The sequence below is a fragment of the Arcobacter sp. CECT 8983 genome, from assembly GCF_004118855.1.
Taxonomy (GTDB): Bacteria; Campylobacterota; Campylobacteria; order Campylobacterales; family Arcobacteraceae; genus Halarcobacter.
In genome coordinates this window covers 57,672-115,342 of the sequence record NZ_PDKF01000003.1, presented here as the reverse complement: position 1 = coordinate 115,342, position 57,671 = coordinate 57,672, and the positions used below count along the sequence as shown (strand labels likewise).

57 protein-coding genes and 1 pseudogene (2 of these 58 cut by a window edge) are annotated in these 57,671 nt (G+C 27.2%); 25 read left to right on the top strand and 33 right to left on the bottom strand.

What is annotated here, in order from left to right; all coding sequences use genetic code 11:
- Window positions 1–512, bottom strand: the 5' portion of a protein-coding gene (locus CRV01_RS02690; protein WP_129006710.1) for a S41 family peptidase. 778 nt of this gene lie to the left of the window's left edge; 512 of the gene's 1,290 nt are visible here — the first part of the coding sequence; the start codon lies at window positions 510–512; its stop codon lies beyond the left edge, outside the window.
- 112 nt (window positions 513–624) lie between these two features.
- On the opposite strand from CRV01_RS02690, the gene CRV01_RS02685 reads away from it, so the two are divergent.
- From CRV01_RS02685 to CRV01_RS02675, 3 genes are read left to right on the top strand one after another with little or no spacing between them, the layout of a single operon-like run.
- Entirely contained in the window at window positions 625–1,206 is a 582-nt protein-coding gene (locus CRV01_RS02685) for a tetratricopeptide repeat protein (protein WP_129006709.1), read from the top strand.
- Window positions 1,207–1,215: 9 nt separating this feature from the next.
- A complete protein-coding gene (locus CRV01_RS02680; RefSeq protein ID WP_129006708.1) occupies window positions 1,216–2,193 on the top strand; it encodes a hypothetical protein in 978 nt (325 codons plus the stop codon).
- A 23-nt stretch (window positions 2,194–2,216) separates the two neighbouring features.
- Entirely contained in the window at window positions 2,217–2,702 is a 486-nt protein-coding gene (locus CRV01_RS02675) for a hypothetical protein (protein WP_129006707.1), read from the top strand.
- Window positions 2,703–2,711: 9 nt separating this feature from the next.
- Here the strand turns inward: CRV01_RS02675 and CRV01_RS02670 are convergent, their stop codons facing one another.
- A complete protein-coding gene (locus tag CRV01_RS02670; RefSeq protein WP_129006706.1) occupies window positions 2,712–3,713 on the bottom strand; it encodes a tRNA pseudouridine(13) synthase TruD in 1,002 nt (333 codons plus the stop codon).
- Between the two features lie 63 nt (window positions 3,714–3,776).
- On the opposite strand from CRV01_RS02670, the gene CRV01_RS02665 reads away from it, so the two are divergent.
- The 3 genes from CRV01_RS02665 to CRV01_RS02655 all read left to right on the top strand — a co-directional run bounded on the left by CRV01_RS02665 (window position 3,777) and on the right by CRV01_RS02655 (window position 6,441).
- Entirely contained in the window at window positions 3,777–4,124 is a 348-nt protein-coding gene (locus CRV01_RS02665) for a nucleotide pyrophosphohydrolase (protein ID WP_129006705.1), read from the top strand.
- Entirely contained in the window at window positions 4,121–4,618 is a 498-nt protein-coding gene (locus CRV01_RS02660; RefSeq protein ID WP_129006704.1) for a nucleoside 2-deoxyribosyltransferase, read from the top strand. Before CRV01_RS02665 ends, CRV01_RS02660 begins: the two co-directional genes overlap by 4 nt.
- A gap of 77 nt (window positions 4,619–4,695) precedes the next feature.
- Window positions 4,696–6,441 carry a sensor histidine kinase gene (locus CRV01_RS02655; protein ID WP_129006703.1) on the top strand — a complete coding sequence of 582 codons (1,746 nt, stop codon included), beginning with the start codon at window positions 4,696–4,698 and terminating at the stop codon, window positions 6,439–6,441.
- 1 nt (window position 6,442) lies between these two features.
- Here CRV01_RS02655 and CRV01_RS02650 read toward each other — a convergent pair whose 3' ends face one another.
- From CRV01_RS02650 to CRV01_RS02600, 11 genes are all read right to left on the bottom strand, one after another.
- Window positions 6,443–9,229, bottom strand: a complete 2,787-nt coding sequence (locus CRV01_RS02650) for a DUF3427 domain-containing protein (RefSeq protein WP_258238296.1) — start codon at window positions 9,227–9,229, stop codon at window positions 6,443–6,445.
- A 16-nt stretch (window positions 9,230–9,245) separates the two neighbouring features.
- On the bottom strand, window positions 9,246–9,602 hold the full coding sequence (locus tag CRV01_RS02645; RefSeq protein ID WP_129006702.1) for a DUF2237 family protein: 357 nt from the start codon (window positions 9,600–9,602) through the stop codon (window positions 9,246–9,248).
- 96 nt (window positions 9,603–9,698) lie between these two features.
- Window positions 9,699–10,550: an ABC transporter ATP-binding protein gene (locus CRV01_RS02640; protein ID WP_129006701.1), complete on the bottom strand. Its 852-nt coding sequence runs from the start codon at window positions 10,548–10,550 to the stop codon at window positions 9,699–9,701.
- The gene (gene modB / locus CRV01_RS02635; RefSeq protein ID WP_129006700.1) at window positions 10,547–11,248 is read right to left on the bottom strand and encodes a molybdate ABC transporter permease subunit; all 702 of its coding nucleotides are present in this window, start codon (window positions 11,246–11,248) and stop codon (window positions 10,547–10,549) included. The genes CRV01_RS02640 and modB overlap by 4 nt, the downstream gene beginning before the upstream one ends.
- The gene (locus CRV01_RS02630; RefSeq protein WP_129006699.1) at window positions 11,241–11,642 is read right to left on the bottom strand and encodes a molybdopterin-binding protein; all 402 of its coding nucleotides are present in this window, start codon (window positions 11,640–11,642) and stop codon (window positions 11,241–11,243) included. The genes modB and CRV01_RS02630 overlap by 8 nt, the downstream gene beginning before the upstream one ends.
- Entirely contained in the window at window positions 11,639–12,385 is a 747-nt protein-coding gene (gene modA / locus CRV01_RS02625; protein WP_129006698.1) for a molybdate ABC transporter substrate-binding protein, read from the bottom strand. The genes CRV01_RS02630 and modA overlap by 4 nt, the downstream gene beginning before the upstream one ends.
- Window position 12,386: 1 nt before the next feature.
- Window positions 12,387–13,169 carry a TOBE domain-containing protein gene (locus tag CRV01_RS02620; RefSeq protein WP_129006697.1) on the bottom strand — a complete coding sequence of 261 codons (783 nt, stop codon included), beginning with the start codon at window positions 13,167–13,169 and terminating at the stop codon, window positions 12,387–12,389.
- A 130-nt stretch (window positions 13,170–13,299) separates the two neighbouring features.
- On the bottom strand, window positions 13,300–14,142 hold the full coding sequence (locus CRV01_RS02615) for a class 1 fructose-bisphosphatase (RefSeq protein ID WP_129006696.1): 843 nt from the start codon (window positions 14,140–14,142) through the stop codon (window positions 13,300–13,302).
- Between the two features lie 71 nt (window positions 14,143–14,213).
- On the bottom strand, window positions 14,214–15,191 hold the full coding sequence (locus tag CRV01_RS02610) for a 6-phosphofructokinase (RefSeq protein WP_129006695.1): 978 nt from the start codon (window positions 15,189–15,191) through the stop codon (window positions 14,214–14,216).
- A 1-nt stretch (window position 15,192) separates the two neighbouring features.
- Complete coding sequence (locus tag CRV01_RS02605; RefSeq protein WP_258238298.1) at window positions 15,193–16,221, bottom strand: AI-2E family transporter; 1,029 nt, start codon at window positions 16,219–16,221, stop codon at window positions 15,193–15,195.
- Between the two features lie 10 nt (window positions 16,222–16,231).
- The gene (locus CRV01_RS02600; RefSeq protein ID WP_258238295.1) at window positions 16,232–16,909 is read right to left on the bottom strand and encodes a DUF502 domain-containing protein; all 678 of its coding nucleotides are present in this window, start codon (window positions 16,907–16,909) and stop codon (window positions 16,232–16,234) included.
- 162 nt (window positions 16,910–17,071) lie between these two features.
- Between CRV01_RS02600 and CRV01_RS02595 the strand changes: the two genes are divergently transcribed.
- The 6 genes from CRV01_RS02595 to mqnE all read left to right on the top strand — a co-directional run bounded on the left by CRV01_RS02595 (window position 17,072) and on the right by mqnE (window position 22,254).
- Complete coding sequence (locus CRV01_RS02595) at window positions 17,072–18,679, top strand: cation:proton antiporter (RefSeq protein ID WP_129006692.1); 1,608 nt, start codon at window positions 17,072–17,074, stop codon at window positions 18,677–18,679.
- Between the two features lie 195 nt (window positions 18,680–18,874).
- Entirely contained in the window at window positions 18,875–19,969 is a 1,095-nt protein-coding gene (locus tag CRV01_RS02590) for a pyridoxal phosphate-dependent aminotransferase family protein (protein WP_129006691.1), read from the top strand.
- Window positions 19,966–20,208: a fibronectin type III domain-containing protein gene (locus tag CRV01_RS02585; RefSeq protein ID WP_129006690.1), complete on the top strand. Its 243-nt coding sequence runs from the start codon at window positions 19,966–19,968 to the stop codon at window positions 20,206–20,208. The genes CRV01_RS02590 and CRV01_RS02585 overlap by 4 nt, the downstream gene beginning before the upstream one ends.
- Before the next feature lies 1 nt (window position 20,209).
- The gene (locus CRV01_RS02580) at window positions 20,210–20,860 is read left to right on the top strand and encodes a carbonic anhydrase (protein WP_129006689.1); all 651 of its coding nucleotides are present in this window, start codon (window positions 20,210–20,212) and stop codon (window positions 20,858–20,860) included.
- Window positions 20,850–21,173: a hypothetical protein gene (locus tag CRV01_RS02575; protein ID WP_129006688.1), complete on the top strand. Its 324-nt coding sequence runs from the start codon at window positions 20,850–20,852 to the stop codon at window positions 21,171–21,173. Before CRV01_RS02580 ends, CRV01_RS02575 begins: the two co-directional genes overlap by 11 nt.
- A gap of 19 nt (window positions 21,174–21,192) precedes the next feature.
- Window positions 21,193–22,254: an aminofutalosine synthase MqnE gene (mqnE, locus tag CRV01_RS02570; protein WP_129006687.1), complete on the top strand. Its 1,062-nt coding sequence runs from the start codon at window positions 21,193–21,195 to the stop codon at window positions 22,252–22,254.
- 11 nt (window positions 22,255–22,265) lie between these two features.
- Here the strand turns inward: mqnE and CRV01_RS02565 are convergent, their stop codons facing one another.
- On the bottom strand, window positions 22,266–23,543 hold the full coding sequence (locus CRV01_RS02565) for a response regulator (protein WP_129006686.1): 1,278 nt from the start codon (window positions 23,541–23,543) through the stop codon (window positions 22,266–22,268).
- A gap of 24 nt (window positions 23,544–23,567) precedes the next feature.
- Window positions 23,568–25,433 (bottom strand): HAMP domain-containing sensor histidine kinase, encoded by a 1,866-nt coding sequence (locus CRV01_RS02560; protein ID WP_129006685.1) that lies wholly within the window; start codon window positions 25,431–25,433, stop codon window positions 23,568–23,570.
- Between the two features lie 123 nt (window positions 25,434–25,556).
- Between CRV01_RS02560 and CRV01_RS02555 the strand changes: the two genes are divergently transcribed.
- Window positions 25,557–26,660, top strand: coding sequence for a sensor histidine kinase (locus tag CRV01_RS02555; protein ID WP_129006684.1), 1,104 nt, complete (start codon window positions 25,557–25,559; stop codon window positions 26,658–26,660).
- A gap of 4 nt (window positions 26,661–26,664) precedes the next feature.
- Here the strand turns inward: CRV01_RS02555 and CRV01_RS02550 are convergent, their stop codons facing one another.
- The 4 genes from CRV01_RS02550 to CRV01_RS02535 are packed head-to-tail and all read right to left on the bottom strand — an operon-like array spanning window position 26,665 to window position 30,459.
- Window positions 26,665–28,257, bottom strand: a complete 1,593-nt coding sequence (locus CRV01_RS02550) for a hypothetical protein (protein ID WP_129006683.1) — start codon at window positions 28,255–28,257, stop codon at window positions 26,665–26,667.
- 14 nt (window positions 28,258–28,271) lie between these two features.
- Window positions 28,272–28,886 carry a lysophospholipid acyltransferase family protein gene (locus CRV01_RS02545; protein WP_129006682.1) on the bottom strand — a complete coding sequence of 205 codons (615 nt, stop codon included), beginning with the start codon at window positions 28,884–28,886 and terminating at the stop codon, window positions 28,272–28,274.
- Window positions 28,886–30,199 (bottom strand): tRNA (N6-isopentenyl adenosine(37)-C2)-methylthiotransferase MiaB, encoded by a 1,314-nt coding sequence (gene miaB / locus CRV01_RS02540; RefSeq protein WP_129006681.1) that lies wholly within the window; start codon window positions 30,197–30,199, stop codon window positions 28,886–28,888. The genes CRV01_RS02545 and miaB overlap by 1 nt, the downstream gene beginning before the upstream one ends.
- A 17-nt stretch (window positions 30,200–30,216) precedes the next feature.
- Window positions 30,217–30,459 (bottom strand): HP0268 family nuclease, encoded by a 243-nt coding sequence (locus CRV01_RS02535; protein ID WP_129006680.1) that lies wholly within the window; start codon window positions 30,457–30,459, stop codon window positions 30,217–30,219.
- A 149-nt stretch (window positions 30,460–30,608) separates the two neighbouring features.
- Between CRV01_RS02535 and nusA the strand changes: the two genes are divergently transcribed.
- The 3 genes from nusA to CRV01_RS02520 all read left to right on the top strand — a co-directional run bounded on the left by nusA (window position 30,609) and on the right by CRV01_RS02520 (window position 35,007).
- Entirely contained in the window at window positions 30,609–31,775 is a 1,167-nt protein-coding gene (gene nusA / locus CRV01_RS02530; RefSeq protein ID WP_129006679.1) for a transcription termination factor NusA, read from the top strand.
- The gene (gene cysS / locus CRV01_RS02525; RefSeq protein WP_129006678.1) at window positions 31,775–33,175 is read left to right on the top strand and encodes a cysteine--tRNA ligase; all 1,401 of its coding nucleotides are present in this window, start codon (window positions 31,775–31,777) and stop codon (window positions 33,173–33,175) included. The genes nusA and cysS overlap by 1 nt, the downstream gene beginning before the upstream one ends.
- 140 nt (window positions 33,176–33,315) lie before the next feature.
- On the top strand, window positions 33,316–35,007 hold the full coding sequence (locus tag CRV01_RS02520; RefSeq protein WP_129006677.1) for an L-lactate permease: 1,692 nt from the start codon (window positions 33,316–33,318) through the stop codon (window positions 35,005–35,007).
- Between the two features lie 45 nt (window positions 35,008–35,052).
- On the opposite strand, the gene CRV01_RS02515 is transcribed toward CRV01_RS02520, so the two are convergent.
- From CRV01_RS02515 to holA, 7 genes and pseudogenes are all read right to left on the bottom strand, one after another.
- Window positions 35,053–36,057, bottom strand: a complete 1,005-nt coding sequence (locus tag CRV01_RS02515; RefSeq protein ID WP_129006676.1) for an ABC transporter ATP-binding protein — start codon at window positions 36,055–36,057, stop codon at window positions 35,053–35,055.
- Between the two features lie 6 nt (window positions 36,058–36,063).
- Window positions 36,064–37,644 (bottom strand): iron ABC transporter permease, encoded by a 1,581-nt coding sequence (locus tag CRV01_RS02510; protein ID WP_129006675.1) that lies wholly within the window; start codon window positions 37,642–37,644, stop codon window positions 36,064–36,066.
- Window positions 37,645–37,660: 16 nt separating this feature from the next.
- Window positions 37,661–38,668, bottom strand: a complete 1,008-nt coding sequence (locus tag CRV01_RS02505) for a Fe(3+) ABC transporter substrate-binding protein (RefSeq protein WP_129006674.1) — start codon at window positions 38,666–38,668, stop codon at window positions 37,661–37,663.
- A gap of 156 nt (window positions 38,669–38,824) precedes the next feature.
- The gene (gene rpsR / locus CRV01_RS02500) at window positions 38,825–39,082 is read right to left on the bottom strand and encodes a 30S ribosomal protein S18 (RefSeq protein ID WP_129006673.1); all 258 of its coding nucleotides are present in this window, start codon (window positions 39,080–39,082) and stop codon (window positions 38,825–38,827) included.
- A 15-nt stretch (window positions 39,083–39,097) separates the two neighbouring features.
- Window positions 39,098–39,631, bottom strand: a complete 534-nt coding sequence (locus CRV01_RS02495; protein WP_129006672.1) for a single-stranded DNA-binding protein — start codon at window positions 39,629–39,631, stop codon at window positions 39,098–39,100.
- A 31-nt stretch (window positions 39,632–39,662) separates the two neighbouring features.
- Window positions 39,663–40,007: pseudogene (gene rpsF, locus CRV01_RS02490) on the bottom strand (30S ribosomal protein S6); the annotation flags it as partial.
- A 73-nt stretch (window positions 40,008–40,080) separates the two neighbouring features.
- Window positions 40,081–41,061 (bottom strand): DNA polymerase III subunit delta, encoded by a 981-nt coding sequence (holA, locus tag CRV01_RS02485; protein ID WP_129006670.1) that lies wholly within the window; start codon window positions 41,059–41,061, stop codon window positions 40,081–40,083.
- A gap of 91 nt (window positions 41,062–41,152) precedes the next feature.
- Between holA and CRV01_RS02480 the strand changes: the two genes are divergently transcribed.
- A complete protein-coding gene (locus tag CRV01_RS02480; protein WP_129006669.1) occupies window positions 41,153–41,551 on the top strand; it encodes a DUF2721 domain-containing protein in 399 nt (132 codons plus the stop codon).
- Here CRV01_RS02480 and CRV01_RS02475 read toward each other — a convergent pair.
- On the bottom strand, window positions 41,548–43,404 hold the full coding sequence (locus CRV01_RS02475; protein WP_129006668.1) for a ribonuclease R family protein: 1,857 nt from the start codon (window positions 43,402–43,404) through the stop codon (window positions 41,548–41,550). The two genes, CRV01_RS02480 and CRV01_RS02475, sit on opposite strands and share 4 nt — an antisense overlap.
- Before the next feature lie 75 nt (window positions 43,405–43,479).
- Here CRV01_RS02475 and CRV01_RS02470 point away from each other — a divergent pair, with 75 nt between their 5' ends.
- Genes CRV01_RS02470 through CRV01_RS02450 form a run of 5 tightly spaced genes read left to right on the top strand, consistent with a single transcriptional unit; the run spans window position 43,480 to window position 49,312 of the window.
- Window positions 43,480–44,238 carry a substrate-binding domain-containing protein gene (locus CRV01_RS02470; protein ID WP_129006667.1) on the top strand — a complete coding sequence of 253 codons (759 nt, stop codon included), beginning with the start codon at window positions 43,480–43,482 and terminating at the stop codon, window positions 44,236–44,238.
- A gap of 8 nt (window positions 44,239–44,246) precedes the next feature.
- Window positions 44,247–46,268, top strand: coding sequence for a sensor histidine kinase (locus CRV01_RS02465; protein ID WP_129006666.1), 2,022 nt, complete (start codon window positions 44,247–44,249; stop codon window positions 46,266–46,268).
- 48 nt (window positions 46,269–46,316) lie between these two features.
- A complete protein-coding gene (ilvC, locus tag CRV01_RS02460) occupies window positions 46,317–47,339 on the top strand; it encodes a ketol-acid reductoisomerase (RefSeq protein ID WP_129006665.1) in 1,023 nt (340 codons plus the stop codon).
- Window positions 47,340–47,384: 45 nt separating this feature from the next.
- Window positions 47,385–48,482, top strand: a complete 1,098-nt coding sequence (locus tag CRV01_RS02455; RefSeq protein ID WP_129006664.1) for a divergent polysaccharide deacetylase family protein — start codon at window positions 47,385–47,387, stop codon at window positions 48,480–48,482.
- A gap of 59 nt (window positions 48,483–48,541) precedes the next feature.
- Complete coding sequence (locus CRV01_RS02450; RefSeq protein ID WP_129006663.1) at window positions 48,542–49,312, top strand: DNA-processing protein DprA; 771 nt, start codon at window positions 48,542–48,544, stop codon at window positions 49,310–49,312.
- A 1-nt stretch (window position 49,313) separates the two neighbouring features.
- On the opposite strand, the gene nhaA is transcribed toward CRV01_RS02450, so the two are convergent.
- From nhaA to CRV01_RS02425, 5 genes are all read right to left on the bottom strand, one after another.
- Window positions 49,314–50,501 carry a Na+/H+ antiporter NhaA gene (nhaA, locus tag CRV01_RS02445; RefSeq protein WP_129006662.1) on the bottom strand — a complete coding sequence of 396 codons (1,188 nt, stop codon included), beginning with the start codon at window positions 50,499–50,501 and terminating at the stop codon, window positions 49,314–49,316.
- Window positions 50,502–50,569: 68 nt separating this feature from the next.
- On the bottom strand, window positions 50,570–51,877 hold the full coding sequence (murC, locus tag CRV01_RS02440) for a UDP-N-acetylmuramate--L-alanine ligase (protein ID WP_129006661.1): 1,308 nt from the start codon (window positions 51,875–51,877) through the stop codon (window positions 50,570–50,572).
- Entirely contained in the window at window positions 51,877–52,458 is a 582-nt protein-coding gene (locus CRV01_RS02435) for a hypothetical protein (RefSeq protein WP_129006660.1), read from the bottom strand. The genes murC and CRV01_RS02435 overlap by 1 nt, the downstream gene beginning before the upstream one ends.
- Window positions 52,451–53,581: a succinyldiaminopimelate transaminase gene (locus CRV01_RS02430; protein ID WP_129006659.1), complete on the bottom strand. Its 1,131-nt coding sequence runs from the start codon at window positions 53,579–53,581 to the stop codon at window positions 52,451–52,453. Before CRV01_RS02430 ends, CRV01_RS02435 begins: the two co-directional genes overlap by 8 nt.
- 8 nt (window positions 53,582–53,589) lie before the next feature.
- A complete protein-coding gene (locus CRV01_RS02425; protein WP_129006658.1) occupies window positions 53,590–55,017 on the bottom strand; it encodes a COG3400 family protein in 1,428 nt (475 codons plus the stop codon).
- Between the two features lie 83 nt (window positions 55,018–55,100).
- Here CRV01_RS02425 and tgt point away from each other — a divergent pair, with 83 nt between their 5' ends.
- From tgt to CRV01_RS02410, 3 genes are all read left to right on the top strand, one after another.
- Window positions 55,101–56,225, top strand: coding sequence for a tRNA guanosine(34) transglycosylase Tgt (gene tgt, locus CRV01_RS02420; RefSeq protein ID WP_129006657.1), 1,125 nt, complete (start codon window positions 55,101–55,103; stop codon window positions 56,223–56,225).
- A gap of 339 nt (window positions 56,226–56,564) precedes the next feature.
- Window positions 56,565–56,855 (top strand): Asp-tRNA(Asn)/Glu-tRNA(Gln) amidotransferase subunit GatC, encoded by a 291-nt coding sequence (gatC, locus tag CRV01_RS02415; RefSeq protein ID WP_129006656.1) that lies wholly within the window; start codon window positions 56,565–56,567, stop codon window positions 56,853–56,855.
- 15 nt (window positions 56,856–56,870) lie between these two features.
- Complete coding sequence (locus tag CRV01_RS02410; RefSeq protein WP_129006655.1) at window positions 56,871–57,212, top strand: arsenate reductase family protein; 342 nt, start codon at window positions 56,871–56,873, stop codon at window positions 57,210–57,212.
- On the opposite strand, the gene CRV01_RS02405 is transcribed toward CRV01_RS02410, so the two are convergent.
- Window positions 57,207–57,671 carry the final stretch of a hypothetical protein gene (locus CRV01_RS02405; RefSeq protein WP_129006654.1) on the bottom strand. The gene runs 603 nt beyond the window's last position, so 465 of the gene's 1,068 nt are visible here — the last part of the coding sequence; the start codon falls outside the window, past its right edge — the gene reads right to left on this strand; it ends in the stop codon at window positions 57,207–57,209. The genes CRV01_RS02410 and CRV01_RS02405 overlap by 6 nt on opposite strands.

Here is a 57,671-nt window from a genome sequence, read left to right as displayed (position 1 = left end):
ATCGGTTTATTTTCACCTTCTCTAACTACAGTTAAATCAATTGCTGTTTTAGGTTTCCCTCTCATTAGAGAAACTGCTTCATCTAGTGTCATATTTAAAGTTGAACTATCATCAATCTTTAAAATAATATCACCTGCTTTTACCCCTGCTGTATATGCTGGAGTATCATCAATTGGAGAAATAACAGTTAAAGCTCCATCTCTCATACCAACAGTAATTCCAAGACCACCAAATTCACCTTGAGTTTGAATACTCATCTCTTTTGATGATTTTCTGTCTAAATAAGTTGAGTGAGCATCTAGTTCTTGCATAAGACCTTTTAATGCTTTGTCAACAATCTCTTGTAATTTGATATCATCTACATAATACTTTTCAACAGTCCCAATAACTTGTGTTAATTTTGATAGAGACTCGAATCTTGTTTGATTGTTCTCTTCTTCTTTTTTTTCATTGGCGAAAATTGATTGAGATAGTAATAAAACAATCGATGAAATTAATATAAACCTATTCATAAATCAACCTTAATTCTTTAATAAGAACACGATTATATAAAAATTTTTATAAAAGTAAGGTTTTATAATTTTTTTTGTATTATTTAAACCTAAATTTAAATGAAGGTTTTAAATGAGTCTTAAAGAAAATGTTGACTATGTAAAAGAAGAATTAAACAGTGAAGAAAAGTTCCTAGAAAGCTTCGTTAGAGTTGAAAGATTTTACAAAAAATATAAGATGATTATAATCTTAGCTTTAATCGTTATAATTGGTATAGTTATTGGTCTTTATACAACTAAAGTTATTCAAGCTTCAAATAAACACGAAGCAAATATTGCATTTAATAAGCTAATGGAAGATCCTGAAAATCAAGAAGCTAAAAATACAATAAAAGAAAATAGCCAAAAACTATATGAAGTAGCACTTTATGCGCAATCATTAAAAAAAAGTGAGTTCAAAGAGACTGAACTAAGATATTTTAAAGAACTTGTTGCTTATCAAAAAGCTTTAGAAAATCAAGACGTTAATAAACTAAATGAAGTTTCAATGGAAAAAGACTTTTTATTAAAAGAGTTTGCAATTTTCAATAAAGCATTAATTCAAGCAAAAGAAGGAAAGTACGAAGATGCAAAAGCAACTTTAAAACTTATCCCAGCTGATTCTCAAGTTAATAACTTAGTTGCAGCATTAAAACACTATTTAGTTACAAAATAAGGAATATAAATGAAACACTTAATTTTATTTGCAAGTTTACTTTTTGTATTTGCAGGATGTTCTTCAAAAGAGTATTTTGAACCAGAAAATACTGCAGGAGACTATGAACTAACTAAGTCTAAAGCTTTAAGTGGAAGTATCTCATACTTTAACAAAGATGGAGCAACTTTAGATAGCCAAGATATTATTACTAAAAGAGGTGTTTCAAAATTTAAAATACCTGAAGGATATAAATTCTTAAATATTATAGATGATACTGTAATTGCTTCAAATTATAAAGATAAAGTATTAGTAGGTGATAAAGAAGTTAAAGTTGATGCAGTTGTTGTTGCAGCATCATTAAATAATAATAAACTTGCATTATTATTCTCTGATAACTCAATCATGCTGTATGATATGAATACAGAAAAAACATTATTAAAAGAGTATTACACTCACTCTTTTGTAAATGATACTAGAATTGCAAATCCATACTTTATGAGTAATATTATTCTTTTCCCAACTTTAGATGGAAAAATTATTGTTGTATCTGATTCTACAAATAAAATTGTAAGAAATATTGTTGTTGATGCAAATGGACAATTTAATAATATTATTTTCTTAGATGTTGTTGATGACACATTAGTAGCTGCAACTGCAAATAAAGTAATCTCTGTAGGTCAAGGAATTGTAAATTTAAAAGATTACAATGTTAGAGATATTATTACAAAAGATAAAAACATCTACATTGCAACAATTGATGGTCAAATTATTAAAACAGATATCTCTTTAAATATTGTAGATAGAAGAAAATATAAATTTGCAAAAATCTATTCTTTAGCATATGGTGAATCTTTATATGCATTAGAATCACAAGGTTATTTAATTAAAGTTTCTAAAGACTTTAAGACAGATGCAATCTATGAATTAGATTTTGACAACGAGAAAAAAGTTATTGCTTTAGGTGACACAATTTATTATAATGATGAGTTTATCAAACTAAAATAATTTTTATCAAATAAGAGAGTTAGATGTCAACGGTTATACTTTTTATTTCATATATTCTTATATCAATGATTTTTACATGGAAATATGTAGATTTTATAAAAGAGAAACAGTGGGATATAAAAAGTGCTAGAATTTTATTAGCAATTTTTATTGCAATTATTGGATTACTTTTACTTTCTGTTCGTGTTGCTTTTTTAGGTGGAATAGAAGATGGAGAGAAAAATGTAATTAACTTAACTCTTATCTTAGGAGCAACAATAATTTTAATTATTGTTCTTCTTTCTTTAATAGTCATGCATCTTGTTAGAAAAATGAAATATGTAGAAGTTACTTTCAAAATATCTGAAAAAGATTCAGAAAGAGGCTCTTTATCAGAAAAAGAGATGACTTGCCTTGTAGATAGAAAGCAAGTGCTTAATGTACAAAAAATAATTTCTCAACCACAAAATACTGCCATTTCAGAAGAGAATTCTTCAGAAGAAGAGTTTGAAATAATCGAAAAAAAATAGCAAAAGATTCTAAGCTTTTAGATTTCTATTTGCTATATTCTCAATTAAAACTGTCGCATAAGATCCTTTAGGCAGTGTAAATTTTAAAGTACATTTTGATGTTTGCTTATTATATTTTATATCTACATCTTTTGGATATACAATAGCGTCTCTTCTATAACCTTTTTCTTGAATATAAGTATCATCAAACTTCTCTTCTATTTTTCTTGCTTTATTTGTACTTCTAAAAGCATATCTTCCAGGTAGTAGCCCAGTAGGAACTATTTTTTTATTTTCAAAGTCTTGTAAAATAACATCATTTAGCTTTTTAGGTGTAAAAAATTTATCATTTTTGTATTCCCTAAAAACATCTCCATCTAAAATACTGAACTCATTTTCACTTCTATTAAGTCTTTGAACTAACCATTTATTGAAAAAGTCACTTTGATATGCAGATACAAGCATTTTTGCTAGTTTTCTATCTTTTATAAGTAAATCTCCGTATATATATCTTCTTGCTTTATCTAGATTCTCTTTTGCTTCATGTCCAAATCTTTGAAAACCGAAATAGTTTGGCATTCCAATTTTTGAAATCTCTTTTAATAACTTTTCTATCTTATAAACATCTTCTTCTTTTACATCATGAAGTTTTATTTCAAAACTATTCCCTTGTAAATCACCAATATTTAACTTGGTACTATGTAAAAAAGTCTCTTTGATTTCAATTTTTGGATGCCTAAATTTTTTTAAGTCTTTTGCATATTTTCTTGGAATAGATATATACTGTGTTGTTGTAGCATTCTTATCTTTTAAGCCTGCATATCCCAACTCATTTTCATATATATTTAATCCTTTAGATAAGCTCTCTAATAAATCCCAAGTTCCTAGACTTTTTTTCTTTATCTTTGCAATAATAAAGTTTCCTTTATTTGTAAACTTTATTGGATTTTCAACTACTATAAAATCCTCTGGATTTTGATAAAACTTAAACTGTATTGGCTTATGCTTTTGTATAAATTCTCTATGTATCATTTATTTTTCTTTTTTAAATTTTTGGTATTATATAATAATGTTATTGTTTAAAAGGTTTAACGTATGAATATGGAAAAAATTGAAACTATTATAAAAGAGTTTTCCACAAAAAGAGATTGGGAAAAATTTCATAATCCTAAAAACCTATCTATGGCTTTAAGTGTAGAGGCTTCTGAATTAGTTGAGATTTTTCAATGGTTAGATTTAGAACAATCTCAAAATTTATCAAGTGATAAAAAAGAGCATGCTAAAGAAGAAATTGCAGATATTGCTGTTTATTTAATAAGAATATGTATGAAACTAGATATTAATTTAGAAGAAGCAATTATTGAGAAAATGAAAAAAAATGAAAAAAAATATCCTTTATTTGATAAAGATGGAAATAAAATAGAGTATGGGAAAAAAAAATGAGAAAGATATATATTGCAGGTCCTGATGTATTCGAACAAGATTCAAGAGATATTGGCAAAAGATATGTTAACCTTTGTAAAGAATATGGCTATGAAGGTCTATATCCTTTAGATAATATTGTAGATTTTAACCAAGAAAAAAATAAGATTGCAAAAGATATATATATAGCAAATAAAAATTTAATTGATACATGTGATATAGTAATTGCAAATTTAAACTCTTTTAGGGGCAAAGAGAGTGATAGTGGAACTGTTTGGGAGTGTGGATATGCAACTGCTAAGGGAAAAAAAGTTTATGGATATTTAGATAGAAAAACAAGCTATCAAGAACAGTTTTCTAGTGAAGAGAAGATGTCAAGTAAAGATGGTTATATAGACTTACATGGAAGAATAATAGAAGATTTTGATTATCCTGTAAATCTTATGATTGCTTGTTCTGTTGAAAAGATAATTTCAGGTAATTTCGAAGATGTATTAAAATTCTTAGAAAATTAAATATTAAAAGAGTATAATCATTAAAATTATAAAAAGGAAAAATAATACAAACAAATTCAAAACAAAAAATTAAAAACTTGAGAATTCTTTTTACTATTATATTTGTTTTTCTAACACTGCTTAGTCTAATAATCTTTGATTATATTTCTACAAAAACAAAAGAGTACCACTTAAATCAAAAAACAATGACTTACGAAAGAGCATATAACACAATTTATGACCAATATAAAGATTTATCATATGTTATTTACACGGGACTTCTAAAACTTACTAATATCCAAAATGAATTTAAATATATGAAAAATAAAACTTATAAAGAAAAAGTACAAATAAAAAAAGAGTTATACCTTCAAGTAATAAATAGATTCAATACTTTAAGAAATAAGAAATTAATAAATATTACTTTTATTTTACCTAATAGTGAAATATTTTTAGATATGAAGCAACCTTTTAAAAAAACAATGAATGAAAATAAAAGAGCTTTTAACTTTGTAAAAAACAATAAAGAGAATATGGATAGTTTTGAAGTTAAAGATGAAGATACAGGATTTAATTTTTTATATTCAATTAAATCAGAAAATGATGTTGTAGGTTTTCTAAATATTACATTTAGCGAACAAGCTATAACATCTTCTTTAATGGAACAATATTATGTTCTTACAAACTTTATTATAAAAAATGATAATTTTTCAAAAAAATATTTAGAAAATACAGAACAGTACAAAGATGCACATTTTAAAGGTTTTTCTCACAATACAAATATTCTAGCAGAGTTAAAAGAAGTATCAAGAAAAGATATTATGAGTTTAAAACCTGAAAAGAAAATTTCAAAACAAATATATAATGATGCTATGAAAAATGAAGCCAACTCAATTTTTATCAATAATGATAATATTATTGTAACTACAATTCCTGTTATGAATAAACTTACAAATAGACAAGAAGCCTTTTTAGCAGTCTTAAGTAAAGAAAATGGACTTAGTAATTTAGAAAAGACATATAGGCTTATTCTTCTATTATTTATTTTTTTATATTTATCAATTTTGTTAGCTTTATACTTCTTAATATCAAGAAGTATTGCAGAAAAGAATAGTTTAAATAAAATTATAAAAAAAGATAAACAACTATTAGAACAAATGAAACTTGCTCAAATGGGTGAGATGATAGGAAACATTGCCCATCAATGGAGACAACCTTTATCTACTATTAGTACTGCTGCAAGTGGTTTAAAGATGAAACATGAATTTGGTATGTTAGAAGAAAATGATATTCCAGAATTTACAGATACAATAGTTACAAATACAAAATACCTTTCTGAAACAATTGATACTTTTAGAGACTTTATAAAAGAAGAGAAAGAGACAAAAGAGATTGTTATTCAAGAAAGAATAGATGAAACACTTAAAATTGTAAGGGCAAGTTTAGAAAATAGCTATATTAAACTTATTAATAATATAGATTATGAAAAACCTTTAAAAGTTGAAATTGTTGCGGAAGAATTAGCTCAAGTATTAATTAATATTTTAAATAATGCTAAAGATGTAATAATACAAAGAAAAATAGAAGAAGGAACTATAACAATAGATTTAATACAAGGTAATAAAAACTTTAAAATTACTGTGGAAGACAATGCAAAAGGAATTGAAGAAGATGTCTTACCAAAAATCTTTGATCCATACTTTACTACAAAACATCAATTCCATGGAACTGGTTTAGGTTTATATATGAGTAAACTTATTGTAGAAAAACATCTTTTTGGACGTCTTGAAGCAGAAAATACTAACGAAGGAGCTAAGTTTATAATAACGATTCCCCTAAGTTAGACTAGTATTCAACTACCTTTGTAAACTCTTCATACAAATTATTTGTAAGAGGAGTTTCTAATTTTAATTCTAAATCTATTGGCTTATTATTTTTATAAGAATATGTATTTGCCAATCCTAAATAAATAAAGCCTTGTACTTTTCTATCAACATGGGAAAATTTTCTTACAAAAACATGAAGTCTTACCCCATGTTTAATATTTTCTATAAGTCTTTTACCATCACCTTTATCACTGCTCATTGAAGGTTTACTTGAATAAGTAAGAAGCTCTTTAGAAAGAAAAGTATTTTTATATTTTGCACCTTTTGTAAACTTATCTTTTTCTATAGTTATAAAAAGGAAAAAATCATCTTTATATTTTAAAAAACCACTTCCTCTAAATGAACTATGTATTTTATTAAAATTACAAAGTTGTGCAATATTTAACATATTATATTTTTCATAAAGTTTTAAAAATGGTAAGCCATAATTTTTTATTCCAAAATCTTTTTCATACTTAATCAAAGCATAATTTAAAGAGTCTAATAAAAGGCTTCTTTTAAACTTATCCTTAAGTAATGAACTAAATTCATCTGTTTTTAAAAGTTTATCTCTTTTTAAAACTACTAACTTTAAATATCTTTGCTTTTGTGCAGGATCAAAAAATTGTTGATCTAAAAATCTAAAACTATGAATTACAGTCTCTTCACAAACATCTTCCAAATATTTCTTTAAATATTCAACTGCTTGGTTTATTGAAACTTCTTCATTAGAAATTAAATACTTTAAAATAGCAAATTCATATACTCTTTTTATTGGCATTAAACCTTGAATAAATCTAATAGTTTTTACAAACTTTTCATCCTCACAAGCTTTTTTATAAGTACTGTTTTTTTCAACTTTACAAATAAACTCTTCATATGACTTTGAATAAGAAATAAAATCAAGTACATTTATATATTCATCATAATGTATATAATCACTAAGTTTAGGAATAGTTTTTAGATTTAAAGAAGCTTTAAATTCAAAGTATTGCTCTTTTAGATATTTTAAACTATTAAAATTTGCACTATCAATTTGTTCTAAAACTCTTTTTTTAGAGATTTCATCCATAATTATGTGGGCATTAGGGAAGTTTGAAAAATTATTATTTAGGGATAATTTTATACTATCTTTGTCAAATCTTTTTTTACCAACTAAAGCTAAAGCTATAAGGTAAGTTCTATTATGATTCCCAATAAAATCAAGTACTGTTAGAAACTGTTTATCACTATTTTTTCTTAAACCTCTTCCTAATTGTTGTACAAAAACAATGGAAGAGTTTGTAGGTCTTAACATTAAAACAGTATTTACATTTGGTATATCAATACCTTCATTAAATATATCTACAGTAAAAATAACTTCAAGCTCATTTGTACTACTTTGTAATTTCTTAATAGAATTTTCTCTTTTTATACTAGAGTCTTCACTTGTTAAAGCTATTGATTTTATTCCTTTTTTATTAAACTCATCACTCATAAAGTTTGCATGCTCTTTTGAAGCACAAAAACCTAAAACTCTTCTTTTATTGCCACTAAAACCATAGAAGTTCATCTTTTCAATAATAAAATCTACTCTTTTATTTATCATCAAAAATTTTGAAAGCTTTTTAATATTTGTTAAATCAATATTCTCATAATCAAGCTCTTTTATATCTTCAATTCCAAAATAGTGAAAAGAACTTACTAAACATTTTTCTAAAGCTTCATTCAAAGTTACTTCACAAGCTAAATTATCATCAAAGAAATCAAAGATAGAAACCTCATCCATTCTATTTGCAGTTGCAGTAAGCCCTAATAAAAACTTTGGTTTAAAATAAGTTTTTATACACTCATAACTTTTACTTGCTATGTGATGAGCTTCATCAACTACTATATAATCAAACTCATGGGCTTCAAACTTTTTATAATGATTACTTAAAGTTTGAATAGTAGCAAATATGAAATCACGATTTATATCTTTTTTATTTCCCGTGAAAAAGCCCATAGTTTTATCTTTTATTACAGCTTCAAAACTCTTTCTGGCACTTATTAAAATATCTTCTCTATGTACTATAAATAAAACTTTTTTTGCAGCAAACTGTTTTATATCAAAAACACTAAGAAAAGTTTTTCCTATTCCTGTTGAAGCTATTGCAAGGGCTTTATTTTCTCCATTATTTCTTAAAAAGTCTAATCTAAGTAAAGCCTCTTGTTGCATAAGGTTTAACTTAAACTCTTTTTTTGAAAAGCTTTGTATTTTTTCTTGCTTATTTTTAAAACTTTTGTACTCTTCTAAAAACTCTTTATCAACAAAAATTGAACTATCCCAAAGTTTATAAAAATCAGAAAATAGCTCTTTTATAAACACATCATCTTTTTTTAAAACTGTTTTTATATTCCATTCTATATTTGATTTAAAAGCACTAGCTGTTAAATTTGAAGAACCTATTAAAACTTTATACTCTTCATCAAACTCAAAAATATATGCTTTAGGGTGAAACCCTATTTGATTATTTGCACTGTCAAATATTTTAAGTTCAATATTTTCAAACTCTTTTATTTTTTCTAAGGCTTTTTCATCTGTAAAATTAAGATATGTGGAACTTAAAATTTTGCCTTCAACTTTTTCTTGTTGACATCTTTTTAAATTATTAAGTATTAATTGAAGTCCAGAATAGTTTATAAATGCAACATTAAAATAAAAAGATTTACATGTATCTAACAAAGAAATGAATTGATTATAAAAATTATTATCTTGGGAATTAGTTATTAGTTTCAAATTTTTCAAAAAAGAGATTTCCTTTTTAGATCTTATACTCTAAAAGTATCTCTTTTTTTATAAATTTAGTTGTGGCATTAGAAGTAGCTTGGGCATCAATTTTAGGAGCACATCCTGCTTCATATGCTTCTTTCCATCTTAATGCACATAAACACCATTTATCACCCTCTTTTAAGCCAGGAAATCCAAACTGTGGTACTGGTGTAGTTAAGTCATTACCTTGTTTTTTAGAAAACTGTAAAAACTCATTTGTCATAATTGCGCATACTGTATGAGTTCCTTGATCTTCTAAAGATGTTCTACAAACTCCATCTCTATAAAAACCTGTCATAGGTGAAGTACAACAAACGCTTAAATTTGTTCCTAAAATATTTGTTTGCATTTTTTATCCTTTTAATTGTCAAGATTTTATAGTTTTAAACTTTAGGATAAAAAAAGTTTCTAAACTTTATTAATAAATTTATCTTTTTATAATTTTTTATGCTTTTATAATAGGAGCAAAGGCTTTAGTACTTACTCTTACATCTTGACCTACTACTAAATCTTTTGCTTCATTTGAGGTGATTGTTACTTCTACTAACTGTTGACCAATTGCAACTATTGCAATATTTATCACATCTACTTTAATTATATCAAGAAGCTTTCCCTCAAAGGAGAACTTTGCACTTCCATTTGTTTTTAATAATACACTTTTTGCATTGCCATCATCTATTATTTTTCCATCTTTTAAAACAAGTACTCTATTACTTAGTTTATAAATTTCACTTGGATCATGGCTTACTAAAATAGTAGTAGTTTCAAACTCTTTATGTAATTGTAATATCTCATCTTGAAGTTTTAATCTCATACTTGGATCAAGAGCAGACAATGGTTCATCCATTAAAAGAAGTTTTGGTCTATTCATTAAAGCTCTACAAAGACTTACACGTTGTTTTTGTCCCCCACTTAAACTATTTGGTAATCTATTTTTTAAAGCTTGTAAATCTGTTATTTTTAAAAGATGATTTGCTAACTCTTTATCTTTATTTACAAAAAGCAGATTATCCCAAACTGTCATATTAGGAAAAAGGGCATAGTCTTGAAAAACAAAACCTATTTTTCTTTTCTGTACTGGTAAAAACTCTTTTTTATCTTGCCAAATTTCATTACCTACTTTTATAATTCCTTCTGCTTTTTCAAGTCCTGCTAAGCATCTAAGAAGAGTTGTTTTACCACTTCCACTAAGTCCAGTTAACGCAATAAAATCTTTATTATTAATATTTAAATTTACATCAAGATTCATGACTCCTAGTGAGCCATGAAGTTCTTTTTTTATATCTATTTCTATCATCTATGAAGTCCTGTGAACTTTTTATTATATTTTTGATTAAAGATATACACACAAAGTAAAACTATAAAACTAATTAATAACATAATCAAACTATATATATGAGCTGAATTATAATCAATAATTTCCACAAACTCATATATAGCAACTGCTGCAACTTTAGTTTCACCAGGAATACTTCCACCAACCATTAAAACAACTCCAAATTCACCAACAGTATGGGCAAAGGTTACTATTATTGCAGTTAAAACTGCTGGCTTTACATTTGGTAAGGCAACTCTTAATAAAGTCTCAAATTTACTTTTTCCAGCTATTAAACTTGCCTCAATTATATTTTTATTTATACTTTCAAAACCACTTTGCAAAGGTTGAACCATAAAAGGTAAAGAATAAAAACAACTAGCTATTACAACACCAGTAAAAGTAAAGACTAATTTTATTCCAAATACTTCATCAAAAAATGCCCCAATAGGAGAATTTATAGATAAAGAAAAAAGAATATAAAAACCTATTACAGAAGGAGGTAATACAATTGGTAAAGCAGTAATTGCTTCTATAAAAGGTTTTATTTTAGAGTTTGTTTGAGATAAATACCAAGCAAGAGGAAGTGCACTAATAAATAAAATCAAAGTTGTTACAAAAGCTAATTTAAAAGATAAAAAAAGCGGTGCAAAATCTAAATTGCTAATAGTCTCAATCATTACACACATCCAATATAGATAAAGCACTTGATTTGAAAAATAAAGTAATCTTATCATCAACTTTTAAATTCATTTTTTCTAAAGACTCAGTTGTAACTATTGTTTCAATAAAAGTATCATCGATAATACAAACTATATTAGTTAATAATTTTCCTTTTTCAATACTTTTTATATTTCCATGAAGTTTATTTGAAGAGCTTATTTCACCTTGTAAATTCTTTGCAATATTTATATTTGTAGGCTTTACACTTAATATTACTTTTTTATTCTCTTTTATGTCTTCAGTTAAATCAAGACTAATCATTGTCAATTCATTTGATTTAAAAGAGAAAGTAACTAAGTTTAAACTATCGCTACTTTTTATTTTTGATACTCTTGCTTCAAACTTGTTCATGGAACTAAATATCCAAAATCTTTAAATATCTTTTTTGCTTTAGCACTTAAAATGAAGTCATAAAAAGCTTTTACTTCTTTATTATCTTTTGCATTTTTAAGAATAATAATACCTTGATTAATTGGGGTATAAAGTTTTGGGTCAACATCAGTCCAGTTAATTCCTTCTTTGTATTTTTTCATTTTTTTACTATATAAAGATGATTTTGCAATAAAACCAAGTTCGGCAGCTGTAATAGAAAAAGATACTGTTTGAGAAATAGATTCACCATATACAAACTTCTTTTCTATACTCTTATAAAGCTTTGCATTTTTTAAAGCTTCTACAGTAGCTTTTCCATATGGTGCAGTTTTAGGATTAGCAATAGCTATTTTTTCAATATTCTTATTCTTTACTATATTTATACCTTTTGAGAAATCTTTCTCTTTAGAACTTAAAATAGCAAGACTTCCTTGAGCATATACTAGTGGTTTTGTTAAGCTTAAACCATCATTATCCAAAGTTATAGGATATTTCATATTTGCAGCCATGAATATATGATATGGAGCTGCATTTTTTATTTGAGCAGTAAGCTTTCCACTACTTCCTAAAGTAACTAATACTTTAGTATCTGGATTTTGTTTATTGAACTGTTTTATTAAATCATCAATTGCATAACTAACATTTGCTGCAACTGCAATATTTATTGTTCCTGCAAATAAACTTGTTGAAATTAAAAACATTAATACTAATAACTTTTTCATTTTATTTTCCTATCATAATATCATTTGCTTTTATATAAGCATATACTTTTTTATCCTCTTCTAGACCTAATTGTTTAACAGCTCCTGTAGTTACAATTGATGAAATACTTTGTCCTTCACCTATATTTATTATAACTTCACTATTTGTTTTATCTTTTATAATAGAACTAATTGTTCCTTCTATTTTATTTCTGGCACTAATTGCAATATCTCCTGAAGTAGATAACAAAACATTAATTGATTTAAAAATTGCAATTACTTCACTATCTTTTTTTATATCTAGACTTTGCATTGCATCATTAGAGATATTTGCAAAAAGTTCATGTCCACTTTTTGGTACAATAACTACATTTGCACTTACATCATTTGATACTATTTTATCAACTCTTCCTACAATCTGATTTCTGGCACTAATTTGCATAGCTAATCTTCCTATCGTTTTTAATGTTCCTGTATCTATATCTGTTGCTTCTTTTAATCTATTTAAAAAACTTTTTTGTTCTTCCTTTAAAAAAAGATACGTTTTTAATAGATTTTCTCCATAAGAAGTTAAAGAAGTTCCTCCACCACCTTTTCCTCCTTTTTCAGTTAAAACAACTGCTTGAGAAGAAAGATTATTCATTGCATCTACTGCTTCCCATGCTTTTTTATAACTCATGGGTACTTCTTTTGCAGCTTTACTTATGGAACCACATTTTTGTATTGCAAAAAGTAATTCAATTCTTTTTTCTAATAAAAAAGGTTGGTCTAACAGTTCTAAAGTTAAGTTTGATGATATTTCCAAAATATTCCTTTTCATTATATACTTTAGTATATAACGTACTATAAAAGAATGTTAGCGTTGTATACCTTAATACATATTGAAAAGTGAATTTTAGTTTTTTGATTTTGCATAGCCTAAAAAAGGCTATACTTTAGTTAGATAAAGAGTCTTCTACTTTTTGTACTTCAGAAGATGAGCCAAAATAAATAGGTGTTTTATCATGTAATCCAATGTTTGTCATATCTAAAATACGACCTTTATTATTAATTGCTCTTCCACCAGCTTGTTCAATAATATATGAAATAGGGAAAGCCTCAAATAATACTTCTAGTTTTCCTTCTGGAAAAGAGTTTGTTGCAGGAGATGAGTATAAACCACCCCTTTTAAATAAAATCTGATGAGTATCAAGTGCCAATGAATCAGAATATCTTAATCTATAACCTTCATTAAAGAAGCTATCAATTAATTCTTTATGTTCTTTTGTCCATTCACTTGCAATTCCACCTGTTGAATTAATTTTACCTTTTTTCTCCAATGTTAAAGGATCTTGTTCTATAAACTCACCATCTTCATAAGAGAAATAAACCACACCTTCTGATTTTGAAGCAAATACTAATTGGAAAGTTGGTCCATAAGTAATATACATAGCTGCTTTTAAGTGGAAAGCATCCATTTGATGTTCATAAATTCCAAAAATAGTTCCCAATGAAAAATCTACATCTAATAAATCTACATTATCAATTGCAACATAAGAGATTTTATATTTCCCATTTTCATTTATTGTGGTATATTCTTTGTTATCTTTTCCAATAAATCCATGAACTGATTTTACTCTTTTGAATTCTCTTTCAATAATCTTTGAACAAAATTTGTGAACACTATCATGCATTTGTTGATTATCTAATCCAGATGATAAAAACTTTTCACAATCAACAAATACGTTTTTTTCTATATCTTCTGCAATATTTGTAATGGCATTAAAAACTGCAATCATAAAATTTAGCCTCTTTTATTTTTATAAATTAGTATATATAATATCAAGTAATTGGTTAAAGCCCTATAAGTCTAATTTATTAATCTCTTTCCTAGATTAAGTAACTCTTCTTTTATTTCATACTTAGATGAATTTACATAATCAATAGATACAAACTCAAATTCACCTTTATTGTAAATAATCACACTACTTGAAAAATCCTCTTTTAAGATTTCATCAATAGCAAAAGTTACAAATTCAGATGCCATAAGTCTATCATAAACTGTTGGGTTTCCACCCCTTTGAATATGACCTAAAATAGTTGCTCTTGTTTCTATTCCTACATCTTCTTCAAGCCATCTAACAAGTTCATTTGTAGTTGTACATCTATTTTTTGAGCAACCTTCTGCAACAACACAAACTATATATTTTCTTCCATTTTTAAGCTCTTCTTTTAATCTTTTTCCAATCACATCTAAATCATAATCAAGCTCTGGAATCATACAAACCTCAGCACCACAAGTAATTGCTGAAACAAGGGCTAAATATCCACAATCTCTTCCCATAGTTTCAATTACACAGGCTCTTTTAAATGAAGCAGAAGTGTCTCTTATAGCATCTGTTGCTTCTCTTATTATATTAAGTGCAGTATCAACACCTAAACAATATTCTGTTCCAAAAATATCATTATCAATGGTTGCTGGTATTCCTACAAATTTTATTCCAAAATCGTCATAAAATTGATTTAAAGCTCTAAAAGAACCATCTCCACCTAAAATAATGAGTTTATCAATTCCATGTTTTTGTAGATTTTCAAAAGCTTGCTTTCTATACTCATATTCAAAAAATCTCTTTGACCTTGAAGACCTTATTTTTGTACCACCTTCATGCATAATTCCAGCAACATCATCAAAAGTAGCCTCTTTTATACTGCCATCAATCAGACCTTCTAAGCCATCAAAAATCAAAAAAGGTTTTATTTTTTTACTAAGACAATAATCTACAAACTGTTTAATTGCAGGATTCATCCCTGCACAATCTCCACCTGAAGTTAATATTGCAATTGACATTTTAAACCTTCCTTTCTTTTTTATGAGAGATATCGGACATTAAAACTGCTATCCATTGAGTACTTGTATTTGTACTAAAAGCAATTTTTAATGTCATAGTAATTGGAACGGCTAAGAACATTCCAACTATTCCTAAAACCCATCCCCAAAGAATAAGTGAGAAAAATATAACTAAAGGAGATAGACCTAACTCTTTTCCCATAAGTTTTGGTTCAATAATATTACTAATTGAGATATTAATAACAACATAAAATACAATCAATATAATAGTTGTATTTAAATCTAAACTTACAAGGGATAAAAGTACTGCTGGTATTGCTGCAATAATAGAACCTACAACTGGTATAAAATTAAATAACATAGCAATTACACCCCAAAGTATTGGGTAATCTACTTGAAAAAATATAAGACCAATTGCTATGATAAAACCTGTTAGAAAACTTGTTGTACTCTTTACCAAAAAGTATTTTTGAATATTGTGAGAAAATTCTTTAAAATGTTCTAACTCTTTTCTTTTTTGTTTAAAAATCACTTTTAACTTTTTTTCAAAAGATTTTGACTCTGCAAGAATGAATGCAATCCCAATAACTATAAGTAAAAATTTAGAAAGAAAAGTTCCAATACTTCCAATTATATTTGTAGTAAATCCAAAAAATGAACTAAAATTTAGTGCATCTAAAATCATCTTTTTATCAACTACTACACCATAACTTTCACCTAATGCTATTATTTGTACAACCAAACCTTGCAGTTGTTTTTCATATTGAGGCATATTTAAAATAAAATTCTTTAATGAAATATTTACTATATAAGCTAAAAACAAAGATAAGAGTACAAAGATTGATATTACTAAAACATATGAAATTAGTCTTGGTATATGCTTTTGCTCTAAATACTTTAAAAGTGTTGAGAAAATCGAAGAGATAAATATTGCTAAAAATAGTATGACTACAATTTCACTAGCAACTTTTAAACCTGCAATTATTACTACTAAAGTAGCCAAATAAAAAAAATAGTGCCTAATATTCACTGAATCCAAACTATTGTTCCTTTTGTTTATTTTCTTCTAAAACTTCAGATAATGCTTTAAACTCTTCTATACTTTTAGGTTCAATATTTACTATATCAGCTAAAGACTTAACACCCATTGATAAAAGATATTGTAAATTTGAATCAAAAGTTGCCTCTTCTATAACTCTAATTTTGTCTTTATGTACTTCAAACATAAAACCTCCATTTGGAATAGGAGTCATTGATAAAACAACTGTAAAATGATCTTTAACAACAGACTCTTTAGTTGAGTACATTAAACCTATATTATAGTCATCCTTTGAAAACCCAGAAATTAAAACTACTAAAACTTTCTTTTCACCTGATTTTGAAGTATTAAAGATATTTACTAGCTCTTTTATTGTAGAAAAACCTGGTATTTTTGAATAAACTCTTTGAATAATATCAACTAATTTTGTTTCTGCAAATACACCTAAAATATATGCAAATAAAAACATAATTACTACACCAAAAATTGTCCATAAAAAAGGGAATTTTTCTGGTTCAAAGCCTAATAATTCAAACATGCTTCCAGTTAATTGATTTATTTTTTCATAAATCCAAATTACAATTATAGTAATTGCTGCAATTGGAGCTAACCAAAAAAGTCCTTTTAAAATAACTGTTACTACATGGTCTTTCCCATGGGATAAATATTTCTTTAACATCATTTTCCTTATTTAAATAAAACCATATTATAGCCACTTACAGTGCTTTTTTCATTAATAAATATATGCAATTATAATATTTTTAATAAGAATAATACAATTGAAATATTTAATATACACCTGTTAATGATAATTATTAACTTTTTAAGATAAAATTCAATCATGGAAAATACACTATTTATATTATTTGTTTCACTTGCACTTGCAACTGTTCTAAACTTAGTATTAAAAAAATTATCAGTATCACACATAATTGGATATATTCTAACAGGTACTATTATTGCTTCACTATTTAATTTAGATGAAAAAAGCACTTTACATACATTAGAATTAGTAGCAGAGTTTGGTATAGTCTTTTTAATGTTTACAATTGGGCTAGAAATGCCTTTAGAAAAAATAAAAAGAATGAAAAAACTTCTTTTTGCAAATGGTTTTTTTCAAGTATCAATTAGTGCAGTAATTATATTTTTGATTACTAAGTTTGTATATAATCTTGACACTACCTCTTCTTTAGTTATTGCTTTAGCTTTCTCTTTATCTTCAACAGCTATTGTGTTAAGTTACTTAAAACAATCAAAAGATATATATACTCCTTATGGAGAAAAATCAACTGCAATTTTAGTTTTCCAAGATTTAGCAGTTATTCCTATTTTACTTTTAATTACTTTTTTATCAACAAGTGGAAGTTCAATTGAAACTATTTTATTAAAAACTTTTATTTCTGCACTATTAATTATTCTTTTTATGTTCACAATTGGTAAAAAATTAATGGGATATTTATTACAGCTATCTACAAATACTAAAATAGAAGAACTGTTCTTAGCTTCTGTTTTATCAATAGTTTTAGGAGCTTCGCTTTTAGCCCATGAGTTAGGTTTCACATACTCATTAGGTGCATTTATTGCAGGGATGATTATTGCAGAAACAAAATATCATATAAAAGTAGAATCAGATATTGCAAGTTATAAAGACTTACTTCTAGGAACTTTTTTCTTTTCTATTGGTACCAAAATAAATATTTCATATTTTGTAGAAAATATCTTATACTTACTTATTGTTTTAGTTTTAGTAATGGCTATTAAAGGCTTAGTTATTTATTTCATTATTAAAATGGATTCAAACAAAAGTGATTCAGTTAAATCAGCTCTAGCTCTATGTCAAATTGGTGAATTCTCTTTTGCAGTATTTGCTTTAGCTTCATCAAATGGTCTATTAGAAGAAAAGTTAAGTAATTTTCTTATCTTAGTTACTGTTTTATCTATGATATTAACTCCTTTTATTGTAAACAATATCTATAAACTCTCTTCTTTTGTTATTACTGAGTTTTATGAATCTGATAAAATTTCACCAATTAACAAAAACAATCACATTGTGATTTGTGGATATGAAACTTTAGGAAGAATCATTGCAAGGGATTTAGAAAAAGAATACAGAGAATTTGTAATTATTTCAGATAACTTAAAACATGTATTATTAGCAAGAAAAAAAGGATATCTGGCATACTTTGGACACTTAGAAAAACTTCCTGTTATTGAGTCTTTACAAATAGAAAATGCCTCAAGTGTTATAATAACATTAAGTAATCTTACTAAAAAAGCTTTAATTTGTGAAGCTCTTTTAAAATATGATGAAAATGTAAACTTAATAGTAAAAATTGATTCTATTAAAGAAAAGAAATATTTAAAAAATCTAAGTATTAGAAACTTTATTCATGCTCAACAAGAAACTGCAAATTTGATTGTTAAAAAAAGTTTAGAAGTTACAATTTAATATGATTTAATTTGCAAGTAAATAAAAAAAGAGTGAGATATAAATCTGCACTCTTCTTATCTACTATGAAGGACGTTTAATTAGTAGGTGAAGAAATTATAACCACTCACTGTAGCAAAACAATAGCATTATGAAAAAATTTAACAATTTTTAAAAAATTTTTGTATATAATTGTGAAATTATTAGGAGTAATTATTGTACGAAAAAGAGTTGAACTCAATAAAAAAAGCTAATAGGTATCGTACTAGAAAAGTTTTTGATACAAATCTAATTGATTTAGCTTCAAATGATTACTTAGGACTTGCTTCTCAAAAAGAAATTTTTGAAAATACATACAAAAAACTTCACAAAGAAAAATTTACTTCACCCAAAGCTTCAATTGTTGTAACAGGATATTCTCAACTTCATAAAGATTTTGAAGATGATTTAAAAAAATATAATGGCTTTGAAGATGCTGTTGTTGTTGGAAGTGGCTTTTTAGCAAATATTTCTATGATTGAAGCACTTGTTAGAAAAGGTGATGTTTTATTTATCGATGAAAACTATCATGCAAGTGGTATGTTAGCAACTAGACTTCTAAATAAAAACCAAGTTGTTATTTTTAAGCACAACGATTGCCAAGACCTAAAAGAAAAATTTGAAAACAAAGAAGTAAAGGGAAGAAGAATTATTGCTATAGAAGGTGTTTATTCTATGGAAGGTGATTTAGCCCCTAAAGAGATTTTTGATTTTGCAAATGAAAAAAATGCTCTATTAATAGTTGATGAGGCACATTCTTCTGGTGTTTTAGGAGATAATCTTCTTGGAATATTTGATCTATATAAAATTCCTCCTAGAGAAAATCATATAAAAATGGGTACACTAGGAAAAGCATATGGCAGTTATGGAGCTTATATTTTAGCATCTAAAACAATAATTGATTTTCTTGTTAATAGAGCTAAAGCTATAATTTACACAACAGCACCATCTTTATTTGATATAGTTTCAGGTCATGAAGCCTTAAAATACATACAAAAAAACAAGGTTAAAATAAAAAAGAAGATTTCTTTAAACCTTAATATTGTAAATAGTATTTTGAATTTAAATTCACAAAGTTTGATTATTCCTGTACAAATTGCAGATAATAAAAAAGTTTTAGACCTGCAACAACAATTAGAAAAAGAAGGTTATCTAGTAGGAGCAATCAGGCAACCAACGGTAAAAAGTGCAATAATAAGACTTATTGCAAAAACTGATATAAAACAAAATGATTTAGAGTATGTTTGTAATTTTTTAAAGGAAGCAAAATGAGAAAACTACTTTTAATTCTTGCATTATGTGTTGCAACTTTTGCAAATGAGAATAATTTCGTAAATATGAAGAACTGTGAAAGTATAGCACTTTCAAAACTTACATCTATAGTATCTTGTCATCAAGTAGATTATCTTGTTGAATATAGAGTTGTAGATGATGCTGAAAAAGACCCTGTTAAAAAAGTTACAGTAGTAACTAAAGAAAATCAAGTTGTTATAAAAGACTTAGGAAGGTAGAATGATTTTAAACGAATTAATTAAAGGAAATGAAAAGTTCAGAAACTCTCAATATTTGGAGTTAGAGGACGGGATAAAAGATTTAGTCCTGAATGGACAAAAGCCAGAAGTTTTATTTATTGGTTGTTCTGATAGTAGAGTTACTCCTGATTTAATGTTAAACTCAAAACCTGGAGATATGTTTATTTTAAGAAATGTAGGAAATTTTGTACCTCCATATAAACATGATGAAGACTATCACGGTAGTGCTGCTGCTATTGAGTATGCAGTTGCTGTTTTAAAAGTAAAACATATTATTGTATGTGGACACTCTCATTGTGGAGCTTGCAAATCTTTATATGAAGATATTCCAATTACTGATTCATTGATTCATGTTAGAACATGGTTAAAACTTGGATATAAAGCTAAAGAAAGAACATTAAAAAATAAAAAGTTTACTACAGAAGAAGAGATGTATAGAGCAACTGAAAGAAACTCTATTAGATATCAACTTGAAAACCTTCTAACTTATCCAGATGTAAAAAGATTATTAAATGAAGGTGGAATTAAAGTTCATGGATGGTATTATGACATTCAAACTGCAAAAATCGATTACTATGATAGTAAAGACGATAAATTTAAACCTTTAAGTGAGTTTACATATGAGCCATAATATAGAAGTTAGAAGACTTCCTAAAAAAACTATTGTTATAATTGTAATCATGTCTATTGTTACTATTATAGGTTTTGCATTTATAACATTTACAAAAAACTTAAAAATGGAAGAAGCATTAAGTACTCTTGGTCACAAAAACATTTCAGATATACAAGTAGTAAACAGAATGAGTGTTGAAGATAAAGAAACTAAAATTAAAAGTACTGTTTACAAAGTTACTTTTTTTGATAAAAGTTTAAATAAAGAGTGTATTGGTTTTGTACATAGAAGTAACCATGGAAAATATAGTAAAGATATAGACTGTAAATAAATTAAACTAAGAAGAGAATATGAGTGTTTTAGAAAAGATTAAAAATAAACAAAGACTTGAATATGAAGATGCGATAAAACTATATGATTTAGACCTTTTTGAATTAGCATCAATTGCAAATGATATAAGAAGAGAAAAACATGGAGATAAAACCTATTTTAATATAAATAGACATATAAATCCAACAAATATTTGTAAAGATGTATGTCAATTCTGTGCTTATAGTGCAAGTAGAAAAAACCCTAATCCATACACAATGCAACATGAACAAATTTTAGAAACAGTTAAAAACTCATCTAAAAATGGTATTAAAGAAGTACATATTGTATCTGCTCATAATCCTGATACAGGATTAGAGTGGTATTTAGATATCTTTAAAAAAATCAAAAAAGATTTTCCTCATATTCATGTAAAAGCTTTAACTGCAGCAGAAATACATTTTTTAGCGCAAGAATATAATCTAAGTTATGAGCAAATTATTGAAAAAATGATTGAAAGTGGTGTTGATTCAATGCCAGGTGGTGGAGCTGAAATCTTTGATGAAAAGGTTAGAAAAAGAATCTGTGGAGGGAAAGTTAACTCTCAGCAATGGCTTGATATACACAGACTTTGGCATAAAGCAGGACATGAAAGTAATGCAACAATGTTGTTTGGACATGTAGAGTCAAGGGAACACAGAATAGACCATATATTAAGACTACGTGACTTACAAGATGAAACAAATGGTTTTAATGCTTTTATTCCTCTTGTATATCAAAAAGAGAATAACTATTTAAAAGTAAAAGAGTTTTTAACTGGTCAAGAGATTTTAAAAACTATGGCTATTGCTAGAATTCTTTTAGATAATATTCCCCATATAAAAGCTTATTGGGTGACTTCAACTGTAAAATTAGCCCTTCTAGCTCAAGAGTTTGGTGCAAACGATTTAGATGGAACAATTGAAAAAGAATCAATTCAAAGTGCAGCAGGAGCAAAAAGTGCAAATGGTATGCCCCTTGAAGAGTTTGTTGATTTAATTAAAAACTCTGGCTTTACACCAGTTGAAAGAGACTCTCTTTATAATGAGATAAAAGTTTGGTAACTTTTATCTTATTAAAATAGACTTTTCTTTTGATTTTTTATCTCTTCATTCTCTTCTTGTAAATTTGTAACTAAATCTCTTAAATCATTTATTCTTTTTTTATTTTCTAAATCTTTTTTTATATAATGGTCTAAATCATCTTTTTTTGATTGTAACATCTCTTCTAGACCTTTCATAGCTTTTTCTTGTCTTTTATTTACACTTTTTAAAGTATTTAAAGCTTTATACATTTGATCAAACTGTTTACTTTTATCTTGTCTAGTCATAAGATTTACTTTGTCATACTCTAGATTGTTTTTTTCATAAGCCTCTAATTGACTTAACAACTGTTTTCTTTTTATTTCTATTTGTTGTGCTTTTGTTTCCAAAGTAGAATTAATTGTTGTAAGATCTACAACTCTTTTTGCTAATTCTTCTTTTTCTTTATTTAAACCACTAATAGCTCTTTTATATTGAGATACTTGTTCTATATATTTTTTAAAGCTTTCTCTTTTTTTCAGTTCATCTTCTGTAACTAAAAATCTAACTGCTATATACTCTGAAATATCTTTACTTGAAGAATCAAAGATAGGAATAATTTTGGTATTTACAAAAAAAGTTGAACCATCTTTGGCTTGGTTTTTAAAGGTTCCACTCCAGATTTTACCATCTTGGATAGTTTCCCACAGATTTTTAAAAAACTCTTTTGGAACTTCAGGATGTCTTATTAACTTATGGGATTTACCAAGTAATTCACTCTCTTCATATCCAGTAACAACACAAAAACCATCATTTACATAAGTTATTTTTCCACTTAAATCTGTTTTTGAAACTATTGCTTCTTGATTTAAAATATCTAAATAAGTTTGTAGCTCTTTCTTTTGATTTTCATAATTCTTTTTATAAAAAACATCACTACAAAGTCTATTTAGCTTTTCATCAATTACTGTTAAATCTATTGGCTTTAAAATATAACTGTCAATATGTAAAGAGATAGCTTTTAATAATTGTTCAGTTTCAGTTCTTGCAGTAATCAGCATAGAAGGAATTTTATTATCTATTTCTTTTATCTTTTCAAACATTTCAAGGCCATCCATCTTAGGCATGTTTATATCACTAATTACTAAATCAAATTTATGACCGCTATTATATGCCTTTTCAAAGGCAAAAAAGCCATCTAATCCATTTGCACAAAGTTCTACATTATCAAATTTTCTTTGTAAAAATTTTCCTAATTTTTCCCTTGCTAAATCTTCATCTTCAACATATAAAATTTTTAAACTTCTCAGTTCTTCTTTATTCTCAATCATGATAAATCCTTTTTAAAGATTATGTTATATTTTTGAAATTAACTCTTCAGTTAATGGTTTTTTAACAAAATCAAATACTTGCTTTTTATACTCTTCTAATAACTCATTTTCAGAAATAAATATTAATTTACCTTCAAAATTTGCGATTATAAAATCTATTTCATCTTTTGATAAATTATCAATATCTACAACAACTTTTTCTTTTCTTTCAATAAAAGTCTTTAATTCATCAAAAGAAAATGCCTGTAAAACTTTATAATTTTTATTTAACTCAATGACTAAATTAAAGAAAACAATAGGGTCATTATTTAATACAATTATGTCTTCTTTTATTCTATTTTGTGAATCTGAATCTTCTTTATTTGAACTTATCTCTAAAAAATTCATTCCTTCTAAAAGATGTTTATTTTTTGGAAGTACTAAAGTAAATGTTGAGCCTTTATCAACTTCACTTTCGACGAATACATCACCACCTAATAATTTACTTAACTCTTTACAAATAGCAAGCCCTAATCCTGTACCACCATATTTTCTAGTTGTACTTCCATCTACTTGCTTAAATCTATCAAAGATATGTTCTAATTTATCCTTTGATATCCCTATTCCATCATCTTCAACTACTACTTTTATATTTGGTTCATCATCTAAAACTAAAAATTTAACCTGCCCTTTTTCAGTAAATTTAACAGCATTACTTAGAAGATTTTTTATAATTTGGCTAATTCTGTCTTTATCACTAAAGATAAAATCTAAAGAGTCATCTATATGATATGTAAACTCAATATTTCTCTCTTTTACTTGTAAATTAAACATATCATATATGCCATCAGCTAACTCTTTTAAATCAAGCTTATCATTGTTTAATATAATTTCACCAGCTTCAAGTTTAGAAAGATCTAGAACATCATTTATTAAAAACAATAAGTCTTTTCCGCATTTATTTATAATTTCTAAGTTTTTTATATCTTTTTCATTTAAAACACCTCTTTTATTTTTCATCATTACATTACTGATTACATTAATAGAATTTAATGGTGTTTTTAATTCGTGACTCATATTTGCCATAAAATCATCTTTTGATTTATTAGCATCTTCTAGTTCTTTTTTCTGTTCTTCTAGTTTATTTTTTTGAATCTCCCTAATCATTGTTAACTGTTGCATATTAATATAGGCTTCATTAATTCTTTTTGACATTTTATTAAATGTTTTAGCTAAGGTATCTAACTCATTTTTTTCTTTACTTTCTAGTTTTATTTCAATTACTTCATGCTCTACAACGTCAAATTTCTTAGTTGCATCAATTATTTTATTTAAAGGCTTAATTAAATGTTTTGTTGAGAATATTAAAAATAAAATTCCAAGGACAATCATACTTGCCAAAATATTTAAAAGAATTAAGAATATTGATTCTTCCATATTCTTAAAAATCTCATTCTCTTCTATAAATAAGAAAATAAAATATTCTCTTTCATTTATAGTAATACCTATTCCATGAGTCAATAAATCATTTGAGAATTCATACTGTAAATCAGGCAATCTAATTATTGATTTTATATTTTCTATATCAGAGGAAACAACTCCATGAAGATATATAAATCTTTGTTTACTTTCAATAATAGATATACCAGCAATATCTGTTGTTTCTTCTATGGCATTAGAAATATTATTTAGTTCTTTAACATTCTTATCTTTAATATTTTTTATCAAAATACTTTTATATACAGTTTCAATTTTTGTAAATACTTTTTCAATCTTTTTTTTCTCATTTTTATATTCAGTAAAAATTTGAAAAAGAACAAACAAAAATACAAAAACAAAGTATGTAAGATATACTCTATTAAATAAGTTTGAACCAATACTATTTCTAAATTTATCAATAATGTTTAGCATCTTTTTAAGAACCTTGAAGTTCTACTCCTTTAAAATATTAATAAAGTTATTATATATATAAAAAATACTATTATAGTATCATTTTAGAATATAATTTTAGATAATATGAAAAAAGGATATGTTATGGAAAATAGATTTTCTGTTTTAATTTTAGATGATGTTCAAGATAATATATACTCTTTAGAACTGTTAATTGAAGATTTAGACATAAATATTCACTCTGCACTAAATGCAAATGCCGCTATTAATATTCTTATGCAAGAAAATATTGATTTAATACTTTGTGATATTCAAATGCCAGATATAGATGGTTTTCAGTTTGTAGAATATATTAAAAGAATAGATAAATTAAAAGATATCCCAGTTATTTTTATTACAGGTATTTATGATAAAGATTTATATCAAAAGAAAGGTTATGATTTAGGAGCTATTGAATATATTTCAAAACCAATTGATGATGTTCTTTTAACTTCAAAATTAAAATCTTATATTGACCTTTTTAATAAAAATAAACAAATAAGAACATCACTAGAAAAAGCAAATAAACTTGCAGTTCACAATACAAAAATGGCTAGTATTGGAGAAATGATAGGAGTGATTTCACACCAACTAAAACAACCTTTAAATGTCTTATCAATTTATTGTGATGACATAAAGTTTGCTTACCAATACAATGAGTTAAACGATGAAATGGTTGATGAATTTTCTCAAAATACTAAAAAACAAATTCACTACATGAGAGATACAATTGATGGTTTTCTTAGTTTTTTTAATCCAGATAAAAATAAAAATAAATTTGAAATTAAAAAAGTTATTGAAAGTACACAAGAGTTACTTGGTTCTCAAATAAAAAAAGCAAATGTAGCCTTAGAAACTCAAATGCTCTCTAACTACACTTTAAGTGGTATTGATATGGAGTTATCTCAGGTTTTAATTAATCTAATTACAAACTCAATACAAGCCTTTGAAGAAAGAGGCATAAATGATAGGAAAATTGAGCTTATCACTTTTTCTAAAGATGAAAAGAATTATCTTATTGTAAGTGATAATGCAGGGGGAATAGAAGAAGAAAACTTGGAAAAAATATTTGACCCATACTATACTACAAAAGAAGAAGGAACAGGTGTTGGTTTATATATGGTTAAATTAGTAATCAAAAATAGTTACAATGGAAACCTAAAAATAGAAAATTTCCAAGATGGAGTTAGATTTATTATGCAGTTTTAATCAACTACTTTGGTTGATTAAACTGTAAGATAAACTCTACTTCAATACCTGCTTCTGTTTTAACAAAATTAACAGGATAATTGATATTTATAGAATACATCTCATTATTTAAAATTTCTATTATTCTAAAGAATTCTAATGGACTTTGAATTAAAACATTTACAAGATAATCAAAGCTTATATTATTCTCTTTAGAGCTAGATTTAAAGTTTACACTAGTATTTTTAGGGAACAACATTTTTAATTGTTCTGTTACTGTTATAATAGACATAAACTCATTTTTTAAATAAACATCTTTATACTCTTTTGTTTCTATTTGCTTTTTATCTTTAAAACCTTCTACATTAATTGTAGCTTTTAAAACAGGTTTCTTACTCTCTTTAAAACTTATATCAACTTCTTTATAATCTTTTTGTAGTTCAGGTTTTATAACTTTTATAAAAGTATCTTTATTTAACATATTTACATCAAGTAATAATTTATCATCATCAACTGTTAACTCAGTTAAAACCATATCATAAGGAATAACCTCTAAAGCTTTTAAAACTTTAAATTCAAGTTCTGAATTTATCTGCATATGATTTGGAAGAACAACTTTTCTTTTAATAGGTTTATTAACTATTTCTTTAGGTTTTGCAACAGTTTTAGTCTCTATCTTTTTATCTTCAAATCCTAACCATTTTTTATATGGTAATACAAAAGCACTTGCAGCAAAAACTACAGCAAAAATAGCTAATGCAAATACAAAATTTCTAAAAGTGTTTGTAGGTTTAGGTCTTGGTTTTATAAAGCTTTTATGAGTATGGTTATCTTTTGATAACTCAAATAGCTCTTCATCAACTGAAATTGGATGATAAGTTGTATCAATCATGAACTCATCACTCATTTGTTTTACTTGGTCATTTGTTAAAATTTTAATATTATAAAGTAGTGAAATTCTTTCTATAAATACATTTTTGCTACTTGCATAAAACTCTTCAATTGTATTTTGAATAGCTTCATTTAGTTCTAAAACATATACTTCATCAAAAAGTTTTTGCCCTAATACTTCATTTTCATAAAATTTACTCTTCTTAATATCATCAAAGGCAGTTAAATTAATTTTTTTATTAAATATAATCTCATTCTTTTCATTTAAAACTACACAAAATGCTTGGTCATTAAAAAGTAAAACTACTAAATTATTATTACAAGGATTTTGTTCTATATGAAGATTTAAAATATGATAAGCAGAGAAGATATAATCTACTCCACATTTTTCAAAATAGTTTCTAGTTTCAAAAAGATTGTTTTTAGAAATAGCAATATTATAGTCATTATTTAATACTGTTACTTCATAATCTTTAGGTCTTGGACTTTTCTTTTTTAAAAGTATTGTATCATCTGCAATTAGTAAACTAGAAATATATGTATTATTTATCTCTGAAGCATGGTTATTAAGTTTTGTAGCAATATCTCTTCCTAAGATATCATCTTTTGCAATAAAAGTAGAACTGTTAGTTTCTACTATGTCATTATTATTAAGTTTTTTATAATTAATTTTTAACTGATTAGTATATTTTATTGCATTTATATATAATGATTCTTTAGAAAACATTTTGAACTTTACCTTTAATCCATAGCATTAACTAACATTTTTTCTTTTATAAATGCTTTTGCTTCATCCATTTCCATCTGTGAAATATCAATTGGTTCTTCAATAAAAAACTCTAATTTCCCAAAAGGTTTAGGCACTATAAATTTATCCCAAGAGTTAAACTGCCAATATTTTGTAGCTTTGCAATTAAACACTAAGATTTTAGCATTAGTCTTCTTTGAAATAGCCACTATTCCATCTGCAACAGAATGTCTAGGACCTCTTGGTCCATCTGGAGTTATGGCAATATCATTTTTTGCTTTTATCTCTTTAATTGCAGCAATTAATGCTTTTGCACCACCTTTGCTACTAGAACCTCTAATAGAATGAATACCTAAATACTCAACTGTTCTAGTAATAGCTTCACCATCTTTGTGTTGGCTTATCATTGCACTTACTTTTCCAGCTGGCTTTAATTTTTTATAATTATATGGTTGCATTAAAAGTTCACCATGCCAAAAAGCGACTACAAATGATTCATTTTCATCTATTTTTGGATGGTGAAAAACTTTTTTACTTGTAAGGTAAATAAACCTTACAAATAATTGTAAAATAAAAGGCACTACTCTTGTTATTAAGAATGCTTTCATTAGCTTATAATTTCACCTTTTAGTGCAGTTCTTGTTGCGCCAGTTATTTTTACTTTTACTATTTCTCCTAATAATTCATCACTTCCTTTTACAAATACTTGACAATAATTATCTGTAAAACCAGCAATCTCACCATTAGGCTTTAAAGACTCAAATAGAACTTCTACAGTTTTACCAACATTTGAGTCCATTAATTCACTTTGATGTAATTTATGTAGTTCAATAACTTCTGTAAGTCTTGCACTACCAATTTCATCTTCTATTTCTAAATCTTTAAATTCTAAAGCTTTAGTATTTGGTCTTGGAGAGTATTTGAAGTTAAAGATTTGATCAAATTTAACTTGTTTGATTACATCAATTGTATCTTCAAAATCTTCTTGAGACTCACCTGGAAAAGCTACAATAATATCTGTTGTAATTCTTACATTTGGAACTAAATCTCTAATCTTTTTAGCTCTATTTAAAAACCACTCTTTTGTATATCCTCTTTTCATAGCTTTTAATACTTTAGTAGAACCACTTTGTAAAGGCATATGAATACATTTAGATATTTTTGGATTTTTTGAAAACTCTTCTATAAACTCATCATCCATATGTAAAGGATGTGGAGAAGTAAATCTTATTCTTTCTAAACCTTCTACTTTAGAAACCTCTTGTAAAAGTTTAGTAAAGTTTGTTTTAGCTCTCCCATCAGAGAATCTTCTTCCATATGAGTTTACATTTTGCCCCAATAAAGTTACTTCTTTTGCACCTTTTGCTACATCTTTTTCAACTTGCTTTACAATCATTTCAGGTGGAATAGAAATCTCATCACCTCTTGTTGCAGGTACAATACAATAAGTACACTCTTTATCACATCCAATAGAAATATTCACAGATGTTTTATATAAGGAATTAGAATTTTGTGCAAACTGGTAAGTTGAGTCATCATAGTCAATATCAATTTCAACTGAACCTTTTTTATCAACTACATCTTTGATTTTTGAAATATTTCTAGCTCCAACTACAAAATCTACATATGGAGCTCTTTTTATAATATCTTGACCTAAGTGTGAAGCTGTACATCCACAAACTCCAATCTTAGCGTCTTTTTTCTTTTTAATATTGAATTGTCCAATCTCTGAAAACAGTTTTTGAACTGGCTTTTCTCTTACAGAACATGTGTTAATAATAATTAAATCAGCATCTTCCATCTGATCTGTTGTTGTATAATTTTTATGTTCTTTTAATTCAGCAATTATATGTTGGCTATCAGTGTCATTCATTTGACACCCTAGCGTTTGTATAAATAGTTTTTTTTCTACATTACTCATTTATTTATTCGCTTTTATTATAAAGCATGTACCTCATACATGTACTCTTCATCAGCAAGTCCGTACTTAACTTCTCTGAAATATACGTTATAACCCTCATCTTCTAACGCATCAACTAAAGACATCATATCTTTGTGAGAGTTGTCTCTATCAAAATAGAATATTTTTTCACCGCTTTTATTTAACTCTTCTTTTATCTTATCAAGTTGAACTTTTTTTGGCTTTTCAGTAAGTTCATTTCTTGCAAATAATAATTCCATTTAATTACCTTTTTGTTTTTAATTAGCTAAATATTTTATCTTAAAGTTGCTTTAACTTGTATAAAAGAAGTTTTTGATATAATATTGTTCTATTCCACATTGAAAATCAAAAAACATCACATTTCAATGTTAAAAAAGAAGGTAATTTAATGGATAAAATTATTGATATACTGGATTCTATTGCCTATGAAAAAGGTCTAAAAGTAGAAGAAGTTGAAACAGCTTTAAAAGAAGCATTAATAAAAACTGCTGAAAAAATGGTAGATGAAACATTAACATTTGATGCGAATATAGATAGAGAAAATAAAAAATTAGAGCTTTCACAGAAAATAGAAGTTGTGCCAGATGGTGATAGTAGATCTTTAGGACTTGATAAAGAAGGAAACAATATTAATCCTGAAAACTTTATTGAGTTAAGTGAAGCAAAAGAGATTGACCCTGATTTAGAAGTTGGAGATACAGTTGATTATGACCTAGAGTTTGAAAACATGGGAAGAAATGCTGCAACAATTTTACATAGCAACTTTGAATATAGAGTACAAAGATATCTAGAAGAAACTTTAGTAACTAAATATAAAAATAAAATTGGAAAAACAATTAATGGTACAGTAACTAGAGTTGATAGACAAGAAAACACTTTTGTTGAAATTGGTGAAGTAAAAGGTATGCTTCCAAGAAAATCTAGAATTAAAGGTGAGTTCTTTAAAGTTGGAGATACTGTAAAAGCTGTAGTAAAAGCTGTAAACATTGATAAAGCAAATGGTTTAATTATTGAATTATCAAGAACTGCACCTAAGTTTTTAGAATCTCTTTTAAGAGCAGAAGTTCCTGAATTAAAAGATGAAATTATTTCTATTGAAGCAAGTGCTAGGATTCCAGGAAGTAGAGCTAAGATTGCTTTAACTACTACTGATCCTTCTGTTGACCCAATTGGTTCAATCGTAGGTGTAAAAGGTGTTAGAATTTCTGCTGTTTCTGCACAACTACATGGAGAAAATATTGATTGTGTTGAGTATTCAGCGATTCCTGAAATGTTTATTTCAAGAGCATTATCTCCTGCTATTATTCAAAGTGTAAAAATTGAAAAACCAGCAGAAGGAAATGATAAAGGTAAAGCAGTAGTTACAATTCCAAGTGACCAAAAATCAAAAGCAATTGGAAAAGCTGGTTTAAATATCAGACTTGCATCAATGTTAACTAGATATGAAATTGAACTTGTTGAAGTTGGTGGTTCAACTTCTTCAATGTCAAGTTCAGATAACCAAGAAGTTGAAAAAACTACAGATACTGCAAGCTTAGAGGCACTATTTAAGTAATGGCACTATTTGTTTATGACTCAGTAAAAAAAGAAAAAATTGAGTTTCAACCAATAAAAAACAATGATGTAAAAGTTTATGTTTGTGGGCCTACAGTGTATGATGATTCACACTTAGGTCACGCAAGATCTGCAATTGCTTTTGATATACTACATAGAACACTTAAAGCAAATAACTACAATGTTACTATGACTAAAAACTTCACAGATATTGATGATAAAATCATCAAAAAAATGCATGAAACTAATAAGTCATTAGAAGAAATTACAAATCACTATATTAATGCATATAAAAATGATATGCAAATTTTAAATATCTTAGATAACACTTTAGAACCAAAAGCAACACAAAATCTTGATGTGATGATTGAAATGATTGAAAATTTAATCTCAAAAGACATAGCCTACGCTACAAGTGATGGGATATATTTTGATGTTTCAAAAGATGAAGCTTATGGTTCTTTATCAAAAAGAGCAAGTGATGAAAACTCACAAGCAAGAGTTGAAGCAAATACTGAAAAAAGAAATCCAAGTGATTTTGCCCTTTGGAAATTTGAAAAACAAAATGATGTTAGTTTTGAAGCTACTTTTGGAAAAGGAAGACCAGGTTGGCATATTGAGTGTTCTGCTATGATTAATAAACATCTTGCATATAAAGATCAGCCTTTCCAAATTGATATTCATGGTGGAGGGGCTGACCTTCTTTTCCCTCACCATGAAAATGAAGCAGCACAAACAAGATGTTCATCAAAGTCTTCTTTAGCTAAATATTGGATGCATAATGGTTTTGTAACAATAAATGGAGAGAAAATGAGTAAATCATTAGGTAACTCTTTTTTCTTAAAAGATATTGTAAAATCATATTCAGGAGAAGTTATTAGATTTTATCTTTTAACAGCTCAATATAGAACAAACTTTAACTTCAATGAAGAAGATTTAATCTCTTCTAAAAAAAGACTTGATAAATTTTATAGAGTTAAAAAAAGAGTTTATGGGTTAGGAGCATCAGCTGTAAATAAAGAGCTTAAAGAAGATATTTTAAAAGCTTTAAATGATGATTTAAATACTCCAAAAGCAATCTCTATAATTGATGAATACATAACTAAAGCCAATGAAACTTTAGATAAAGAACCAAAAAATAAAAATATTAAAAAAGAATTAGTTTCAAGTTTTGAGTTTATAAATGAAGTATTAGGAATTGGATTTAATGATGCTTTTACATATTTCCAATTTGGTGTGTCACATGAAGATATTGAAAAAATTGAACAATTAATCTTAAAAAGAAGTGAAGCTAAAAAAAATAAAGATTTTGAAACTGCTGACAAAATTAGAGAAGAAATTTCTTCATTAGATGTATCTATTATGGATACTCCTAATGGTACAGTATGGGAAAAGCACTAAGCTTTTTCCATAAACTTAAAAAAACTTTACTGCTACAAAACTATACACTTATACCTTGCTATTTTATTGCTACAATTGAATATCATACAAATGTCACAAATTCTATCTAAAATTGTTTTTACATTTTAGAAGGAGTTGATATGGGAATTGGAATACAAGCACTTTTTGCTGCTTTACCAATATTTATTGCTGCAATACTTTTAGTTGGACTTAGAATGCCTGCTAAAAAAGCAATGCCTATTGTTTATCTTGCAACTGCTGTGGTTGCATACACTGTTTGGGAAGTTACATTCAATAGAGTTATAGCTTCAACGCTACAAGGTTTACTTATTACAGTTGCTGTTTTATGGATTATTTTTGGTGCTATTTTATTATTAAATACATTAAAACACTCAGGTGCAATTGCTGTTATTAGACAAGGGTTTAATAACATTAGTCCAGATAGAAGAGTTCAAGTTATTATTATTGCTTGGTTATTTGGATCATTCATTGAGGGTGCATCAGGATTTGGTACACCAGCAGCTATTGCAGCACCACTTTTAGTTGCAATTGGTTTCCCTGCTATGGCAGCTGTTATGGTAGGAATGATGATTCAAAGTACACCAGTATCATTTGGAGCTGTAGGAACTCCAATTTTAATAGGAGTAAACAAAGGTTTAGATAGTGCTTCAATTAGTGCAACACTTGAAAACTTAGGTTCAAACTGGGAAACTTATTTACAAATAATTACAAGTGAAGTTGCGCTGACTCATGCAATTACAGGAACACTTATTCCACTATTCATGGTAATGATGTTAACTAGATTTTTTGGTAGAAATAAATCATGGACAGAAGGTTTAAATATTATTCCATTTGCTATTTTTGGTGGTCTTGCATTTACAATCCCTTACGCTTTAACAGGTATATTCTTAGGGGCTGAATTCCCATCACTAATTGGAGCATTAATTGGTTTACCAATTGTTGTTTTTGCTGCTAAAAACAACTTCCTTTTACCAAAAACAAGTTGGGACTTTGCACCAAAAGAAGAGTGGCCACTTCATTGGGTAAGTAAATTAGAAATGAAACTTGATGCAATGAATACTAAAACAAGTATGTCTTTAACAAAAGCTTGGATTCCATATGTTTTAGTAGCTATTATCTTAGTTATTACAAGAGTTTCAGCTGAAGCAAAAGCATTTGTTACTTCATGGATTATTCCATTTAAAGATATCATGGGTGAAGGATTAGGATATTCTATTACTCCATTATACTTACCAGGTGGTATTTTAGTATTTGTTGCTCTTGTAACTTACTTCTTACACAAAATGGAATTTAAAGAGATGAAAGCTGCAATTGGAGAGTCTTCACAGGTTATGATTGGAGCTGGATTTGTTCTTGTATTTACTATCCCACTTGTAAGAATATTAATTAACTCTGGAGTTAATGAATCAGGATTTGATTCTATGCCTGTTGCAATGGCTAATTTTGTTGCTACATCTGTTGGTGATATTTATCCTTTATTTGCTCCAATGGTTGGTGCACTAGGTGCATTTATTGCAGGAAGTAATACAGTTTCAAATATGATGTTATCTCAATTCCAGTTTGGTGTTGCAGATGCACTTGGAGTTTCAACGGCATTTATGATTGCACTTCAAGCAGTAGGTGCTGCAGCTGGTAATATGATTGCTATTCACAATGTAGTTGCAGCAAGTGCAACTGTTGGTTTATTAGACCAAGAAGGTGAAACATTAAGAAGAACAATTATTCCTACAGTTTACTATTGTTTAGTTGCTGGTATTTTAGGTTTAGTTGGAATGTATGTGCTAGGACTAGCTGACCCACTAATGAAATAAATATAAAGGCTTTATAGCCTTTATAGTTTTATATAAATAAAAGAATTAAACTTTTTCTCTTACTATTTGAACATCTTTTAAATCAATATCTAAATAACACTTATCCCTGCTAGTTAAACAATCAATACAAAATGATTTTACTGTAAGTTCTAAATTATCATAATTATCTAAAGATACTTCTAGTTCATAATAATCCCCACAATAAGATATATCTAAAATAGAAGCTTCAATCTTAGAACTATCTGCAGTTACTTCAATTTTATCAATAGGAATTACAGCTAAGTTCTCAGGAGTAATACTCGAGCCTAAATCCTCTATAAGTTTTGTTGGTAGTTTATTAATTCTATTTAAAAAGTTTGCTATGTAGTATGATTTTGGTTTTTCAAAAAGCTCTTTTGCAGTTCCAAATTGCTCTATTTTTTTATCATTAATAATTGCAATTTTATCAGACATACTTAAAGCTTCTTTTTGGTCATGGGTAACTAAAATAGCACTAAGACCTAACTCTTTAATCATCTTCTTTAACCAAACTTTTGTTTTATTTCTTAAAATTGTGTCAAGGTTTGAAAAAGGCTCATCTAAAAGTAATACTTTAGGCTCATAGGCTAAAACTCTTGCTATTGATACTCTTTGTTGCTGTCCACCACTTAACTCATGAATTTGCTTGTGTCTATGGTCAAATAAATCAAACTGTTTTAATAAAACATCAACTCTTCTTTGTTTTTCATCTTGTTTAAGTTTATAAAGTGCAAACTCAATGTTTTCTCTAACATTTAAATGAGGGAATAAAGCATAGTCTTGGAAGATATACCCAATATCTTTATTGCATTGATTTCTTCCATTATTAACTAAACAAGTTTCATTTAAAAATATCTCTCCTTTATAATCATCATGTAAAGAAGCTATACATCGAAGAATTGTACTTTTCCCACATCCACTAGGACCCAAAATAGTTACAATCTCCCCTGCTTCTACACTAAAAGAGATATCCTCTAAAATCTTTGTTTCACCAAAAGAAACTGCTAAGTCTTTTACACTAATTCCTATCATGAATTATCAATCCTTAATCATATTTTTAAGTAGTATTAAAACTGAAATTATTCCTAAAACTACAATAAACATTGCTGGAACACTTGATTCTACAACTTGTGCTTGCATTACTAATTCATGGGACAATACAGCCAATGTATCATAATTAAATGGTCTTAAAATCATTGTAAGAGGTAACTCTTTGATTACTTCAATAAAAATTACAATAAAACTTGCCATTGTAGAGTTTTTAATTAATGGAAACATTACCTTATAAAAAGTTTGAAAAGCTCCTATTCCCATTGTTTTACAAGCATCATCATAACTTTGAGGAACTTTTGCAAACCCTGACTCATAATTATTTATAGAAATTGCAATAAACCTTACTGTATAACCAAATATAACAGCAACCACTGTACCACTAATTAATATATCTAAGCTTCTATCAATTATTGAGAAAAAACTAAGTATTCCAACTGCTACAACTGCACCTGGTATAGAATATCCTAACTTAGAAATTTGCATTAAATTATCTGCTAATTTACTTTTGTGAAGTCTTACATTATAAACTAATACAAAAGCTAATATAGTAATAAAAATAGCAGAGAAAATACCAAGTGATAATGTTTGATAAAGTATTATTAAAAAGTCTTCATCAATTACATCTTCATATGATCTATAAAACCATACTGACATTTGTGAAAATGGTAATAAAAAACCAAATAAAAATGGAACTAAACAAGCAAAAAATGCAAAAATATTACTAAATCCAGTTAATTTTTGTTTTGCTATTGGTTTAAAATCTTTTCCACTACTTTTATATCTTTTATTTCTTCTTTGAAATTTTTCTAAAAATATCAAAGTAAAAATAAATAACATTAACATTGAGGCTAGTTTTGAAGCATCTTCAACACTTCCCATACCAAACCATGTTCTAAAAATACCAGTTACAAAAGTTGCAACGCCATAATAGTCCATTACCCCAAAATCTGCAACTGCTTCCATTACTGCTAAAATTACACCTGCAACTATTGCTGGTCTTGAAATAGGAATTACTACTTTATAGAAAATTTGAAAATTATTTAAACCCATAGTTTTTGAAGCATCAATAATTGATGAAGACTCGGCTCTTAAATATGTTTTACAGATTAAATAAACATAAGGATATAAAACCAAAGACATTACAATAATAGCACCTTCAATAGACATAATATTGAAAAAATAAACTTCAGATAAGTCTTTTCCAAGTAAATCTAAAATAAAAGTTGTTACACTTCCTGTAATATCAAACATTCCACCATAAATATAAGCAACAATGTATGTAGGTATCGCAAAGGGTAATATTAATGCATAATGAAAAAATGAAGATCCGGTGAAAGTAAATAGTGATGTTAAATATGCTGTTGTAAAGCCTAAAATTGCAGTTAAAACTGCTACGCCTACCATAATATATAATGAGTTAAAAATATATTCAAATAGTACAGTATCTACTAGATGTTTCCAGTTTTCACCGCCTATAAATATATTTGTAAATAGAATAATTGCTGGTACTGAAATAAGTAGTGTTATTAAAACACTACTTATTGTAAGTTTATTTAAATATTTCAAATTTGTCTAAAGCCTCTTATCTCCAACCTGCTTGGTCGAAGATTCTAACAGCTTTTGCATTATTTTCACCTAAAGTATTAATAGATATTGTATCATCTTCAAATGTTCCCCATGAAGAAACTAATTTAGATGGTTTAACACTTTTTAAAATTGGATATTCAAAGTTACCTTTTGCAAATAGTTCTTGTGCATCTGGACTTGCTAAAAATTCAATAAATTTAATTGCATTCTCTTTATTTGGAGCATATTTTGCTACACCTGCACCTGAAACATTAATATGAGTTCCACCATTTTCAAATTTAGGGAAGAAAATTTTAACTTTTTTAACTGCTTCTGCTTGTGCAAGTTCTTTATTATCTACCATTTTACCAATATAATAAGTGTTTGCAATTGCAATTTCACCAATACCATTAGCTATTGCTTTAACTTGATATCTATCATTTCCTTTTGGACTTCTAGCCATATTAGCTACAATACCTTTTGCCCATTCTAAAGCTTTTTCTTCACCATGATGTGCAATCATTGCTGCTAATAAAGATTGGTTATAAATATTATTTGAAGATCTAACCATAATTTTTCCCTTGAATTTAGGGTCAGCTAAATCTTCATAAGTTGATAACTCTTTTTCAATTCCAGTTCCAAGTTTATATACTGCAACTCTTGATCTTTTTGTAAGAGCGAACCATTTATTATCTTTATCTCTTAATTGTGCTGGGATATTTTTTGTTAGATAATCTGAATTGATTGATTGTAATATATCTTTTTGTTTTGCTTGATATAATCTTCCTGCATCTACAGTAATTAGAACATCAGCAGGCGATTTTTCACCTTCACTTTCAATTCTTTTAATTAAAGCACTTGCTTTTGCCTTTACAACATTTACTTTAATTCCTGTTTTATCTTCAAACATTTTAAATAGTTGTTTATCAGTATCATAGTGTCTATGAGAATAAACATTTACTTCATTTGCTGCAAATACTGAACTTGCTAATACAAGTGTTCCTAATGCTAATTTCTTTAACATATCTGTCCTTTTTATTAATGATAATAGTTATTGAAATAGTATTGAATTAACTCTTAGTTTCACCTTAATATTAAGAACGATTATCATAATATAATTAGGACATAAAAAAAGGGAGAAGCTTATAACTTCTCCCTTTTTATTTAAATTACTTTTTAATTACTTTGCGTATGCTGCGTCAGTAACTGCTTGAGTATTTACAATATATGGAACTAATGCCATGTGTCTAGCTCTTTTAATTGCTTTTTCTACCATTTCTTGAGCATTTTTAGAGTTACCAGTAAGTCTTCTTGGCATGATCTTACCTCTCTCACTCATAGATAGTTTTAATAAATCAGTATTTTTATAATCAATGAAATCAATTTTCATCTCAGTATATTTACAAAATTTTTTTCCGTATTTTCTTCTTTCAGCCATTTTTATTCCTTATTCCTAGAATGGTATTTCATCATCGTCTATATCGATTTCAGGTATGTTCTGCTCAGGTGCTTTTTGCATTGCCTGACTATTCATACCACCGTAACTATTTTGCCCAGCATTTTGCTGTGATTGATTGTATTGGTTTTGTTGTGGTTGATTATAACTATTTTGAGGATTATTATATCCTACTTGGTTATCTTGTCCCATATTTTGTGAATCTGATTTAGTATCTAACATTTTCATTGTATCAACTCTTAGAGCATGTTTACTTCTGTTAGAACCATCTTGTGCAGTCCACTGCTCAAATACTAATCTACCTTCTAATAAAACTTTAGAACCTTTTCTTAAGTACTGATTAGCAACTTCTGCAGATCTTCCAAAGATATTAAAATCTAAGAAACAAACTTCATCTTTTTGTTCACCAGTTTGAGTTTTATATCTATGACTTGTAGCAATTGCACCTTTTGCTAGTGCTGCTCCATTAGGCATATATCTTAACTCAATATCTCTTGTAAGATTTCCTACCATTACTACTTTATTATACATAAGACTGTCCTATTTTGCTTTATTAGTTAGCTTTTTTTGCTGCCTCATCGCTCATTTTAGTCCATGCAGCGATTTCTTTTTTGCTTTCGTATTTAATGAAAATAAATCTAATAATATTTTCGTTAATTCTATAGTTTCTTTCGATTTCTTTTAATGAAGCTGGTTCACCTTTGAAATATGCAACAAAGTAGTAACCTCTTTTGTGCTTTTCAATTTCATATGCTAATGGTCTTGAACCCATATCATCACAAGCAACGATTTCTCCACCATTTTTAGTGATTAAAGTTTTCACAGCTTCGATTTGTGCCGCAGTCTCTTCTTCAGTAAGAGTTGGCTTAACAATAAACATTGTTTCATAATGTTTTAATTTTGACATTTAGTTTCTCCTTGTAGTTTATGCCGGTATCTTTACAAATATCAGCAAGGATTTTTTTGTAAAGTTGCTGATTTTATCTAATTAAAACTGAAATTTTTCTAAGACAAGCTTGTAAATATAGATTTGAATCAGAAATTTTTGAAGATTTTAGTTCTAATTCTATATTTAGAAGATAAGAAAGTATTTCTAAGAATTTTTCAGGTTTGATATTTATTGCAAGTCTTGTTTTCTTTTCCCAAACATTTTTAGGAGGAACAAAACCTAATATTTCTTTAGAATTTGGTTCACCAAAAACCCTTGCATAAGAACTTATCATAAATAGTTGTTGTACAAATGAAGTTACTTGTGTTAATAAGTATATTTCATTCATCCCTTCTTCAAGTAAAAGAGATAACTCTTCACTTATATCTTGTGAAGATAATAAATTATGTAAAAAATCTTCGAAGTTAACAGCCCCTATACCAAAGCAATGGGCATTTATTTTATCAGTTGTAATTTTTTCATTTAGTATAGAAAGTTTCTCTAAATCATTTATACATAAAGATAAGTCTTGTCTATGCATAAAATAGAGGTGATTTAATGCTGACATCTCATAATTTAGATTTAAACTTCTTGCATGATTTTCTATAAGTTTCACTGCTTCATTAGCAAATGGTGAAAAAAGTCTAACACTTACAGATTTTGTTTTAGCAGTAAAATAAGCTCCCATTGCTTTAAAGTCACTATCACCCATACAAGCAAAAATCACTTTAGAATCAGGATTAATATTGCAAGCATCTATTAGTTCTGTTACTTCTTTTTTAGGAAGTTTTTTCTCAATTTTAATAATAAGTATATTATTTGATGCAAAAAGTGAAGATTGAAGTAATTTATCTTTTGCATATTTAAAATTATAATCATCATAATATAGTTTTTCTATCTCATCTTTACTTCCTAAACTATTAGACACTAAATTAGTGTAATAATCTATTAAAAAAGATGATTGCCCATAAAACATGTAGGCATTGAAGGTTTCATTTTGTCTTAACTTATTATCAAATTCGTTTCTATACATTTTGAAATAATAGCTAAAACTTGCTTTTTTTGTACTTTTCTTTTTTTATGAAAACAATTTGTTACAATATCAAAAACAAAAGGTTATATTTATGGATATTGAAATTTCTACTCCTGCATTGTTATTTCCAGCTGTCTCTTTACTATTACTTGCTTATACAAACAGGTTTCTTACAACTGGGCAATTAATTAGAGCCTTAAGCTCTCAAGCAAGAAAAGGTGAAATAGGAGAATACAAAGGACAAATTGACAACCTAAAAAAAAGACTTGAATTAACAAAATGGATGCAGTTTTTTGGAGCTTTATCCCTTTTAATGTGTACAATTTCTATGTTCTGTCTCTTTTTAGGTTTTTATATTTTTGGTAAACAAATTTTTGGTTTAAGTTTAATTTCCATGTGTTTATCCCTTGGTATTTCTATTTGGGAAGTTTATATCTCTTCAAATGCATTAAATCTTGAATTAAAAGATTTAATGGAAAAATGTAATTAATATTTTAATGAACCAAGAACCTTTTTAGTAATAATATCACTTGATTTTATTACTACTTTTTGTTTAGAAAATAGTACTTGTCCTTTATAGTTATCTAAATGAATTTTCATACCAGGAACTAAACCATAGGCTACACAAGTACCTTTTTCATCATCTGTGATTTTAACTTTTATTTCAGCTCCTAAATTTTTTGCTGCCCACCTTGCATATTTTCTATCTTCAAAATCCCAAACCATTTGATCAATTTTTCTTTCTTGAATAGAGATATGTTCACATATTTCATCTATGTTTTTAGGAGTTTTTTTAGTCTTTAGCATTCTATGAAGGACTAAATCAGAATATCTTCTAATAGGGCTTGTAAAGTGAGAATAAGAAGAAAAACCTAAACCAAAGTGTCCTAAGTTTTTAGAAGAGTATTTTGCTTGTGTTTGAGCATGAATAATTAACTCATCTATTTCATCTTTAATTACTGAATGTTTGGCTTTTTCTTGAATATGAGTAATTGTATCATGTACATCATTTTGTAGTTTTGCTTTTATTCCTAAGGCATTTACATCATCAACTAATTTTGAAATTGCTTTAAAAGGTGGCTCTTCATGAATTCTAAATATTCCAACAGAATTTACTTTTTTGCTTGCTTCAATATTTGCTAAAAGCATACACTCTTCAACTAGCTGGTGAGAAGCAGAAGAGGTTTCAACATCAATACCTTCTAATTCATACTGTCTATTTAATTTTAATCTATACTCAACACTTCTAAAATCATAACCTTTTTTTAGTCTTTCATGTCTATAAGATTTAGTAACTTCATATAAAGATACTAAAGTATCAAAAATAGCTTTTTCTTCTTTTGTATATGTATCAAATTTTCCATCTAAGATTCTATCAATCCTTCCATAAGAGAATTTTCTTCTTGATTTTATGATCGCTTCAAATACTTCTGATTTTAAAACTGTTTTATTTTCAATATCTAAATAGATTTTAAATACATAAGAGTATCTTTCTACGCCTTCTTTTAGTGAACACATATCTTCACTAAGTTCATTAGGAAGCATTGGTAAAACTTTTCCTGGTAAATATGCAGATGTACTTTTTAAAAAAGCTAATTTATCTAGTTCGCTTCCTTCTTTTACAAAGTATGAAACATCAGCAATTGCTACATAAAGAATTTTTTCTTCTTCATCATAATAAATTGCATCATCATGGTCTTTTGCACTAGCAGGGTCAATTGTAGTAAAAGCTAAATGTGTTAAATCAACTCTCTCATTCGTATCGTCCATTTTTGCTTCAACACTCATTGGCTTTTGTAGTCTAAACTCTTCATTATACAGGTGCAATGATATTTGTTCATCTATTTTAGCATCACTAATATTCCCTAGATTTTTTATAATTTCAAACTTTTTATCATCTATTAATAAAACATCTTCTTCATTTGCTTCAAGCTCTTTTTTTATTTGAAGTTCAATATTCTCTTTAAGTGTAAAAAATTTATTATCTCTTTTATACACAAGAAGTTCTTTTTTACTTCCTTGCAAGACTCTTATAATTTTTGCTTTTGTTTTACTTCTGGGATTAAAAACTCTTTTTGCCAATACTAAATCGTTATCATAAGCACCTTTTAGATTTTCAAAATCGATTCTAATATCTTTGTATTCATTTGATAAATCTTTTAAAGTTGCAGTATTTTTGTTAATTTTTACAATAGCTACTTTGTATTTAGAGTTTATTTCATATATATTATTATCTTTTTTTATAATTACTTCTTCATTAATAAAAGGTTCTAATTGCGATAGTTCCTCATTTGAGAAGTCATTTATTCCTTTTTCAATTTTTGTAAAAATTTTTTTTAACAAGATTTACCCTTTAATTAATAATTTGTTATTTTCTTGATATAATATTATTCTTAAGTTTATTCAAAGGATGCTTGAATGTTTTTTAAAATAATTATTTCTTTTACTCTATTATTAAGCTCTTCACTTATTGCAAATAGTAGCAAACCTACACTTATATTCTATTGTGGAACGACAATGGTTAAGCCTATTAAGGAGATGGCAAAAATTATTGAAGCTAAATATAACTGTAATATCAAAATTTCTCAAGGTGCTTCAAAAGACCTTTATGACTCTTTAAAATACTCAAAAGTAGGTGATTTATTTTTACCTGGAAGTAACTCTTACCGTACAAACAACTTAAAAGATGGATATTTGCTAGAAGCCGTTGAAATTGGATATAACAAAGCTGCTATTTTTGTAAGAAAAGATAAAAATAAACAAAATATTAATTTAGATGATTTTGTAAAAACATCATTGTCTTCAATTTTATGTAACCCAAAAGCAGGAAGCATAGGTAGAGAAACAAAAGAAATATTCGAAAAATACAAAGGTAAAGAGTTTTTTTATGATGCCTATGATAACTCTGTTGAAATTGGAACAGATTCAAGAAACCTAAACAAAGCACTTATTGACAAAAGAGCTGATATAACTATAAATTGGCGTTCAACTGCTTTCTGGGAAGAAAATAACAAATATATAGATATAATAGAAATAGATGAAAAGTATGCAAAAAAAGAGAAACTAAAAATATCACTACTTAAGTTTTCACAAAATAAAGATATAGCAAAAAGTTTTATGAAATTTTCAACTTCTAAACAAGGACAAGAAATTATGAAAAAATATGGTTTCCTATAGGATAATATTTGTTTAAAAATATCTCCTACAACTTAAAAAACCTAATCTTTCTACTGTTAGTTTTTGTATTTGGTCTTTCATTTTTAATTTTATTACATCTATTTTTTCTTAATCTAATTGAAAACTTAGATAAAAAAACAGAAAACCTAAAAGCAAAAATGGAAATTGGTGAATTAATAGTACATGACCTATATAAAATACGTTCTGACTTTTATGAATTAGCAACCTCTACTACAAATGTAAGAGGAATGAAAGTTATAAACAAAAGAATTGAAAATAAAGTAGAAGAAATAGAAGAAAGCTTAAATATTTTAGAAAATGGAGGAACTTTAAAAAGAACTATTAGATTAAATATTGTAGAACACAACGATACAAAAAGAATAATAGTTTATAAAAAAGAAGATAACAATATCTCCTTAGAAGTTATTGATTTAAGTCCAAAGATTATTCAATTTGAAGAGATGGTTCAAACATTAAATGAACTTCTTAAAAAACAATTTGAACTAAAAAAAGAAAATAATTATGTAGGCTTTTTAGAACAAAATAAAGCTATAAAAAGATTTTATAAAAGTACTCCTGCTTTTTTTGTAAGAGTTACTGAAAATGCAAATAGACTTTTATATGAAGGAACTATCGAATTAAAAAAACTTCAAGATGAAATAAAAAAACAGAAAAAACAGTATATACAATTAGAGCTTCTTTTAATTCTACTGATTATCTTAATTGTACTAATTTTAGGGTTTTTAATCGCAGTTCAAATAAATAAAAATACTAAAAAACTTCAAATACAAGAACGCTCGACAAGAGGTATTTTAGATGCACAAAAGAATATCGTTGTTGTAAGTAATGGCGAATATATGATTGATGCGAATAAAGCTTTAGTTGATTTTTTTGATGAATATGATAGCTTTAATGATTTCAAAAAAGACCATATTTGTATTTGTGACTTTTTTATTGATATTCAAGATGACGAATATATTATTGACAAAGATTATGATGGAAGAATGTGGTTTGAATATATTTTAGATAACCCAAATAAACTTCACAAAGTAGCAATGCTTAAAAATAAAGAATTAAACTATTTTACTATTAGTGCTACAAAAAAAGAACTAGACTCTAAGGAGTTTATTGTAATTGTAGCACTTAATAATATTACAAAAGAGATTGAGGCACAAAAAAAGCTAAAAGCTTTAAATGACAATCTTGAAAATATAGTAAATGGTAAAACAAAAGAGTTAAAAGACTTAAATGAAAATCTAGAACTAAAAATAAAAGAAGAAGTTGAAAAAAATAGAGAAAAAGATAAAACATTAATACAACAAGGAAGATTCGCAGCTTTAGGGGAAATGATAGGAAATATTGCCCACCAATGGAGACAACCACTCTCTGCTATATCGTCAACTGTTTCTTCTATGCAAGTTCAAAGAGAGCTAGGAATTGCAAAGGACGAAGATATTGATGCTTCCTATAAATCTATTATGAAATATGTTCAATTTTTAAATCAAACAATTGAAGATTTTAGAAGCTTTTTTAGAAAAGATAAAGAGAAAATAAAATTTAATATTATAGAAGTATTAAATAATTCTATAAGCATTACAAGTGCAGTTTATAAAGATAATGAAATAGTTTTAACCTTAGATATAAAAGAAGATCAACTTATTTCTAAAGGTTTTCCAAATGAACTTTCTCAAGTATTTTTAAATATATTGAATAATGCTAAAGATGTTTTAAAAGAAAAAAAGTTTGAAAAAAGACAAGTTTATATAAAAGCGTATAGTACAAAACAAAACAATGTTATTGATATATTTGATAGTGCAGGAGGAATTCCACCACACATAAAAGATAAAATCTTTGACCCGTATTTTACAACAAAACACAAATCACAAGGTACAGGAATTGGACTTTATATGAGTAAAGACATTATTGAAAAACATATGAAGGGCTCTTTAACAGCCATGAATTCAGACTTTTTTATCGAACAATATCATTATTTTGGTGCTTGCTTTAAAATAGAATTACCCAGACTTTAGTTTTCTTTAGGTATAATCCCTCAAAATTTTGAGAAGAGGTACACAGTAATGGCATTAAACGTTTACTACGATAAAGATTGTAATATTGAATTAATTAAATCTAAAAAAGTTGCAATGATTGGTTTTGGTTCACAAGGTCACGCACACGCAGAAAACTTAAGAGACTCTGGTGTTGAAGTTATTGTTGGTTTAAGAAAAAATGGTTCATCTTGGAAAAAAGCAGAAGCTAAAGGTTTTGAAGTTAAAACTGTAGCAGATGCAACTGCAGCAGCTGACGTTGTTGTAATTTTATTACCAGATGAAAATCAAGCTGATATCTGGGAAAATGAAATCAAAGATAACTTAAAAGATGGTGCATATGTATCATTTGGACACGGTTTCAACATCCACTATGGAAGAATTGCTCCAGCAGCTAACATCAATGTAATGATGGTTGCTCCAAAAGCTCCAGGTCATACTGTAAGATCTGAGTTTACTAAAGGTGGGGGAATTCCTGACTTAATCGCTATTCACCAAGATGCATCTGGTGACACTAAAGATGTAGCTTTAGCATATGCTTCAGCAATCGGTGGTGGAAGAACTGGAATTATTGAAACTACTTTCAAAGATGAAACAGAAACTGACCTTTTCGGTGAGCAAGCTGTATTATGTGGTGGAGCTACTGCATTAGTTCAAGCTGGTTTCGAAACTTTAACTGAAGCTGGATATGATCCGATGATGGCATACTTTGAGTGTTTACACGAATTAAAATTAATCGTTGACTTAATGTATGAAGGTGGTATTGCAGATATGAGATATTCTATTTCAAATACTGCTGAATATGGTGATTATATTGCTGGTAAAAGAGTTATCAATGATGAGTCTAAACAAGCAATGAAAGAATTATTAAAAGAGATTCAAGATGGAAGATTTGCTAAAGACTTTATCTTAGAAGGTCAAGCTGGATACCCAAGAATGAATGCTGAAAGAAAGAACTCTAGAGCTTCTTTAATTGAGCAAACTGGTTCTCAGTTAAGATCAATGATGCCATGGATTGCATCTAACAAAATTGTAGATCAAGACAAAAACTAATTATTTAAGTAAGAGAGTTTATTCTCTCTTACTTCTTTTTTATATATGGCTAAAAGAAAAACTAGACGAAAATCTACTAAACCAAAACATACTAAATCACAAAATATTAATTTTAAACTGATTAATATATTATTAATAATAATACTTGCCCTAATTATTGCAATTGGGATTTTAATATATTTAATCGATAATAATAAAATTGAAGAATCTAAAAAAGACATTTCAAAAATTGAAAAAAGAATTAAAAACGATATAAGCAAAATACAAAAAACAAGTGAAGATAAATTAGATAAATATGTAAAAAATATTGAAGTAAAAAAAGATAAATTTGAAGAATATACTGAAGATTTATATAAAGAGTATATTCATGAAAAAACAAAAGATACAATAAAAATATCAGAAGAAAAAAAACTTAATAAAGAAACTAAAAAAGAAGATGAAATTCAAACAAAAGAAGTACCAGTATTTCATCAACCACTTCCTTTTAAAACAAATAAACCTAAACTTGCAATTGTTATAGATGATGTTACAACACAATATCAAATAAATAAGATTAATAATATTGGTTACAAAGCAACAATGTCAATTCTTCCTCCTACTTCAAGAAATGGAAGTACAATTGAGATGGTAAATGGATTACCTTTTTATATGATTCATTTTCCAATGGAAGCAAAATTTTTCAAAGGTGAAGAACAAGGAACACTTCATATTAAAGACTCTTATGAAAAGATTGAAAAAAGAGTTGCTCAAATAAGAAATTGGTATCCAACTGCACAATTTACAAATAACCATACAGGAAGTAAATTTACTCAAGATACTCAAGCTATGGATAAACTATTTAAAGCTTTAAAAAAATATAATTTCACTTTTGTAGATAGTAGAACTACAAGTAAAAGTAAGGGTAAAATTATGGCAAAAAAATATAAAATGCCATATATTGCAAGAAATATATTTTTAGACAATGAACAAAAATTTGACTATATACAAAATCAATTAAAAAAAGCAATAAGAATTGCAAATAAAAGAGGTTATGCTATTGCTATAGGTCACCCTCATAATATAACTCTAAAAGTACTTAAAGAATCAAAACCTTTATTAAAAGATTTAGAACTAATCTACATAAATCAACTTCCTATTTTATAATTTTATTTATTATTTTTAAAGTTTAATTTCTATATTATTTTAAAATTCAAGGTTTTAAAATGAAAGATAAAATTGATTTTCATATAAAAGAATTAGACTCAATGAAAAAGTACCCAAATGAACTTTTTTACATTGGAAACAAAAAGCTATTAAATAAAAGAAAAATATCTATAGTAGGAAGTAGAAAACCAAACTTGTATTCTCAAAAAATGACTCATCTTCTTTCTCAAGGTTTTGCACAAAGAAATATTGTAGTTGTAAGTGGTGCTGCTATTGGCGTTGATAGTATAGCTCATAAAGCAGCAACACCACAAAATACAATTGCAGTTGTAGCAAATGGTTTAGACATAAAATACCCAACTATTAATAAAAAGCTAATAGAAGAGATTGAACAAAAAGGTTTAATGCTTAGTTCGTATAAAGAAGGTGAAAAGGCTAGAAATTATAGCTTTGTACAAAGAAATGAGATAGTTGTCTCTCTTGGAGAAGTACTGATTGTAACTTATGCAGATGAAAAAAGTGGAACCTTAACCTCAATAGATTATGCACTTAAAATGGGTAAAAAAGTATATACAATTCCCCATAGATTAGATGAGAGTATTGGAACGCAAAAACTTTTGGAAAAAGGTTTAATAGAACCTATTTATTGTATTGAAACCTTTCTAAACTCATTTTGCAGTATTGAAAAAAAAGAAGATGAATTATCAAGCTATTTGAAAACTTTTCCTAGATATGAAGATGCTATATCAAAGTATGCTAGTAAAATATTTGAGTTAGAACTTGAAGGAAGTATTATAGTTGAAAATGGGCTAATCAAGCCCACTTTCTAACTTAGGTACTACACATTTTTTTACCCTTAGAGAATCTAATTATTAAATATCCTAAAATACCAGATAAAAAAGAACCAATTAATATAGCTAACTTATCAGTGTAAAAAAATACATCTGATTCATTATAAGCTAGTGAATTAATAAACAAACTCATTGTAAACCCAATACCAGTTAAAACAGAAACTCCATATATCTGTTGCCAAGTTGCACATTTAGGAAGATTTGCTAATTTATATTTAACAGCTAAAAAAGTAAATAAAAATACTCCTAATTGTTTTCCAACAAAAAGACCAAGAATAACACCTAATGAAACACCTGTAGTTATTTTTTCTATTGACATATCTCTTAAATCAACTCCTGCATTTACGAAAGCAAATAGAGGCAAAATATAAAAAGCAACCCAATAATGAAGTTGATGTTCTACTGTTTTTGCAGGAGAGACTCTTCTTCTTTTTTCATTTATTGCATTTAATGGAATTGTAAAAGCAACAATAATTCCTGCTAAAGTTGCATGAACACCTGACTTTAATACAAAAATCCAAAGTATTGCACCTATAATCCAGTAAAAACCTAATTTTGTCACATGAAATCTATTTAAAATAATTAGAAGCAAAATACAAATTGCTGCCATAGATATAGCATGAAAAGATAAATCTGAAGTATAGAACATTGCAATAATTAAAATAGCACCTAAATCATCAAAAATAGCAAGTGCCATTAAAAAGATTTTTAAGGTTGTTGGCACTCTTTTTCCTAAAAGGGATAAAATACCTAAAGCAAAAGCAATATCAGTTGCTGTAGGAATTGCCCAGCCTCGTAAAGCAAAGTCATCCCCATAATTAAATATTACAAAGATAACAGCTGGTACTACCATTCCTCCAAGTGCAGCTATTGCTGGAAGTGCTATTTTGGAAGGACTGGAAAGATGACCTGCTATAAGTTCTCTTTTTATTTCCAAACCAATAAGTAAGAAGAAAATAGCCATCAAACCATCATTTATCCACAAAATTAATGGTTTATCAATATCTAAAATACTTTCAATTTTAAAAGTGATATTAGTATGTAAAAAAGTAGTATAAAACCCAGAATAATCAGAGTTTCGTAAGAGTAAAGCTATAATTGTTACAAATATCAAAATAAGTCCAGAAGTTGACTCACTTTTCATAAACTTTTTAACTAATATTTTCATTTTTATGCCTTAATCATAATGATAACAACTCTATTTTATTATTAAAAACTTTACTGAAAATTAAATTACTAACTATGTCTTAATTGGTATGTTATATCACCAGCTCCTACACCTAAAACTATACCATCTGTAATTGTTTTAATAATTTTTCCATCTTTTATAAGTTCTATTTTCCCATTAGTAGTTTTTAAACTATCAGTAAAAGTAGGATTATACATTGAAAACTCTTTTTTAAAATCTATGTCGATTTTTTGTTCTCCAGGAATAGTCCAAATTGGTAATATAACTAATTCATCACATCTTCTAAAACACTTTTTAAAGCCTTCTAGATTGTCATTGGTTCTACTATATTTATGTGGTTGCCAAATAACAACTCTTTTATTTATATTAGTTAAGTTATCATACACTTCAACAGATTTCATTGTAGCTTCAATTTCTGTTGGATGATGAGCATAATCATCAACTACTACAAGGTCTTTATTTTTTTGGACAATATCAAATCTTTTTTTGATTCCCTTATAGTTTAAAATGTTCTTTCTAATCTGCTCTACATCAAGCTCTTCAAGTGCTGCTAAAATAGCTAATGATGCGTCAATTGCAATATGATAACCAAAACCCCAAACTTCAAAAGAACCAAGCTCTTTTAAATCAAATTTTGTGTGGGGCTCACCATCTTTTAAAAGATATGATAAGTTTTTAATATCTTTACTTGGATAAAGGTAAGTTGCTTCTTTTATATCAAGTTTTTTTATATACTCATCTTCACCATTTAAAACTCTTTTTTCAGCTAAATTGATAAACTTTTTATAGGCTTCAAAAAACTTTTTATAGTCATATTGATAGTATTCCATATGTTCTGGTTCAGCATTTGTAACAATTGAGCAATAAGGATTTGAAAGTAAAAAAGAAGCATCTGATTCATCAGCTTCAAAAGCAACTAAATCATTTATATATCTAAAGTTAGAACCAAAATCTTTAGAAATAGCTCCAATTAGTGCAGAACTTTCTAAGATAGAAGCTAAGATTGCTGTTGTAGTTGATTTACCATGTGCTCCTGCTACACAATAGTTTTTCTTATCCCCTAAAATAATAGGTAAAGCCTCTTTTCTTGAAATAGTTCTTATTTGTTTTAATCTTGCTTCAATTAACTCAGGATTTTCATCTGTAACAGCAGCTGAATAAATAACAATATCTAAATCATCGCTAATATTTTTTGCATCTTGTGGACAAAAAACTTTAATGCCTTCACTTTCTAATGCTTTTGTAATAGGAGAACTTTTTATATCAGAACCACAAACATCATAACCATCATTTTTTAAAAATCTTGCAAGGGCTGAAAGCCCTATTCCACCAATACCAATAAAATGTACTTTCATTAAGATTCCAATAAATGTTTTAAATTTTCAAACTCTTTTTTTAGAAGTTCACTATTATCTTCTAACAAAGTTTTAATGTCATTATTGAAACTTGTAATAAAATATCCGTATTTCTCTTCACTATTGCAAGCATTTAAATTCACTTCTTTTTCATAAAAATCCTCTAGTGAGACTTTATTTGTTAAAGCTATAATATGAACTAGTAAAGACTCTTTTAAAGTTTCATCTTCAACAATATTTGATAATACAAATAATAAATCCTTCGCACCATCAAAATTATCATAACTCCACTTTTCAATACCATGCTCATAAAGTGCTCTTACATAAAATAATTGGTCATTTTCTAAAGATAATTTTTGATTATTATTTACAATAACTTCTACTTTTTCAAATGATGTTTCTAAGATTGTTTGATAAACAGAGTTTATTTTTTCTTCATCTAAATCTAGAATCAACATTGAATCTAAAACTTCATAAAGTGCTGCAATATCTTTCGCTGCTATTGCATTGATTCTTGTTGTCTCTAAATAATCCAAAAATTCTGGATTAGTTCTAGCTTCTTGTAACTCTTGTTTATCCATCAATAAAGTCCTTTAATCTAGTTAATACTTCTTTTGTTCTTTCTTCATTCTCAACTAAAGCAATTCTTACATAACCTTTTCCAATGCCATTTCTACCAAGGAAACTTCCAGGTAATACTTTTATGTGTTTTTCTTTATAAAGATTTTTTGTAAACTCTAATTCATCTTCTACTTCAAGCCAGATATAAAAAGTTGCTTTTGGAGGTTTTATTCCTAAAATTTCTTGTGCTAATTCAAAATTTCTTTTATATATTTTTCTAAATCCATCTACATGAGAAGTTTCACTCCAAGCTAAGGCTGCTGTTTTTTGTAGAGGAACCGGACTTGCACATCCAACATATGTTCTATATTGCATATACTCTTCTAAAATCTCTTTATCTCCTGCAATAAATCCACTTCTAAGACCTGGAGCAGAACTTCTTTTTGAAATAGAGTTCATTACAAGTACATTTTTAAAAGATGTATTTCCAACCTCAACACTTGCTTCAAGCAGTGATACAGGTTTATCTTTTTCATCAAAATAAATCTCTGAGTAGCACTCATCATTTACTAAAATAAAATCAAACTCTAATGCCTTTTTAACCCATTGCCCTAACTCTTCCTTTGTCATCTCTGCTGATGTAGGATTATTTGGATAATTTAAAATCACTAAGTCACATCTTTTTAACTCTTCATCACTAAGTGTTGCTTTAAAATTATTCTGCTTAGTTAAATCAATATGAATAACTTCTGCCCTACTTGCAATTGCTGCACCTTCATAGATTTGATAAAAAGGATTAGTAAAAGCTATAACTGGATTTTCCTTATCAAAAAGTGCAAATTGAGGGAAGTTAAATAAAACTTCTCTCGTACCAAAAGTTGGTATAATTTCACTCATTTGTAATTCAACATTAAATCTATTTTTTACAAAAGAAAGCATTGCTTCTTTTAGTTCTGGTAATCCTGCACTTGCTGGATATTTTTGTAAAAAAGAAGTTGTGTTTTTTAACTCATCTTGAATAAACTGTGGTGTATCAAATTTTGGTTCACCAATTGTTAAAGCTGATAGCTCGTAATCTGCATTTGGTGTAATATCTTTTAAAAGTTCACTTAACTTCTCAAAAGGGTATTTTTCAAATCTCATTTTTTTCCTTATTCCTCAATAACTGGTATTAATAATTGACTATATTTTTTCATATCAAAAGATATTAAATCAGGATTCGTATATAAAAATTTCCAAGAGAATCTTTGTTTAAACATCTCATTTTTTAACGGTAAAATCTGTAAAGTATTCGTTTGTTTTTTAAGCTCTCTAATTGGATTATTATCATTTGAGATAATCTCAACTTTTTGATTAAATATCTTTGCTAAATTTTCAAAGTGATTTAATAAAGTAGTTTTATCCTCTTCTTCACCAATTGGATCCATATCAAAAATTTTTGTTTTTGTTTTTAATTGACTTGCAACATCAAATATTACAGGAGAAATTTGCTCATAAGAGTTTATATCATTTACTAAAACAGTTGTTTTTTTGATACTTCCTGTTAGTTCATCTCCTAGCTTATAAATTGGTATTGTTAGAGTTTTAATCTCTTTTGCATACTCTTTTACTTTGAACATTTCATTTGTAAGAATAACCATACCAATATCATACTTTTTCATATCATTTTTAAGTTGTTTTTTCATAGGTTCATAGTGATAATCCATTCTAATTAAAACAGAATCATCATCTTTAAAACTTTCTTTGATTAAATCAAGTACTCCAACATTAGTTGGTCTAGTTATTCTAATAATCATTTTTGTACTTTTAAACATGTTGTTTAAATACTTCACTTCTTTGATCACATCTAATATTCTTTGTTTTGACTCAATATACATATCCAAATAAAAATATAAATGATGTCCAAAAGGCATAGGAAATTGACCTTGTGATTTTCCTATTGCATTATATACTTGCATTAAAACTCGTGGTTTCCCAATTACTAAAATTATGTCATTTGGTTTTAAAATAAGTGAAGGTTTAATATTTATTAATCTTTCATTTCTATATAGACCAAATATTTTCCACTCATTTTGTTCAATAGAACCAATATATCTATAGGCATATGAACTACCAAATGGAATTTTTATTTCCATAATTTCACCTTGCTTTAACCCTATGTTTTGAGCCATAACAGGTATATTTGGAAGTCTTTCAACCATACCATTTGCCAATACTTCAATACCTTTATAGATATTTAAATATGGATCTTCTATTTCAATCCCCCAGTAATCTAAAATAGAAATATGCAAAGTATTTTTTCGTGCCTTTATATTTTTAATTACATTTAACATCTCATCTTTTGAGTTAAGAGCTACTAATGCTTGAATATGAATATCTTTATCAAGTACCATAGCTAACTTAGATTCTGATGTTGGGTCAAACTTATAAAATGTAAAGTTTGAAGGTTTTTGCTCAGGCAATATTGCATCATTCATATAAACTACATCATAATTGTTTTCTGTCGTATTTGACTCAACAATTCTTTTCATTAATTTTTTTGCAACAATACCATCAAGAATAACTAATATCTTTTTCATGACAAGATTATATCTTTTTATCTCTAATCATTTACTTTTGTTTAGATATAATCATATTTTTAATAATAAAAGGAATATTTTTTATGGAATTTAAAATTGATGCAACTTCACATCATAAAGCAAGAGCATGTACGATAAAAACAGCCCACAGTGAGATAAAAACTCCTGTTTTTATGCCAGTAGGAACTCAAGCAACAGTAAAAGCACTTGATGCAAATGATTTATTATCAATGGGTGCTAAGATTATATTAGGAAACACATACCATTTATATTTAAGACCAGGAAGTAAACTTGTCAAAAAGTTTGGTGGACTTCATGGCTTTTCAAAGTTTCCAAACTCTTTTTTAACAGATAGTGGAGGCTTCCAAGCTTTCTCTTTAAGTGATAACTCAAAACCTGATGAAAATGGAATTACTTTTAAATCACATATTGATGGAAGTAAACACTACTTTACACCTCAAAGTGTACTTGATACACAGTATGATTTAGGTAGTGATATTATGATGATTTTAGATGACTTAGTGGCTCTTCCTAATACAAAAGAGAGAATTCAAAAATCTATTGAAAGAACAACTGCATGGGCAGAAAAAGCTATTACTTATCATAAAGAGCAACAAGCAAAAGGTATTGGAGTAGATCAAAATATCTTTGCAATTATTCAAGGTGGTACAGATAAAGAGTTTAGAAAAATGAGTGCCCAACAACTTTGTGCTATGACTGATTTTGATGGTTTTGCTATTGGTGGGCTATCTGTTGGAGAACCAAATCAAGATATGTATGATACAGTTGAGTGGACAACAGATTTTATGCCACTTGATAAACCAAGATACCTTATGGGAGTTGGAACTCCTGAGGACTTAATTGAGAATATTGAACGTGGTGTTGATATGTTTGATTGTGTTATGCCAACAAGAAATGCTAGAAATGGAACTTTATTTGCAAGTACAGGAAGAGTAAATATCAAAAAAGCAATGTATAAAGAAGACCCAAGTCCTATTGATGAAGAGTGCGATTGTTATACTTGCCAAAACTTTACAAAAGCCTATTTAAATCATTTATTCCGTGCCAATGAGATTACATATTTTAGACTTGCTTCAATGCATAATATTAGATACTACTTAAATCTTATGACTCAAGCTAGAGAAGCAATCTTAGAAGATAACTGGGTAGAGTTTAAAAAAGAGTTCTATGAAAAAAGAGGAAAATAATTCCTCTTTTACATCATAAAGTTTTTAATTACTAAGTAAGAAAAAAATAATACTAAAACAATTAATACAATTAAAGTTTTATCAATTGATGCTTTTTTCAATTGTTTTTTCTCTTTTATCTTCATCACTATTTATTCCTTTTTCTTTTTCAATATCTTTCATGTCTTTTTGAAGTTTATCATCAACATACTTAGTAAATCTTGTTTTCTTTTGAAATTCACCTTTTTATAAGAACAAAAGAGTTTACTAAAACTAAGGAAAACAATCTGTTTTTTCTATTTAATTATTCTAAAACTCTTTTTAGTTATAATTTGACCACTTTACAAGTTAAGGAAAATTATGACTGTAGATGATAAATTAATTGAAAAATTATCAAAATTATCAAGCTTAGAAATTGAAGACTCTAGAAAAGAGAACCTAAAATCAGAACTAGCTGATATTATTAACTTTGTTGAAAATCTAAATGAAATTGACGTATCAAATATTGAAGCTACTTTCAACACTGTAGAAGGTGGAACTCCTTTAAGAGAAGATGAAGCAAAGCAAGATTTAGAACTATCTAATTATATTTTAGATAATGCTCCCAAAAGTGAAGATGGATACTTTATAGTACCTAAAATCATTGAATAATAAAGGAGCACCTATATGATAAAAGTTTATGGAATAAAAACTTGTAATTCAGTAAGAAATGCATTAAAGTTTTTTAAAGACAATAATATAGAAGTAGAGTTTTCTGATATAAGAAAAGATGCTCCTTCAGCTCAATCAATCACTACTTGGGCACAAAAAGCTGGAATAAATATTGCTTTTAACTCAAAAGGAACTAAATATAGAACTCTAAAATTAAAAGAATTAAATTTAGATGATTCTGGAAAACTTGAGTGGCTTATTAAAGAACCAATGCTTTTAAAAAGACCTGTTATTGAATACAATGATGATGTAATGATAGGTTTTAATGAAGAGCTTTATAAAGAGACCTTTTTATAGTCTCTTTATATCTAAAATAGGTTCTTTTTCTATATTAAAAGTTTCTACTTCATAAAAATTGTCTTTATGTGATAACATAATATATGCCTTATCAGACTCTATATTTTTTAACATCCAACTATTTGGTTTATCTATAACAATATTTTTAAAACCCATTTTATTATACTGATTAAATAACTCTTCTTTTAAACTCTCAAAACTTAAATTGTATCTGTCATCAATACTAATTTTAAAACTATTATCAGATCTTGTAATTTCAGGTTCGCTAAGTGTTTTTTCTTCTTTTATAGGTTGATGATTAATTAAATATTCATATGTAACAGAGATAAAAGCTATTATTAGAACTGTTATAAAAACATTTAATAAAGAGTATAAAACAGAAAGCTTTTGTGAGATTAAAGCCATTAAAAATTCAATTACCAATCCATAAACAAAACTAAGTAATGTAGCTAATATTAA

What these genes read in the sequence shown, in the direction of transcription:
- CRV01_RS02555 (WP_129006684.1), top strand. Translation starts at nt 25,557, where the DNA reads ATGGAAAATAGATTTTCTGTTTTAATTTTAGATGATGTTCAAGATAAT.
- modA (WP_129006698.1), bottom strand. Translation starts at nt 12,385, where the DNA reads ATGAAAAAGTTATTAGTATTAATGTTTTTAATTTCAACAAGTTTATTT.
- CRV01_RS02455 (WP_129006664.1), top strand. Translation starts at nt 47,385, where the DNA reads ATGGCTAAAAGAAAAACTAGACGAAAATCTACTAAACCAAAACATACT.
- CRV01_RS02585 (WP_129006690.1), top strand. Translation starts at nt 19,966, where the DNA reads ATGAGAAAACTACTTTTAATTCTTGCATTATGTGTTGCAACTTTTGCA.
- CRV01_RS02435 (WP_129006660.1), bottom strand. Translation starts at nt 52,458, where the DNA reads ATGGATAAACAAGAGTTACAAGAAGCTAGAACTAATCCAGAATTTTTG.
- modB (WP_129006700.1), bottom strand. Translation starts at nt 11,248, where the DNA reads ATGATTGAGACTATTAGCAATTTAGATTTTGCACCGCTTTTTTTATCT.
- CRV01_RS02535 (WP_129006680.1), bottom strand. Translation starts at nt 30,459, where the DNA reads ATGGAATTATTATTTGCAAGAAATGAACTTACTGAAAAGCCAAAAAAA.
- CRV01_RS02665 (WP_129006705.1), top strand. Translation starts at nt 3,777, where the DNA reads ATGAATATGGAAAAAATTGAAACTATTATAAAAGAGTTTTCCACAAAA.
- CRV01_RS02680 (WP_129006708.1), top strand. Translation starts at nt 1,216, where the DNA reads ATGAAACACTTAATTTTATTTGCAAGTTTACTTTTTGTATTTGCAGGA.
- rpsR (WP_129006673.1), bottom strand. Translation starts at nt 39,082, where the DNA reads ATGGCTGAAAGAAGAAAATACGGAAAAAAATTTTGTAAATATACTGAG.
- CRV01_RS02675 (WP_129006707.1), top strand. Translation starts at nt 2,217, where the DNA reads ATGTCAACGGTTATACTTTTTATTTCATATATTCTTATATCAATGATT.
- CRV01_RS02520 (WP_129006677.1), top strand. Translation starts at nt 33,316, where the DNA reads ATGGGAATTGGAATACAAGCACTTTTTGCTGCTTTACCAATATTTATT.
- CRV01_RS02580 (WP_129006689.1), top strand. Translation starts at nt 20,210, where the DNA reads ATGATTTTAAACGAATTAATTAAAGGAAATGAAAAGTTCAGAAACTCT.
- CRV01_RS02560 (WP_129006685.1), bottom strand. Translation starts at nt 25,433, where the DNA reads ATGCTAAACATTATTGATAAATTTAGAAATAGTATTGGTTCAAACTTA.
- CRV01_RS02660 (WP_129006704.1), top strand. Translation starts at nt 4,121, where the DNA reads ATGAGAAAGATATATATTGCAGGTCCTGATGTATTCGAACAAGATTCA.
- CRV01_RS02595 (WP_129006692.1), top strand. Translation starts at nt 17,072, where the DNA reads ATGGAAAATACACTATTTATATTATTTGTTTCACTTGCACTTGCAACT.
- CRV01_RS02550 (WP_129006683.1), bottom strand. Translation starts at nt 28,257, where the DNA reads ATGTTTTCTAAAGAATCATTATATATAAATGCAATAAAATATACTAAT.
- CRV01_RS02410 (WP_129006655.1), top strand. Translation starts at nt 56,871, where the DNA reads ATGATAAAAGTTTATGGAATAAAAACTTGTAATTCAGTAAGAAATGCA.
- nusA (WP_129006679.1), top strand. Translation starts at nt 30,609, where the DNA reads ATGGATAAAATTATTGATATACTGGATTCTATTGCCTATGAAAAAGGT.
- CRV01_RS02470 (WP_129006667.1), top strand. Translation starts at nt 43,480, where the DNA reads ATGTTTTTTAAAATAATTATTTCTTTTACTCTATTATTAAGCTCTTCA.
- holA (WP_129006670.1), bottom strand. Translation starts at nt 41,061, where the DNA reads ATGTATAGAAACGAATTTGATAATAAGTTAAGACAAAATGAAACCTTC.
- ilvC (WP_129006665.1), top strand. Translation starts at nt 46,317, where the DNA reads ATGGCATTAAACGTTTACTACGATAAAGATTGTAATATTGAATTAATT.
- CRV01_RS02505 (WP_129006674.1), bottom strand. Translation starts at nt 38,668, where the DNA reads ATGTTAAAGAAATTAGCATTAGGAACACTTGTATTAGCAAGTTCAGTA.
- CRV01_RS02670 (WP_129006706.1), bottom strand. Translation starts at nt 3,713, where the DNA reads ATGATACATAGAGAATTTATACAAAAGCATAAGCCAATACAGTTTAAG.
- CRV01_RS02615 (WP_129006696.1), bottom strand. Translation starts at nt 14,142, where the DNA reads ATGATTGCAGTTTTTAATGCCATTACAAATATTGCAGAAGATATAGAA.
- CRV01_RS02565 (WP_129006686.1), bottom strand. Translation starts at nt 23,543, where the DNA reads ATGATTGAGAATAAAGAAGAACTGAGAAGTTTAAAAATTTTATATGTT.
- cysS (WP_129006678.1), top strand. Translation starts at nt 31,775, where the DNA reads ATGGCACTATTTGTTTATGACTCAGTAAAAAAAGAAAAAATTGAGTTT.
- CRV01_RS02495 (WP_129006672.1), bottom strand. Translation starts at nt 39,631, where the DNA reads ATGTATAATAAAGTAGTAATGGTAGGAAATCTTACAAGAGATATTGAG.
- CRV01_RS02630 (WP_129006699.1), bottom strand. Translation starts at nt 11,642, where the DNA reads ATGAACAAGTTTGAAGCAAGAGTATCAAAAATAAAAAGTAGCGATAGT.
- CRV01_RS02480 (WP_129006669.1), top strand. Translation starts at nt 41,153, where the DNA reads ATGGATATTGAAATTTCTACTCCTGCATTGTTATTTCCAGCTGTCTCT.
- CRV01_RS02685 (WP_129006709.1), top strand. Translation starts at nt 625, where the DNA reads ATGAGTCTTAAAGAAAATGTTGACTATGTAAAAGAAGAATTAAACAGT.
- murC (WP_129006661.1), bottom strand. Translation starts at nt 51,877, where the DNA reads ATGAAAGTACATTTTATTGGTATTGGTGGAATAGGGCTTTCAGCCCTT.
- CRV01_RS02610 (WP_129006695.1), bottom strand. Translation starts at nt 15,191, where the DNA reads ATGTCAATTGCAATATTAACTTCAGGTGGAGATTGTGCAGGGATGAAT.
- mqnE (WP_129006687.1), top strand. Translation starts at nt 21,193, where the DNA reads ATGAGTGTTTTAGAAAAGATTAAAAATAAACAAAGACTTGAATATGAA.
- CRV01_RS02450 (WP_129006663.1), top strand. Translation starts at nt 48,542, where the DNA reads ATGAAAGATAAAATTGATTTTCATATAAAAGAATTAGACTCAATGAAA.
- CRV01_RS02430 (WP_129006659.1), bottom strand. Translation starts at nt 53,581, where the DNA reads ATGAGATTTGAAAAATACCCTTTTGAGAAGTTAAGTGAACTTTTAAAA.
- tgt (WP_129006657.1), top strand. Translation starts at nt 55,101, where the DNA reads ATGGAATTTAAAATTGATGCAACTTCACATCATAAAGCAAGAGCATGT.
- CRV01_RS02575 (WP_129006688.1), top strand. Translation starts at nt 20,850, where the DNA reads ATGAGCCATAATATAGAAGTTAGAAGACTTCCTAAAAAAACTATTGTT.
- CRV01_RS02600 (WP_258238295.1), bottom strand. Translation starts at nt 16,909, where the DNA reads ATGTTAAAGAAATATTTATCCCATGGGAAAGACCATGTAGTAACAGTT.
- miaB (WP_129006681.1), bottom strand. Translation starts at nt 30,199, where the DNA reads ATGAGTAATGTAGAAAAAAAACTATTTATACAAACGCTAGGGTGTCAA.
- CRV01_RS02545 (WP_129006682.1), bottom strand. Translation starts at nt 28,886, where the DNA reads ATGAAAGCATTCTTAATAACAAGAGTAGTGCCTTTTATTTTACAATTA.
- gatC (WP_129006656.1), top strand. Translation starts at nt 56,565, where the DNA reads ATGACTGTAGATGATAAATTAATTGAAAAATTATCAAAATTATCAAGC.
- CRV01_RS02640 (WP_129006701.1), bottom strand. Translation starts at nt 10,550, where the DNA reads ATGATAGAAATAGATATAAAAAAAGAACTTCATGGCTCACTAGGAGTC.
- nhaA (WP_129006662.1), bottom strand. Translation starts at nt 50,501, where the DNA reads ATGAAAATATTAGTTAAAAAGTTTATGAAAAGTGAGTCAACTTCTGGA.
- CRV01_RS02645 (WP_129006702.1), bottom strand. Translation starts at nt 9,602, where the DNA reads ATGCAAACAAATATTTTAGGAACAAATTTAAGCGTTTGTTGTACTTCA.
- CRV01_RS02425 (WP_129006658.1), bottom strand. Translation starts at nt 55,017, where the DNA reads ATGAAAAAGATATTAGTTATTCTTGATGGTATTGTTGCAAAAAAATTA.
- CRV01_RS02515 (WP_129006676.1), bottom strand. Translation starts at nt 36,057, where the DNA reads ATGATAGGAATTAGTGTAAAAGACTTAGCAGTTTCTTTTGGTGAAACA.